We start from the raw sequence: 55,329 nt of genomic DNA on the forward strand, positions 1-55,329 counted from the left end.
CCCATCGCCTCGACCAGTCCGACGACGGTGGAGAACGCGATCGCAACGCGTCGCTCCCCGCCCCCGCCCGGCTCCCCCGGATCCCCCTCCACCCGAAGCAGCATCACGTCGACAGTGCCTTCGAGCAGCGGCGCACCCTGCGCGTCCCTGGGTACATCCGCCATGGTGGGAAGTACCAGGACAGCCGGGGGTACGGGGGAAGGCTCTGCCGAATCCATCCGGTCAGACTATGAAGGGCGGACCCTGCCCCAGGTATGAGGATTCCTAAGGTTTGGGCAATTCGCACAAGCGCAGCACGCGGCACACAGCACGCAGCAATGACGGGCGACTTACGACGGCTGCCCGCTTCCCGGAGAAAGCGGGCAGCCGGGTGTCAGCCGTTCAGGACCGCCTGAACCGGCATGAACGAACCGCCGGAGACGAACAGTCCGCTGCCCGCCGTGCCGCCGCCGCTGTTGGCGGGGAGGCGGACGCCGAAGAGTTCGCCGTCGGAGGGGCTCTGCGGGGTGAGCAGCAGGCCGTTGCGGGACTTGCGGGTCTCGACGGCGAAGCCCCGGTACTGGCCGGCGAGGCTGTCCGTCGTACCGGCCACGACGAGGCCGATGCCGCCGTCGGAGGCCTTGCGGACCACGGACTCCAGGGCCTCGTCGAGGCTGGTGTCGTAGAGGAGTTCGGCGTCGTCGACGACTACGGCGTAGGAGCCGTTCGGCGCCTTGTCCGTCAGCTCCGTCAGGTCGTCCTCGCGGTGGTCGGCGTTGAGCAGGCCGAGGACTCCGTCGCGGCCCTCCAGGTCGCGCAGCGGGGAGCGGCGCGGGGCGACCAGGACCACCGGGGTGCCGGCCCGGAGCAGGGACTCCGTCGCGGCCAGCAGCGCCGTGGAGCGGCCGGACTTGGGCGGGCCCGCGATGACGAAGCCGGGGCCGTTCTCCTCCAGGTCGATGCCGACGGGGTGGAGTTCGTCGCCGCCGACGCCGACCAGCGCCCACAGCCGGGACGGCGGGGTGAAGTCGGCGTCCAGGGCGAGCGCCTCGGACGCGGTGATACGGGAGGGCAGCGCGTCCACCCGCAGCGGGCGCCGGCCGACGGGGATCCGGGCGTACCGGGCCCGTGCCTCCTCGGCGATCTCGCGCAGGGCGCGCACCTGGGCCTGGCCGGCCGGCTCCTCGGCGAGCAGGCCGATCTGGGTCTCCTCCACGCCCGTGTCGGTGATCCGCAGCGCGCGGCCCGGAGGCATGTTCTTCGGGACCTCGCGGGGCTGGAGTCCGGCCGTGGAGTAGTCGTTGGGGTCGGCGAAGCGCAGCACGAGCCGGTCCGCGAAGGCGGAGGAGACATGGCCGCTGAGGCCGCTGCGGTCGGCCGTCATGACCACCTTCAGACCGACCGCGGAACCTTCACGGAACATTCGCTGGACCGCTTCGAGGAGCGAGCCGTAGTTGTAGCTCTCGAAGGTGGAGGCGAAGCCCTCCCAGCTGTCCAGCAGGAGCACCATCCACGGGAGGCGGTCCTCCGGGGCGGCCGTGGCCCGCTGCTCGGCCGCGCTGGAGGCGCCCTCCATGGCGAGGAGGCGCTGGCGGCGGGCGATCTCGGCGAGCAGGCGGTCGATGAGACGTCGTACGCGGTCCGGTTCGTCGCGGGTCACGACCGCGCCCACGTGCGGCAGGCGCATCAGCGGGAGCAGGGCGTTGGAGCCGCAGTCGATGCCGTAGAGGTGCACGTCGTGCGGGGAGGTGGCGCGGGCCAGCGAACCGGCCAGGGTGCGCAGGGCCGTCGAGCGGCCGGAGCGGGCGCCGCCGAGCAGCAGGGTGTGCTCGCCGTGGACCACGTCCAGGACGAGCGGGGTACGGCTCTGCCGCGCCGGCTGGTCGATCAGGCCGTACGGGACGGGCGCCACGTCGGCCCAGGCCGCAGCACCACCCGCACCACTAGCACCACTTGCCCGAGTCGCACCGCTCCCACCACTCGCCCCGCTGCCGTAGGACTCCAGTTCCGCCAGCGTCACCTGTTCGGCCAGCGGCGGCAGCCAGGGGCTGCGCTGTTCGCCGAAGCCCATGCGGGCGGCGCCGTCGCGGACGGCGTCGACGAGGACGGCCAGGTCGGTGACCATCGTGCCGTCGTCGTCGGCCTGGGCCTGCTGGGGGAGGGGGCGGCTGTAGGCGTTCCAGGGCAGCGGGGTGAGCGTCGCCTTGGGGCCGGTCTGTCCGGTGGCCGGGCGGCGGCCACCGATCCGGGCGGACTGGACGCCGACCAGGGACTGGGCGCCGGAGCGGACGTACATCCGGCCGGGGGTCGACTTGGCGATGGCGCCCGAGTCGGGGGCGTCGATGACGTCCTGGGACTCGGAGGCGTCGGTGACGCGCAGGGCGATCCGCAGGTTGGTGTTGGCCCTGATGTCGGCGCTCACCACACCGGCCGGGCGCTGGGTGGCCAGGACCAGGTGGACGCCGAGGGAGCGGCCCCGGCGGGCGATGTCGACCAACCCCGCGATGAAGTCCGGGAGTTCGGCGACCAGGGACGCGAACTCGTCGATGACCAGGACGAGTCGGGGCATCGGCTCCAGTTCGGGGCGGAGCCTGCGGGTGTCGTTGTAGTCCTCGATGTCCTTGGCGGCGGCCTCGAACAGGATCCGTTCGCGGCGGTGCAGTTCGGCGGCGAGGGAGGCGAGGGCGCGCTCGGTGAGGTGGGCGTCGAGGTCGCTGACCATGCCGACGGTGTGGGGCAGCCGGGCGCAGTCCATGAAGGCGCTGCCGCCCTTGTAGTCGATGAGGACGTAGTTGAGGGCGTCCGGGCGGTTCGCCATCGCCAGCGACGCGATGATCGTCTGGAGGAGTTCGGACTTACCGGCACCGGTGGTACCGGCCACCAGGGCGTGCGGGCCGTCCCGGCGGATGTCGAGGACGAACGGGCCGTCGGCGGCGACGCCGATGGCGGCGGCGGTCGTGGCACCGCCCGCCTGCCAGATGCGCTCCACGTCGGCGCCGGTGGGGTCGGGCAGGCCCAGCAGGTTCAGCAGGCGGGCCGAGGACGGGAGCGCGGCGCCCGCGTCGTCGCGGCTGACGTCGCGCACGGGGGCGAGGGAGCGGGCGAGCAGCTCGCACCACTCGTAGGTGACCTGGTCGGCCAGGATGTCGCCGACGCCCTCCATGCCGTAGCCACGGACGCGGACGTGGTGGGCGGCGTCCGGGGACCAGGCGACGACGGCCTTGCACTCCTCGGGGAGCAGCCGCTCGTCCTCGTCGACGCAGAGCGCGATGATGCCGTACTGCGGTCCCTCGGTGAGGAGTTGGGGGACGCCGGGCACCCGGCGCAGCAGCCGGGCGCCGTCGAGGATCAGCAGGACGGTGGGGTCCGGGTAGAGCTGGCCCATGGCGTTCTGCTGCTCGCGGGCGGCCTTGCGGCGGGTCAGCTCGTTGAGGAGTTCGTTGACCCGGCGGGTGATGGTCTCGGAGTCGAAGCCGGTCAGCGCCACGCAGTCCTGGCCCTGTTCCGGGTCGGTGTGCGGCAGCCAGTGCGCCCAGTGCCATTCGGCGCCGGCCGCCTGGGTGGCGGCCAGGGTCACCATGGACAGGTCGCGGGGGCTGTGCAGGACGGCTCCCTGGACGGCGAGCCAGCGGGCGGTGGCCAGGGCGCGGGCGCGGTCACCGGCGATGCCGACGACGCCGAGCCGGGTGAAGGGGAGCGTCACCGGGACGTCCGGCAGCACGGGGGGCTGCGGGGCCTCGTCGTCGTGCGCCACCCCGCCGCGGGCCAGGGCGAGTTCGACGTCGGACTCCAGGCCGCCGACACCGATGCGCAGCAGCATCGCGTCCGGGTCGGTCAGCCGGCGCTCCCACAGGCGGCGGCGCGGGCCGGTGGCGAAGAGCAGGATCTCGGCGGGGTCGGGGGCGTCCGCGCGGCGGGCGCGCTGCTCCTCCTTGCCGAGGACGGCGAGTTGGGCCCGGTGCTCGGCGAGGTCCTTCTTGTACTGCTTGAGCGAGGTCTTGTCCTTCTTCTTGCCCTCGCGGTTCTCGCTGATCCACTGGCCGAGCATCATCAGCGGGCTCATGAGGCAGAACGCCAGCATGTAGACCTGCTTGGTGACGTAGTACATGCCCACACCGAAGAAGATGGGCATGATCGCCATGAGGAACTGGAACTTGGCCTTCTCGCCCTTGCCCGGCGGCACCGGCACCACCAGCCGGCGGCGGGGCCGCAGCGGGGAGAGCCGGGGCGGGCGGTTGTAGGCGAGGCCGCCCTCGCTCATCTGGGACAGATGCGCGTCGGGTTCGGCCACCCGGTCCAGGACGAGCAGCGAGTCACCGGCCCGGACGACGGCGCCGGGCGGCCAGGGGGTGGCCGTGGCCGCGTCCACGGGCTCGTCGTCGAGGAGGATCTCGGCGCCGCCCTCGGCGGTGAGCGTGATGGTGCCCTGGAGGTCGATCGTCACCCGCAGCGCGAGCGGCGCCAGCGTGGGGTCGGCCAGCGGGAACGTGCAGGTCTGCGCCGAACCCACGGTCGCCGCGCCGACGCCGAGCCGGACCACGCGGCCGGCCGCCGGACCGCCCGCCACCCGGAGTTCGAACTGGCCGACGGGCTCGCCCTTGCGCAGCAGCGGGCCGATCGAGTCGTCGACCGAGACCCGCATGCCGTCGCGCAGCACGGTGGCGGCCGGTGCCGCCGGATCGCAGGGCACGCCGTCCGCCCACAGCGAGGCCGCCCCGGGGCCGGCGCCGTAGCCGGGTATCGGGGCCGGTGCGGTGCCCGGCAGTTGCACCACGTTCCGCAGGTCGTGACCGGAGGGCCGCAGCGCCTCCCCCAGTGCCTCGGCGACATCACCGGCGGTGGCCGTCTCGTCCGTTGCGATCACAACGTCGTGCGGCTCACCGCCTTCCCGCACGACCGTGACCAGCATCCGCATGGCGGTCATCCTCCCGTCGGCCCCTGTGGCCACGTTCGTTACTTCAGCTAACGGAGACTAATGGCAGTTCCGGTGTGCGGTAGCTCCCCAAGTCCCGTGGAACGTCAGGCCGCAGTGCGTCCATGGCGGACTTCCTCCGTCATATTCACGCGGACTTCCCCCGTCACCTTCACTTCGCGTGTTCGCCGGCGCAGCCACGGTCCGGCGCGGCCACGGTCCGGCGCAGCCACAGTAGTGACCGAGGGGGCGGGAGCGGGCGCCGGGCCCGCGCCCCTGTGCCTCAGTCGCCCGTCTTCGACATCACCGCGACCGGGTTGCCCTCGGCCGAGCTGTCCGACGTGTAGACCAGGTCGCCGTGGCTCGGGGTCAGGTACACGGTGTTGGGGCCGGGGTCGCAGCCGTCGTGGTTGCCCTCGACGCCGGCGGAGGAGGCGACGAGCTTCGTGGAGGTGACCGCCTTCAGGGTGAGGACGTCGGTGCAGACGCCGCCGAGCTGGTCGGTCTGGCGCAGCCGGCCCAGCTCGTCGCCCACGGCGGCCTGGGCGACGGTGATCCGGAAGGTGCCGATGGGCAGGTTGCCGGAGAGGGCGGTGGCCGTGCCCTCCCAGGTGCCGAGGTAGGCGGCCGGGATCCGCCCGTCGCCCTTGGCCGACGCGCTGGCGCCCGAACTGTCGGCACTCGCGCTGGTGTCACGGTCGTCGCCGCTCCACGGCCCCACCAGGAAGCCCAGTCCGACCGTCACCGCGGCCAGCGCCCCGGCGACCGCGAGCGCGACCGTGCAGCTCACCCGGCGGCCCCGGCCATCCGCCCCCGGCTCGGAGGTCGCGGCGACGCTCACCGAGACCCCGCCGGGCGGCGCGTCCCGCGGCTCGGGCACCACCGTCGCCGTCCCCGCCGAGGGGCCCGTCCCCACCGAGGGGCTGCTGAACTCCACCGGCCCGGAGGCGGGCACCGCCACCTCCGCCGTCTCCAGGTTCAGCACCTGTACGGCGCTCCGGCTGACCCGTTCCACCAGCGCCCCCGGCAGCCAGCCGCCGGTCACCAGCCGCGCGGCCCCTTCCGGAGCCAGCCGCCGGGCCACCTCCGCCGGGCCCGGCCGGTGCCCCGGCTCCTTGGCGAGGCACGCCTCGGCCACCGCGCGCAGCTCACCGCCGAGCGCGCCGAGTTCGGGCTCCTCGTGGACGACCTTGTAGAGCAGGGCGGCGGAGGAGTCGCCGGGGAAGGGCGGTTCGCCGTTCGCCGCGTACGCCAGGACCGCGCCGAGGGAGAACACGTCGGCGGCGCCGGTGGCGCCCTTGCCGAGGATCTGCTCGGGGGACATGTAGCCCGGGGAGCCGATGGAGACCCCGGAGGAGGTCAGCGATGCCGTGCCGTCCGTGGCGCGGGCGATGCCGAAGTCGATGAGGAGGGGACCGTCGAGGGTGAGGAGGACGTTCGAGGGCTTCACGTCCCGGTGCACCAGGCCCAGTTCGTGCACGGCGGCCAGCGCCTCCGCGAGGCCCGCGCCCAGCGCCCGTACGGTGTGCGCCGGCAGCGGGCCGCCGTCGGCGACCGCCGCGGCCAGCGAGGGTCCGGCCGCGTAGGCGGTGGCGACCCACGGCACGGGCGCGTCCGGGTCGGCGTCCAGGACGGGGGCCGTCCAGGCGCCGCCGACCCGCCGGGCGGCGGCCACCTCGCGGCGGAAGCGGGCCCGGAACTCCTCGTCCAGCGCGAAGTGCGGGTGCACGATCTTCACGGCGACGGTCCGGCCGCCGGCCGACCGGCCCAGGTAGACGCGGCCCATGCCGCCGGAGCCGAGCCGGCCGAGCAGCCGGTACGGCCCGACGGCCGTGGGTTCGTCACCCGCGAGCGGCTGCATGTGCCCACCCCCCATGGCCACCCCCCATTGAGTCCACGCAGCAGCCTAAGGGGTGTCCGGGAGTCATAAGGGGTGTCAGGGCGTCATAAGGGGTGTCAGGGCGTCAGCAGGTCGACCTTCACGTCCGCCGCGAACCCGGTCGTCGGGCCCACCCGGCGGGCGAACTCGGTCACCGCGGCCAGCTGCGCCGCGCCGAAGCTGAAGTCGAGGGTGGTGAAGTACTGGGCCAGGGTCGCCTCGTCGAAGGCCTCCCAGCGGGCGGCCTGTTCGGCGACCTTGGCGACCTCCTCCAGGGAGAGGTTGCGGGAGTCGAGGAACGCGCCGTGCACCTCGCGGGTGAGCTGCGGCTCGCGCTCCAGGTAGTCCCTGCGGGCCGCCCACACCGCGAAGACGAACGGCAGGCCCGTCCACTCCTTCCACAGCGCGCCGAGGTCGTGGACCTGGAGGCCGTAGCGCGGGCCGTCCAGCAGGTTGGCGCGCAGGGCCGCGTCGCCGATGAGCACCGCCGCGTCCGCCTCCTGCATCATCAGGCTGAGGTCGGGCGGGCAGGTGTAGTACTCGGGCCGGACGCCGTAGCGGTCGGCGAGCAGCAGCTGGGCCAGGCGGACCGAGGTGCGCGAGGTGGAGCCGAGGGCGACCCGGCGGCCGTCCAGCTGGTCGAGGGGGACCTGGGAGACGATCACGCACGACATCACCGGGCCGTCGCAGCCGACGGCGATGTCCGGGAAGGCCACGAGGTCCTCGGCGTTGCGCAGGAACTCGACGAGGGTGATGGGCCCGATGTCGAGGTCGCCGCGCACCAGCTGCTCGCTGAGCTTCTCAGGGGTGTCCTTGGTCAGCTCGAAGTCGAGGAGGGTGCCGGTTCTCGCGAGCCCCCAGTACAGGGGCAGGCAGTTCAGGAACTGGATGTGGCCGACGCGCGGCCGGGTGCGAGAATTGTCCACATCGCGAGACTAGACCCCGTGGGGTACCGTGCTCGGACCCGCCCCCGGCATCACCACCGCTCCGGGCGTCAACCCACTTGCGAGGCCATTCAAACCTCCGGGTGACATGATCTTGGCCTCTGTTGCTTTCCGCTGCCCACATGCTAGGCTCGCCGCAAGTTGCAGTTTGGTTTCCCTTGCAGTACAGAGCCTGCGGAGCATGTAACCGTGGGCTCTCGTCGTTTTCAGACATATGCAGTTGTGCGGCACTTAGTTTGTTTTCACACTTGCAGGTTCTGGAGCAGGGCGACCCTTTTGAGCCCAAGGAGGGCTTATGGCTACCGGAACCGTGAAGTGGTTCAACGCCGAAAAGGGCTTTGGTTTCATCGCCCAGGAAGGCGGCGGCCCCGACGTCTTCGTCCACTACTCCGCGATCAACGCCAACGGGTTCCGCTCCCTGGAGGAGAACCAGCAGGTGAGCTTCGACGTCACGCAGGGTCCGAAGGGCCCGCAGGCGGAGAACGTCACCCCCGTCTGATCACGGACATCCCAAGTCTGATCGCAGACTGAGTGCAGTACCCAAGGAGCCCCGCGCCGCAAGGCGACGGGGCTCCTGCCTTTTCCCGGCCCCTCAGACGTGCTGCATCACGAGGACGAACGACGTGCCCGGCGCCAGCGCCTCGTACGAATGCGGAAGATCTCCGCGATACGTCAGGTAATCCCCCGGGTTCAATTCGACGATTTCCCCCCGTGGCCCGGCCTTCACCCGCCCGTCGCATACGACGAGATGCTCGACGGTCCCCGAAATGTGCGGCTCGGACTCCCGTACCGCGCCCGGCTCCATCCGCAGGTGGTAGACGTCCCGGCGGGCGCCGGGCGGGCAGGCCGACAGCAGGGTGGCGGCGAAGTTCGCCTGCTCCGACGCGACCGTGGGCCCCTGGCCCGCCCGGATCACCCGGACGGCGGACACCGGCGGCTCGACCAGCGCGCTGAACGGCACGCCGAGCGCCACCCCCAGCGACCAGAGCGTCTCCACGCTCGGGTTCCCGCTGCCCGCCTCCAGCTGCGACAGCGTGGACTTCGCGATACCGGCCCGCTTGGCCAGCTCGGACAGCGAGAGCCCGGCCCGGGCCCGCTCCCGCTTGAGGGACGCGGCGATCCAGTCGAGGGGAAGCCGGGGCGGTGGGGTCTCGGACATTGCGTTCGCTCCATCGGTACGATCGTTCACCTTGACGAACAGTGTCGCCTTGTTCATTGTAGAGAACATGCGTTCGCTACACCGAACCGGAACCGCCCTGGTCCGGGACAGCTCCCTCGTCTGGCTGGCCGGCGGGATCGTCGGCGTCTCCTTCGGCGCGGTCAGCGTGGCCGGCGGCCTGCCCGTATGGGTCCCGGTCCTGATGTCCCTCGTCGTCTACGCGGGCTCGGCCCAGTTCAGCGCGGTCGGTGTCCTGCTCGCCGGCGGCGGACCGCTGGCGGCGGCCGCCACCGGCCTCCTCCTCAACACCCGCACGGCGGCCTTCGGCCTCGCCGTCGCCGACCTCCTCGGCCCCGGCCGGGCCACCCGTCTCCTCGGCGCCCACCTGGTCACCGACGAGACGGTCGCCTTCGCCCTGGCCCAGCCGGACCCGGCCCGCCGCCGCGCCGCGTTCTGGATCTCGGGGCTCGGCCTGTTCGCCGCCTGGAACACCGGGGTGGCGGCCGGCGCCCTCGCGGGCAGCGCCCTCGGCGACACCGCCCGCTACGGCCTGGACGCCGCGTTCCCGGCGGTCCTGGTCGCCCTGGTCCTGCCGGTACTCCGCGCGGCCCCCGGGGTACGCCGGGCGGCCCTGCTCGGCGCGGCGATCGCCCTCGCGGCGACCCCCGCCGTCCCGGCCGGGGTCCCGGTCCTGCTCTCCCTCTGCGCCCTGGTGGTGGTACGACGATGAACGCAACCGTGGTCATGATCCTGACCCTCGCCCTCGGCACGTACGCCTTCCGCCTGGTGGGCCCCGCGCTGCACGGCCGGGTGGAGATCCCGGCGCGGGTCCAGGAGCTGGCGTCGGCGGGGGCGGTGGTCCTGCTGACGGCACTCCTCGCGACCGGCGCACTCACGGAGAACGGCGGCTTCGCGGGCTGGGCGCGCCCGGCCGGGGTGCTGGTGGCCGGCGTACTCGCATGGAAGAAGGCGCCGTTCGTGGTGGTGGTCGTGGGGGCGGCGGCGGTGACGGCGGCGCTGCGGGCGGCGGGGCTGGGGTAGGGGGTAGGCGTAGGGGCGTGATCAGGTGCGGCGTGATCAGGTGCGGATCAGGATCAGGGTCTCGGTGGGGGTGATCCTGCCTTCGGCGCGGTGGCGGAGGATCTGGAGGCCTGCGGCGACCCGGCGGTAGAGGGCGGCCAGGGCGGGGTCGAAGTCGTCTTCGTCGGCCAGCGCGGCCAGCGTGATCGCGGCGACTTCCATGTGAGAGAGGTGGACGCGCCAGAGGCCTTCTCCGGTATCGGGATCGGGCAGGCATCGGGCCAGCGACTCCAGTTGTCCCGCCAACCGACTCACCAGCGCGCCGCCCCTGTACTTCACCCGGTTGTCGGGCGTGGTCGGCGCGAGTGCGACGGCCTCTGCGAGCGTGGGGGTGATCTCGTCGTCGTAGACCGTGAGGAGCTGACGCGTCTGCGCGATCAGCGGGTCGGCCACGCGGCTGACGAAGACGCGCGGGCGTCTTCTGCCCCGCGCCGAAAGGTCCGATTCCCTGAGCGTGAGCCACCACAGAAGCCGGTAGACGGAGCGGGCTGTTTCGAGCAGGTCCGTCTCGGCGGGAGGAGCGGGGTAGAGCCGGTCGAGGTCGCCGGCGAAGGCCCGGCCGCGAGCGGTCACCTCGGGTAGAGGGGCGGGGGCGTAGCCGGAGGCCACGAGGATTTCGAGGGCGATGCCGTGCGCAAGGGGAAAGTCGGTGGGCCCGCCGGCCACGACGTCGGCGATGTCCCGAGCGGCGGGGAGAACCTCCGATCCGTCCTGGGCGCCGCTCGCGAGTTTGTCAGCGGCGACCAGGGCGGCACGGTGCAGACGGACGTCGGCATCCTGGAACAGGCCGAGGACACCGAGGACATCTCTCAGGTCGACGTACAGACCGTCCACGTGGTCCAGGCCGAGGCGGACGGCACGGTCCAGGTTGCGGGCGAGAGCGAGCGTCAGGGCGGCGGTGGCGTCGAGGTCGTAGTCGGGGGTGGTGAATTCGGCATCTTCCAGGCCACGGACGTGTGCCAGGGTCGCTGTGAGGGCGACCAGGTCGAGTCCCTCGGGAACGCTCGTCCCGCCTGACCACGGATGGGGCAGGCCGTCCGGAACCCACAGCTCCGGCAGGGCCCCCGGCTCCACGGCAGCGTGCCACACGCTGTGTTCGGGTGAGCGGCTGGTCAGGGTGAAGACTGGGTCGGTGACCTCCGCGTAGGTGGGCAGGCGCACGGCGCTGCCCTCGGGGAGGAGGTCGTTGATCCAGTCGACCAGTAGCTCCGCCTCGGTGCGGGTGATGCCCACGGCGGGGTCCGTCGGCCTCTCCCCGGCGGGCTTGCCGGAGAAGAGGGCGTACAGCTCCCGCGAGACCGGCCGGACCGTGACCCGGGCGTCGTCGGTGAGGCGTACCGTGTCGCGGAGTTGGCGGACGACGGTGACCGCGGTCATCAGGCGGCGGCGCGGGGAGCCGGGTGGCTCGTCCAGGAGTTGCCGACGCAGGGTGTCGAGGCGGTCCGCTGTGGCCGGGGACAGTTCCGTGGCCTGTTCCGCGCAGTCGAAGGCCAGGGCCAGCGTCCGGGTGGTGTCCGCCGTCAGGCACGCCTCCACGATCGGGGCCGGATCCGTACGGGCCGCGTACAGCAGCGTCGTCTCCCGCCACCAGTCGGCGTCGATCCCGGCGACGAGCACGTCGACGAGCCGGTGGTGCTGGATGTGCAGGGCCGCGAGGTGTTCCTGGAGGGTGAGGTGGGCGAAGGCGTACAGGCCGTGTTCGCGCTCCACCAGGAGTCCGCTGGTCACCACGGAGGCGAGGAAGGCGTCCGGTCCGGCCGTCGCGGCCACCCTGGCCAGCGCCGGTTCCAGCAGCTCGGCGGCCTGCCCGGCGGCGATGTCGCGACGCCCCTCGGCCATCATCGTGTACGCCAGTTCCCGCAGCACCACCTCCTTCTTCGCCCCCGGCACCTCGTCCGCGACCGTCGCCACGTTCTTCGCCTCGGCCCTGCGCCACAGCAGTACCTGGCAGATCTCCGCGTACAGCTCCGCCCGGCTGCCGGGCAGCGCGCCCCGGTAGCGGTGCACGTTCGCGATCATCGTCAGCAGCAGGGGGTTCGCCGCCAGGTCGTACAACACCGAACGGTCGCGCAGGCGCCGGATCAGGTCCTCCGCCTCCGCCGCCGCCCGCGTCTCCACCCCGGCGTCGTGCACGCCCGTGCTCAGGCGCTCGATCGTCCGGTACCAGCCGTGCAGGAAACGGGAGATCTGCTCACCGGTGAAGCGGCGCACCTGGAGGACGCGGGCGCGGTTGAGCGGGGCGGTCCTGTAGCCGTGGGGGCGGGAGGTGAGGACGAAGTCGTTGCGTTCGTAGCGCTCGACCTGTCGCTCCGCCCACGCGGAGACATGCCTCCGGTCCTCCTCCCGTGCCACCTCGTCCAGACCGTCGAGCAGCACCAGGCAACGCCCGTCCCGCAGTTGCTCCTCGAACCAGCCCTCGGGTTCTGGTGGTTCCAGGCCGCCCAGCGACGCCGTGATGATCTGCGGGAGGGTGAGGGAGGGGTCAGCCGTGATCGCCTCTGCGTGGTCGCGCAGGTAGAGGAGTATGGGCACGCGGCCGCGAGAGTCTCCCGCCAGGCGTAACGCCAAGTGCTTGAGCAGCGTCGTCTTTCCCGTGCCCGGTGCGCCGATCAGCGCCAGGCACGCACCCTGTTCCCCGCCCAGGAACGCGTCGATCGACTGCCGCGCCCCCGGCCCCGGTACGGCACCGGCCAGCGGCTCCCGTTCCGCCGTGTGCACCGGCCCCGGCGCCACGCTCACATCGACGAACACCTCTTCCAGCCCCGGCGTGTAATCCCCGCGCGTGGCCAGCCCCTTGAGACACACGAAGCGGTGCGTGCTGCGCACATGACGCCGGTACGACTGCTCGAACCTCGACGTCCGCCGTTGCACCCAGCGGTCGACCGCGTCGGCGACCCGCGTCACCCAGCGGCCCTGCAACTCCCCGAAGACCTTGCCCGCGAACCCGGTGACGACCACCAGCACCTCGTACCCGACCAGGGCGCAGGCCGCGAGAACGGGATGCCGCGCAACGGCGGACGGATACACCGCCGCGAGTGCCCCCGGCGGCGCAACCGTGAGCGCGACCAGGCCGACCCGGGCCAGAACCGTCGATCCTCCCCCGTCCCCCATCGCCGTGGCCCCCTACGAGGAGGCGATCCCCGTCAGAAACGCCGACCAGGAGGAGAGGGAGAGGGTCAGGTGGGGGGCAGCTCTGCGCTTGGAGTCGCGGATGTGGATGGCGGAGGGGTGGGTGCGGACTTCGAGGCACTCGCCGCCCCCGCCGCTGCTGTACGACGACTTCCGCCAGGTGTAGGCGGCTTCGACGCATTCGCCGCCCTCGCCGCCGCTGTAGCTGGACTTGAACCAGGTGAGTTGCTGACTGTTCACAGCTCCTCCAGCTTCTTCTCGATCAACGCCCGGGATTCTGCGGGCGGAAGAGCCATCGCCCGCATGATCCCATAGCGGTCAGCGATCGTCCGGACCTCTTCGGGGTCGGTGATCAGCCGGGGAAATCCCTGTACTTCTGTGTACCCCACCTGCGGGTGCTTCGGCGGAGTCAGCAGGTTGAACCCGCCATCCATGTTGGGGTGGTCCTCGATACCGGTCGGCATCACCTGGATCTCCACGTTCCGCAACGCGCCGATACGCAGCAACTGCTTGAGCTGCGCCTGCCGCACCGCACGGCCTCCGATCGGCCGGTCCAGCACCACCTCTTCAAGCACGTAACTGCACATCGGCGCGGGCCACTTGTCGAAGACCTGCTGTCGTGCAAGGCGGTCGGCGACCCGCTTCTCGATCATCTCCTCGTCGAGCAGCGGACGTCGGCGGGAGAACACGGCCCGCGCATAGTCCTCGGTCTGCAACAAGCCAGGCACGCCTTGGTTGGCGTAGAAGTGCAGCTCAACGGACCCCGCCTCCAGCGCCGCATATCCCCTGTACCACTCGGGATGCCGCGTCCGCGCCCTCTTCATCGCCTCCTTCAGCTCAGGGAGCGCCGCGACCAGCAACCCCCCGGCCCCCAACAACTCGTCCGCCTTCACCAGCATGTCCGGCTGCGGGACCCGCACCCCCCTCTCCATCGCCGAGATGGCATCAGGGCCGTACCCCACCGTCGCCCCGAACTCCTTCTGCGTGAGCCCGGCCCGCTCGCGCAGCAGCTTCAGCATCTTGCCCAGGGCTGTGATCAGCCCCGTCGTCCCGTCGGCCTCCGCCGGAGTCTCCGGCCTCCGCTCCTGCTGTACGTCCGTCACGCACCCACCGCCTCGACGTCCTCGTGGTCACGGCCGACGACCCGTACGCCTCACTCGACACACCCGTACGGTCACCGTGAGTCGCGCGATCGCCCCTGGTCAGCGTACGAAGAACCGACCACGCTCTGTCACGTGAACGCCGAAATCTCCACCCCCACCGCCGAACTGACCCAGCGTCTGAGCGCCACCCCACGCGGCGCACGCCTGGCCCGCCGTCTCGTGGCCAACGCGCTGGACACCTGGGGTCACCCCTATGACGGCGACCTGAACCACACGGCCCAGCACCTGGTCGCGGAGCTGGCCGCGAACGCCGTCACCCACGGTCGTGTCCCCGGCCGGGACTTCGAGGTGCGGGTGCTGCTGCTCGCCGACGACGACACCCTCCGTATCGAGGTGAGCGACGCGAGGGGCGACCGGGGACTGCGGTTCGTGACGGATCCGGAGGCGGACGGGGGGCGGGGGCTGGTGCTCGTGTCGCTGCTGGCCCGTACCTGGGGAGTCACCGGGCGGGACGTCGGCAAGACGGTGTGGGCCGAGCTCGCGCTGTCTGTCAGTGGCGGCCGTTAGGGTCCGCGACCATGACCGCCGACTTCATCACCGCCACCCGCACCTTCTACGACGCGATCGCCTCCGACTACGCGGACCGTTTCCGCTCCGAGTTCACCCAACGGCCCGTGGAGAGGGCCATGTTGGACGTGTTCGCCGAACTCGTCGGCCCCGGCGCCGAGGTGGCGGACCTCGGCTGTGGTCCCGGCCGGGTGACCGGCCGGCTGGCGGCACTGGGTCTGTCGGTCTTCGGCCTCGACCTGTCCGAGTCGATGCTGGCGATCGCCCGCCGCGAGAACCCCGGTCTGCGCTTCGTCCAGGGCTCGATGCTGGAGCTGGAGGTGGCGGACGGGGCGCTGGACGGGGTGCTGTGCTGGTACTCGTCCATCCACACCCCGGACGACCGGCTGCCGTCGCTGTTCCAGGAGTTCAGGAGGGTGCTGAGGCCCGGCGGGCACCTGCTCCTGGCGTTCCAGGCGGGGGACGTGGCGCGCAGGCACACCAACCCCTGGGGGCACCCGGTGACCCTGGACTTCGAACGGCGCCGGCCGGAGGCCATGACCGGGCTGCTCACGGAGGCCGGCTTCACCGTCCACTCCACCACCGTGCGGCAGCCGGACGCACGACTGGAGGAAACGAGCCCGCAGGCGTTCCTGATGGCGACGGCCTGAGATCCACGCCGGGCCGCGCGGGCGATCCGGGATACGGCCGCCCGGTGCGACTAGCGCTGCGGCTCCGCGGCCCCCGGCTCCACCCGCTCGGCCCCCAGTTCCGTCGCCCGTTCCTGCAGGTCGCGCAGGGCCGCGTGGGCGATTTCGGGGTAGGGGCGGCCGTCTGTCGCCTCGGTCCAGTGGAGGTAGGAGGCGGTGAGGGCGAGGAGGCCTACTTCGGTGGCGAGGCGGGCGGTGGCGTCGGCGGTGCCGCGGTCGCGCAGGGCTTGGGTGACGGCGGTGCGGACGCGGGCGGCCTTGAGGAGTTCGCGCTCCTGGAGTTCGCTGTGGGCGTCGATCACCAGGCGCCGCAGCCGGGCGAGTTCGCGGTGTTCTTCGGTGAAGGTGCCGGCGACCGCGTCCAGGGCGACGGCGAGGCAGCCGACGACCGTGGTCCCGGGCGGCGCGTCGCGGATCGCGTCGGCGACGCGGTCGGCCATCTCGCCCTGCCCGCCGAACAGCACCTCGCGTTTGTCGGCGAAGTGCCGGAAGAACGTGCTCTTGGTCAGACCGGCGCGGTCCGCGATCTCGGCGACCGTCGTGGCGTCGTACCCGCGCTCGACGAAGAGGGCGAGCGCGGCGCGCACCAGCCGGTCCGGCGCGTTCGGTTCCCATCGGGCCATGGCCCACATCCTAGGCGACGGGACTGAATCCCGTCACTGACGGGACTTGGTCCCGTCGCGGTGTTAGGGTCGGAGTGACGGGACGAAGTCGCATCACTTTGGGGAGTTTCCATGCGTGTGTTCGTCACCGGCGCGTCCGGCCACATCGGCTCGGCCGTCGTCTCCGATCTCCTCGCCGCCGGGCACCGGGTCACCGGCCTCGCCCGCTCGGACGCGTCCGCCGCGGCCGTGACCGGGCTCGGCGCGACCGCGCTCCGCGGCGACCTCGACGACCCGGTCGGGCTGGCGGCGGCGGCCGCGGACGCCGACGGGGTGATCCATCTGGCCTTCAAGCACGAGGAGGCGTTCGCCGGCGGCTGGGGCGACGCGCTGACCGCGGAGTGGACGGCCCTGCGGGCACTCGGCGACGCGCTCGCGGGCAGCTGCAAGCCGCTGGTCTGGGCCTCGGGCGTGGCCGGGGAGTCGCGCGAGCGCATCCTCACCGAGGAGGACCCCGTCGCCCCGAGCGAGGAGGGCGGCGGCCGCGGGGACGTGGAGATCGCCGTGCTGCGGCTCGCGGAGCGGGACGTGCGGTCCTCGGTGGTCCGGATCCCGCCCATCACCCACAGCGCCCTGGACCGGGCGGGCTTCGCCCGGATGCTGATCGCCACCGCGCGCAGGAACGGCTTCGCCGGCTACCCCGGCGACGGTACGAACCGCTGGCCCGCCGGCCACACCCTCGATGTCGCCCGGGTCTTCCGGCTCGCGCTGGAGAAGGCACCGCCGGGCACCCGGTGGCACCCGGCCGGGGACGAGGGCATCCCGGTGCGCGAGATCGCCCAGCACATCGGGGACGGCCTCGGGCTGCCGGTGCGGAGTGTGCCGACGGCCGAACTGCCGTCGTACTTCGGCCCGTTCATGTCGCGGGTGATCGTGAACAACTCACCCGTGTCGACCTCCACCACCCGGCGCGTCCTCGGCTGGGAACCGTCCCACCCGGGCCTGTTCGAGGACTTCGACAAGCTCGACTACTTCTCCTTCGCGTAGAGGCCCTCGATCTCCGCCGCGAAGTCCTTCATGACCGCCTCCCGGCGCAGCTTCATCGAGGGGGTGAGGTGGCCCGCCTCCTCGGTGAAGTCGACGGGGAGCATGGCGAAGCGGCGGATGGACTCGGGGCGGGAGACCAGCTTGTTGGCCTCGTCGACCGCCCGCTGCAGGATGGCGCGCAACTCGGCGTCGTCCAGGAGGAGTTCCGGCGGCACCGGGTGCTTGCCGTGCATCTGCCGCCAGTGGGTGAGGCCGTCCCGGTCGAGGGTGATCAGGGCGCTGACGTACGGCAGTCCGTCGCCGACCAGCATCACCTGGGAGATGAGGGGGTGCGAGCGCAGCCAGTTCTCCAGCGGGGCGGGGGCCACGGACTTGCCACCGGCCGTGATCAGCATCTCCTTCTTGCGGCCGGTGATGGTGAGGTAGCCCTCGTCGTCCAACTCGCCTATGTCGCCGGTGGCGAGCCAGCCGTCGCGGGTCGCCGGGACGACCCCGCCGGCCGCCGGGTCCCAGTAGCCGCGCAGCACGTGGTCGCCGGCGACCAGGATCTCCCCGTCGGCCGCGATCCGGATCTTGGTGCCGGGCATCGGCCAGCCCACCGTGCCGAGGCGGGGCTTGAGGGGCGGGGTGCAGGTGCTGGCGGCGGTGGTCTCGGTCAGGCCGTAGCCCTCGTAGATCTCGATGCCGGCCCCGGCGTAGAACGCGGCGAGCCGGCGGCCCAGCGGGGAGCCGCCGCAGATGATGTGGCGGACCTTGCCGCCCATGGCGGTGCGGATACGGCGGTAGACCAGCGGGTCGTAGAAGGTGCGGGCGGTCTTCAGGGCGCGGCCGGGGCCGCCGCCGGTGCCGGTCTGCTTGGCCTCCAGCGCCTCGCCGTACCGCTGGGCGATGTTCGTGGCCCGGTCGAAGGCGGAGACCCGGCCGCCCGCCTCCGCCTTCGCCCGGGCGGTGTTGAAGACCTTCTCCAGCATGTACGGGATGGTCAGCAGGCAGGTCGGTCTGAAGGCGGCGAGGTCCGGGAGCAGGTCCTCGGCCTTGAGGCTCGGGGCGTGGCCGAGGCGGACCCCGGCGCGGATGCAGGCGATCGCCACCATCCGGCCGAAGACATGGGACATGGGCAGGAAGAGGAGGATGGAGACCTCCTCGTCGTTGCGCGCCTTGAAGATCGGGTAGAGGAGTTCGATCGCGTTGTCGACCTCGGCGAAGAAGTTGCCGTGCGAGAGGGCGCAGCCCTTGGGCCGGCCGGTGGTGCCCGAGGTGTAGATGAGGGTGGCGAGGGTGTCGGGGCCCAGCATGCCCCGCCGGACGCCCACTTCGGCGTCGTTGACGTGCTCGCCGGCCTCCGCGAGCCGGTCCACGTGCCCCTTCTCCATCACCCACAGGTGCCGCAGATCGGGCAGCCGGTCGAGTTCCGGGCCGAGCGCGGCGGCCTGCGCGGCGGTCTCCGTGACCAGCGCGACCGCGCCGGAGTCGTGCAGGATCCAGCGGGTCTGGAAGACCGACGAGGTCGGGTAGACCGGGACGGTCACCAGGCCGGCCGCCCAGGCGCCGAAGTCGAGGAGCGTCCACTCGTACGTCGTGCGGGCCATGACGGCGATCCGGTCGCCCGGCATCAGCCCCTCCGCGATCAGCCCCTTCGCCACCGCCTGCACCTGCGCGGCGAACCGGTCCGCCGTCACCTGCTCCCAACGGCCCTCGCCGTCGGCCGGCTTGCGGCTGAGCACCACCGCGCCCGGGGCCCGCTCCGCGTTCTCGAACGGCAGGTCGGCGAGCGAGCCGTGCCGCACCGGCGGCGCGAACGGCGGTACGTACGCCTCCCGCACCACGCCGTCCAGCCGCTGCACCTGGGGCTCGACCAGGATCGGCTTCCCGTCGTAGTCCGTGGCCTGGATCGCGACACCGGAGGAGACGGGGGCGGCGTGCTGGAAAGAGGAAGTGGACACGGGGCGGCTCCTCGGGCGTGCAGCGGGTGAACTGCTTGCTGCATGTCGTACGCGCCTCGCGCACCGAGGCGTTCACCGGGGCCGGGCCTCAGAAAAGGGTTACCGGCGGTTAGACAGGAGAGCGTACGGGCCTGCTGTGGCGGGGTTGTGCGTTTTCCGGGATGGTCCGGGGCCGGGCCTGTGCATTCCCGGAGGTTACGTGAGGGTCTCTCACATTCGGCACGACTGACGGCTCTTGACAGCTGTGACTTAGACTTACCTACGGTAACCTTACTCCAGAGTCAGAAATCGGGCCATCCGGGGGACGAACATGACGGACCGCTATCTGGGCTTCACCGCCACCGCACCGGGCCGCTTCCTCACCCGGCGGCTCGGGCTGCCGCAGCCGGCCCGGCTGACACGTCCCTCGCAAGCGCCTTCCCTGGACGGGGAGTTGCTGCATCTCACCGCGGGCAAGACCGCTCTCGACCTGGCCCCCGTCCTCGCCCGCACCGGGCTGCCGGCCGACGACTCGGGCACCCCCGTCGCCGTCGTCCTGGACGCCACCGGGGTGCGGGACACCGACGCGCTGACCGAGGTGCACGCGGCCCTGCACCCCGTCGTGCGGTCCGTCGCCACCAGCGGCCGGGTGGTGGTGCTGGGCGCGCCGCTCGACCCCGCCGACCACCACCAGAGCGCCGCCCAGCAGGCGCTGGAGGGGTTCACCCGGTCCCTGGGCAAGGAGATCGGACGCGGCAGGACGGTGAACCTCCTGCGGCTGACCGACGCCACGGCCGCCGAGTCCACCCTGCGGTTCCTGCTCTCGCCCCGCTCCGCCTACGTCAGCGGACAGGTGATCGAGGTCGGCGCGGGCACCTTCGCCGCACCCGACGACCCGCGGCGCCCGCTCGCGGGGCGCACCGCGCTGGTCACCGGGGCCGCGCGCGGGATCGGCGCGGCCGTCGCCGAGACGCTGGCGCGGGACGGGGCACGGGTCGTCGTACTGGACGTACCGGCGGCGGAGGCGGACGCCCGGGCGCTCGCCGAACGGCTCGGCGGGAGCGCGCTGGCGCTCGACATCACGGCGGCCGACGCCGGGGCGCGGATCGTCGACGCGCTGCCGGACGGGCTGGACGTACTCGTCCACAACGCGGGGATCACCCGGGACCGGCGGCTGGTCAACATGCCCGCCGAGCGGTGGACTTCGGTGCTGGAGGTGAACCTCGGGAGCGTGCTGCGCACGACGGACGCGCTGCTGGAGCGCAGCGCGCTCAACGCGGGCGGACGGATCGTGGCCACCGCGTCCATCGCCGGGATCGCGGGCAACGCGGGGCAGACGAACTACGCGGCGAGCAAGGCGGGGGTCGTCGGGCTGGTGCGGAGCCTGGCGCCCCGGGCGCTCGCCGAGTACGGGGTGACGGTGAACGCGGTCGCGCCCGGGTTCGTCGAGACGCGGATGACCGCCGCGATTCCGCTGCTCGTCCGGGAGGTGGGGCGGCGGATGAACTCGCTGGCGCAGGGTGGGGTGCCGGGGGATGTGGCGGAGACGGTGGGGTGGCTGGCGGAGCCGGGGTCGGGGGCGGTGAACGGGCAGGTCGTGCGGGTGTGTGGGCAGAGTTTTTTGGGGGCGTAGCGGTTGTTCGGTCGTGTGCGGGTGGGTGGGGGCTGGTCGCGCCCACGCGGCGGTAGCCGCATATCGGACACAGCCCCGCGCCCCTGACGGGGCGTTCCCCTCACCGGAATTGAAAGGCAAGGTCCGTGACAGTACTCAACAACACCCCTTCTCTCGGGCCCCTGCTCGCCCTCGGTGCGCTGCGGTCGCCGTTCAAGAGGCCTGCGCCCGATGCTGATTTCCCCCGTGCGCGCCTCGTGCTCCCCGGTCTGCGTCCCGATCTCGGGAAACTCGCCGCCTATGAACGTGTCTGCGGGTTCGGGACCGGTGACGACGGGCTGCCCGTCACGTATCCGCATGTGCTGGGGTTTCCGTTGGCGATGCGGCTGATGAGTGCGCGGGAGTTCCCGTTGCCGTTGCTGGGGCTGGTGCACACGTCCGTGGAGATCGAGCGGCGGGCGGAGCTGCCCGGTGACGGGACGTACGAGCTGGCGGTGCACATCGAGAAGCTGAGTCCGCACCGGCGGGGCACGGAGGCGACGGTCGTCACCGGGATGCGGGCCGACGGGGAAGTGGTGTGGGAGTCGCGGAGCACCTATCTGGCGCGGCACGGGAGCCCGGGGGCCGCGGAGGCGCCCCGGGAGGCGCCGGGCGGGCCGCTGCCCGTCGTCGCCGAGTGGCATCTCGCCGGGGACGTGGGGCGGCGGTACGGGGCGGCGTCCGGGGACCGCAACCCGATTCACCTGTACCCGTTCACCGCCCGGCTGTTCGGGTTCCCGCGGGCGATCGCGCACGGGATGTGGACCGCGGCCCGCTGCCTCGCGGCGCACGGGGTGCCGACAGCGGCGACCGTGCGGGCGGAGTTCCGGGCGCCGGTGCCGTTGCCGGGGACGGTCGAATACGCGGCGGAGGGCGGCCGATTTCAATTGCGGAGCGGAGATCGGATCCATGTGGAGGGCAGCGTAGCCCCAAGGATCTCCTGAATCTCTGCCAACGCTGTACAAAGAATGTGTTTCGCCTTTCTGTGAGGCACCTGTCACCGCCTCGCGAAATCGCAGGTGGAGGAGGCGGCCGGGGTCGGTTCCACACGGGATTCCAAGCTCGTCCAAGACGGCATAAAGGATTCCCTAATACTGCGCTTAGACAGCGTTCTTAGCCTCTGCTCACTTTCTGATCCACTGCACGAAAGGCACTGAGCATGCCTCCCAGACGCGTCGCAGTACTCGCCGACTCGGACACCCGTTGGAAATGGGGGGCGTCGGTGGCCCGGCAACTCGCCCCCGAGCACGCACTCGACGCGTACTTCCTGAGCACCCGGTCCACCCCCACCGAACGGCAGCTCGCCGAGATCGGCATCGTGCCCGACACCCGGCGCGAGACACCCGCCGCCGGGCTGGTCGACGACGCGGAGCTGGCCGACGCCGACCTGGTGGTGCTGGCGGTGGCCGGCGGCACCGTGCTGGCGCTCGTCCACAGCCTGGGACGCGCATGGGCGGACCGGGAGCACCGGCCGGTCACGGTCAGCGGGTACGTCGGCGTGGTCTACGAGAAGATGGTCGACGGTCTGCTGACCCGGGCCGGCACGGATCTGGTGCTCGCCAACTCCGGCCACGACCACCGGCGTTTCCGGTCCGTCTTCGAGAGCGTCGACGTCGACCCGGACTCGGTCGTCGAGTGCGCCCTGCCGTTCCTCTCCGGCGCGCCCTACCGGCCGTCCGCCGACCGGCCGTTCACCGTCACCTTCGCGGTCCAGCCCTCCGTGCCCAAGGACCGGCCGTCCCGGCTCGGCCTCCTGGAGCGCGCCGCCGCGCACGCCCGGCTGCACCCGGAGCGGCAGGTGCTGGTGAAGCTGCGCAGCCTGCCCGGCGAGCAGACCACCCATGTCGAGGCCGACCCCTACCAGCACCTGGTCGACTCCCTCGCCGAACCCGCCCCGGCCAACCTCCGGCTCGCCTACGGCAACATGGGCGAGGTCCTGGACCGTACCGACCTGCTGGTCACGGTGAGTTCGACGGCCGCCCTGGAGTCGATGCACCGGCGGATACCCACCGCGATCCTCACCGACTTCGGCGTCCGCGAGGCCCACGGCAACCACTACTTCGTGCACTCGGGCTGCCTCGCCTCCTGGGACGACATCGACGCGGGCGCGCTCCCGCAGCCCGACCCCAAGTGGGCGGCGGCCCAGGGCATCGGCAAGAGCGACCCGTACGCGGCGGCCCGCGCCCGGGTCGCCGCGCTGCGCGCCGCCGGCCCGCTGCCCCCGCTGCGCCCCTACTACACGGCGCAGTCCGCCGGTATCTACCTCGGCACCATCCTCCGCCACAACGGCTTCGACGAGGAGGGCCGCCCGCTGCCCGCGCCGCTGGGCGCCGCCGGTACGGGGCGGATGAAGAAGGCGGTACGACGGGTCGCCCGGCGGGGTGCCAAGAAGCTGTACCGCGTCGGTCACCAGCGGCTCGCGCCCGCCCTGCGCCGCTGGGGTGCCGTGTGAACACCGCCGCCCGGGGCGGTGTCTCATGAGCCGCACCCTCGCGCTCGTCGAGTCCCCCGCCCAGCTGCTGAACCTGCTGGAGTGGGCGCTCGGCGAGCGCGGCGGGGCACCGGACCCGGCGCTCTGCGAGGTCGCGGTGCTGCTGCCCCGGGACGCCGTCACCCGGCACCAGCTCCGGGTGACGGCGGAGCTGGCGGAGGCGGAGGGGCTGGCCGTCGGCCACTACGACATCCGCCGCGGGCCCGTCGGTTTCGCGCGGGCGGTCACGGCGCTCGGGCCGAGGCTGGCGACGGCCGGCCGGCTCTTCCTGGGCGACCCGTTCTCGGGCGTGATCCAGCGGCTGCTGCCGCTCTCCCCCGCCCGTGACCTGGTCCTCGTCGACGACGGCACGGCCACGCTGGAGCTGTCCCGTGCGCTGCTCGCCGGCCGCCCGCCGGTCCGCTGGCACCACCGCGGCCCGGCCTCGCGCGCGGCGGCCCGTACCGGCCGTCGGCTGACCCCCGGCGACGGACGGCGGCTGGAGGTCTTCTCCTGTCTGTCGGAGCGGCTGCGGCTGCCGCCCGGCGCCGTCGCCTCCGGCAACGCCTACACCTGGGCCCGGGACCGCTTCGGCCCGCCCGAGGTGCGGCCCGGCACCGACCTGATCGGCAGCTCGCTCGCCGAGACCGGTCTGATCGGGACGGAACGCTATGTGGAGGAGGTGACGTCGATCGCCCACCAGCGCAACGTCGAGCGCTACTACGCGCACCGCCGTGAGGACCCCGACAAGCTGCGGCTGCTCGCCGAGTACGGCGAGCTGGAGATCGTACGTCCCGAACTGCCCCTGGAACTGGAGCTGTTGCGCGGCCCGGTCGCCGCGGAGCTGGTCAGCCTGCCGTCGTCGGTGCTGCGGACACTGCCGCTGGTGCTGGCCGGGACGGGCGTGGAGATCACGGTCTGCGCGGAGGCCACCGGGTGGCTGCGGCCTCGGACGTCCGCGCGGGCGGCGGCCTTCCTGGACGAGGTGACGGCTATCCGGCCGACGACGTCCTGGGACCCGCGCTGACCGACCGGGACGGGTGCGACGGGGACCAGGCACGGCCCTCCATCAGGTTGCCGAGCCCCGCCCAGGAGAAGTTCATCAGGGTCGCCGCCGCCTGGTGCGCGGTGACCCCGGGGGTGGCGTTGGCCCAGGTGGCGAGGGACTCGGCCGCGCCGACCAGGGCCTCGGCGAGCCCCGCCACCTCGCCCTCCGCCAGGTCGGGATCGCGGTGCGCCTCCCGTGCGGCGACGACGATGAGCTGGGTCACGAACTCCACGATCTCCGTGCGCATCGCCGCGACCTCGGAGGCGAACCGCTCGCCGTGCGTCCGTGCCTGCAGATGCAGCACCGACCAGCCATCGGGGTGCTCGCCGGTGTGGGTGAAGAAGGCCCGTAGCCCGTCCCAGAGCTGCCGGTCGGCGGGCAGCTCGCGGTGCACACCGGCCCGTACCGCCTCGGTCAGCGCCTTCGCCTCACGGCGGATGCACGCCGTGAACAGGTCGTCCTTGGAGTTGAGGTACAGATACACCAACGGCTTGGAGACACCGGCGAGTTCGGCGATCTCGTCCATCGACGCGGCCATGTAGCCGCGCTGGCCGAAGGTCCGTACGGCGGCGTCGAGCATCTGCTGCTCCCGTACCGCGCGCGGCATCCGCTTGGTCTTCACGGTCCCCATGGAGACCAAGCCTAGTTGGGCCCGGAGGCGCGGGCGCCGCTCAGGAGGAGGTCTGGGCCTGACCCTGCGCCTGGGTCGCCTCGTCGACGGCCTCGTCCTCCTGGCTGCGGTTGGCCTCGATGTTGGCCTTCATCCGGTCGACCCGCTGCGAGACCTTGACCGAGGCGCGGTCCCGCTCCTTGCGCAGCACGATGAAGCTGATGGGTGCCGACAGGACGAGGGAGAGCAGCAGGACCCACAGGAAGTTGGAGTCGCCGAAGCCACGCGGGAACGCGCCGGCGTAGACGAGGCCCCAGACGACGAGGAGGCAGCCCGCGAAGATACCGAGGCGCATCAGCGTGTAGCGGAGCATCTCAATCCAGTCTTCCGATGACGAAAAAGGGCACCGTCCAGTGAAGCACGGGGCGGGACCGATCTTGCAGCGGGGTCCGTTCAGTCGAGCGGGAGCAGCATGGTGATGTCGTCGCGGTCGTCGCCGGGCGCGACCCGGATCGCGGCGGGGACGCGGCCGACCTCCTTGTAGCCGCAGGATCCGTAGAAGTGCTCCAGGCCGTGGCCGCCGCGGCAGGTGAGCCGTATCGCGTCTATCCCGTCGAAGCGGCGGGCCTCGTCGGCGGCGGCCGCGAGCAGGTCCCGCCCGTAGCCCCGGCCCTGGTGGCTCGGGTGCACCATCACCGTGTACAGCCACACCCAGTGCTTCATCAGGCGATGCGTGTTGAAGGAGAAGAACGCGGTGGCGGCGACGTCGCCCGACCCGTCGATCCCGACGAGCAGCCGGATCCGCCCCTCAGCCATGGCGGCCATGTGCTTCACCAGCTCCGGCCGGATCTCCTCCGCCGTCACCGGCGCGACGAACCCGACGGCACCGCCGGCGTTCGACACGTCCGTCCACAGGTTGAGGACACCGTCGCGGAGAGCGGGGGTGACGGCGGGATCGAGGGTGAAGGTAAGGGACATGGCGGGATGGTAGCTGTTACAGGGAGAGGTGCGGGTGCGTGGGGGCTGCCTCACACCCGCATCGGCTGAGGCGACTCGCGGCGCGCCGGGTCGGAGCCCTCGTACTCGCGGATGATCTCGTACCGCGTGTTCCGCTCCACCGGGCGGAAGCCCGCGTCGCGGATGAGGTCGAGCAGGTCCTCGCGGGTCAGCTTGTTCGGCGTGCCGTAGTTGTCCGCGTCGTGGGTGATCTTGTACTCGACGACCGAGCCGTCCATGTCGTCGGCGCCGTGCTGCAGCGCCAGCTGGGCGGTCTGGACGCCGTGCATGACCCAGAAGACCTTGACGTGCGGGACGTTGTCGAAGAGGAGGCGGGAGACCGCGAAGGTCTTGAGCGCCTCCGCGCCGGTCGCCATCTGGGTGCGGGCCTGGAGGCGGTTCCTGACCTTGCCGTCCTTCATGTCCACGAAGTCGTGCTGGTAGCGCAGCGGGATGAAGACCTGGAAGCCGTTGGTCTCGTCCTGGAGCTCACGCAGCCGCAGGACGTGGTCGACGCGGTGGCGGGGCTCCTCGATGTGGCCGTAGAGCATCGTGCAGGGCGTCTTGAGGCCCTTCTCGTGCGCCAGGCGGTGGATCCGGGACCAGTCCTCCCAGTGGGTGCGGTGGTCCACGATGTGCTGGCGGACCTCCCAGTCGAAGATCTCCGCGCCGCCGCCGGTCAGGGACTCCAGACCCGCGTCGATCAGCTCGTCGAGGATCTCGGAGGCGGACAGCCCGGAGATCGTCTCGAAGTGGTGGATCTCGGTGGCCGTGAAGGCCTTCAGGGAGACGTTCGGCAGGGCCGCCTTCAGCTCGCGCAGCGACCGCGGGTAGTAGCGCCACGGCAGGTTCGGGTGCAGGCCGTTGACGATGTGCAGCTCGGTGAGGTTCTCGCCCTCCATCGCCTTGGCGAGCTTCACCGCCTCCTCGATGCGCATCGTGTACGCGTCCTTCTCGCCCGGCTTGCGCTGGAACGAGCAGTACGCGCAGGACGCGGTGCACACGTTCGTCATGTTGAGGTGGCGGTTGACGTTGAAGTGGACGACGTCGCCGTTCTTGCGCGTGCGCACCTCGTGGGCGAGGCCGCCCAGCCAGGCCAGGTCGTCCGACTCGTACAGCGCGATGCCGTCCTCGCGGGACAGCCGCTCACCGGCCCTGACCTTCTCCTCCAGCTCACGCTTGAGCCCGACGTCCATGCCCACACCTCTCTACGACAACTCCGACTACGGTACGTCTACGCCTCTTCGGGCAGTTCCCCGACCCGGTTCTCCCACTTCGTGGAGAGCACGATCGTGGTACGGGTGCGGGAGACGCCCTTCGTGCCGGAGAGCCGCCGGATGGTCTTCTCCAGGCCGTCGACGTTTGTCGAGCGCACCTTGAGCATGAAGGAGTCGTCGCCCGCGATGAACCAGCAGTCCTCGATCTCCGGCAGGTCCCGCAGCCGCTGCGCCACGTCCTCGTGGTCGGCGGCGTCGGAGAGCGAGATGCCGATGAGGGCGATGACACCGAGGCCGAGCGAGGCCGCGTCGACGGTGGCGCGGTAGCCGGTGATGACGCCGGCCGCCTCCAGCCGGTTGATGCGGTCGGTGACGCTGGGTCCCGACAGTCCGACGAGGCGCCCCAGCTCCGCGTACGAGGCCCGGCCGTTCTCCCTCAGGGCCTGGATGAGCTGCCTGTCCACGGCGTCCATGCGATCGAAGCCTTCCGCTGAAAAATCCCGAAGTAGATGAGAGGTACTGCAGAGGTACTGCTACTTGCTGCCGCCGCCGAGGTCCCCTTCCCAGCGGCGATAGAGCCGGTGCCCGACGCCCGCCGCGTCCAGCACCCGCCCGGCGACGAAGTCCACCAGGTCCTGGATGTGCGTGGCTCCCGCGTAGAACGCCGGGGAGGTGGGGACGACGACCGCCCCCAGGTCGTCCAGGGTGACCAGGTGGCGCAGGGTCTGCCCGTTCAGCGGGGTCTCGCGGACGGCCACCACGAGCGGCCGGCGCTCCTTCAGGGTGACACTGGCCGCCCGCTGCAGCAGGTCCTTGGAGAGTCCGAGCGCGACCCCGGCGACGGCGGCGGTGGACGCCGGCACGATCAGCATGCCCTTGGTCCGGTACGACCCGGAGGACGGCCCGGCGGCCAGGTCCCCCGCGTTCCAGTACCGCACCCGCGCCAGGTCCGCCTCGAAGGTCCCCGGCTTGCCGTCGGCGCCCCGCGCCAGCCATTCCCCCAGGTCGTCCCGCCAATGGGCGTCCCGGAAGGAGATGCCGGTCTCGTCCAGCAGAGTAAGCCGCGAGGCCCGGGAGACCACCAGGTCGACGCTCTCCCCCGCATCGAGCAGCGCACGCAGCACAGCGGCGGCATACGGCGTTCCGGACGCCCCGGACACCCCCACGATCCAAGGCACGCGCTGCGATTCTCCTGCGTTCACATCTTGAGCGTACCGGTGCGGGTGGGAGGGCTCAGGATCGGTCGGGCGCCTTGGGGTCGACGGGAAGACCGGAGGTGGACAGGGTGAGCTTGCCGAGGGTCGAGGCGACGATCAGTTCGGGGCCGTAGGGAAGGGTGTCCCGGCCCGCATAGCCGTCCGGGCCAGGGTTCCAGAGTGTGACGACATGCCCCTGGAGGGGGTCGAAGATCAGGTAGTTGGCGATACCCCGCGAGGCATACCAGCGCGATTTGACCTCGTAGTCCCGGCGGATGCTGCCCTTGGACACGACCTCGACCACCAGCTCGATGAGATCGGGCGGGTAGGCGCCCTCGTTCTTCGACACCTCCGCGGCCGGGATGATCGCCAGGTCGGGGCAGAACTCGTTGTCCTCGTCGAAGGGGAAGGCGACGTCGCTGGTGAAGCCCCACTCTTCGGCCACCTGCTCACGGAGGGCATTCCACACCAGTCGGATGGTCTCCGCATGATGTGGCTTGACCGGACTCATCACGACGTTGCCCTCGACAATCTCCATGTGATAGCCGGGGAACATGTCCTCGAACCGGCTGAGCTGCGAGTGCAGGCGGTCAAGGTCCGAGACGGTCACGGTGGCCTCCCTGGTGTCCTGTCCTCGATGGTAGGCCGCACCGTAGTCAGACGCTCAGACCCCGAACCAGAAGATCCAGCAGCGCGCACACGAACAGGGCAATGCCGATGAAGCCGTTGACGCTGAAGAAGGCGCGGTTGAGGCGGGAGAGGTCGTGCGGGCGGACGATGGAGTGTTCGTAGAGGAAGGCCCCGGCGACGATCACCAGGCCCAGCCAGAAGAAGGCGCCGGCGTCGGTGGCGATCGCGTACCAGACGAACAGGGCCGTGACGATCGCGTGGCAGACCCGCGCCCCCCGGATCGCGGCCGGGATGCCGAAGCGGGCCGGGACCGACATGACGCCGATCTCGCGGTCGGTGGTCACGTCCTGGCAGGCGTAGATCAGGTCGAAGCCGCCGATCCAGATACCGACGGCGAGGCCGAGGATCACCGCGTCCCAGGACCACTCGCCGGTGATCGCCAGCCAGCCGCCGATCGGGCCCATGGCCTGGGCGAGACCGAGGATGGCCTGCGGGAAGTTCGTGAACCGCTTGCCGTAGGGATAGACGACCATCGGGATCACGGCGACGGGCGCGAGGGCCAGGCAGAGGGGGTTGAGCAGCGCCGCCGAGCCGAGGAAGACCGCGACCGCGATCAGCGCGCCGGTCCAGGCGTGCTTCACGCTCATCGCGCCGGTGACCAGCTCGCGGTGGGCGGTGCGCGGGTTCCGGGCGTCGATCTCGCGGTCGATGATCCGGTTGACGGCCATGGCGAAGGTGCGCAGGCCGACCATGCAGATCGTGACCAGGAGCAGCCGCCCCCAGTGGATGTTCCGGTCCAGCTCGAACATCGCGGTCAGCGCGGCGATGTACGCGAAGGGCAGCGCGAAGACCGAGTGCTCGATCATCACCAGGCGCAGGAAGGCTTTCGTCCGTCCCGGCTGCGGGAGGGCTGCGGAGGCGGAGCTCACAGGCCGTACTCCTTCCAGCGGCGGTCCACGAGGGCCGCCGTATCCGGGTCCGACAGGACCATGTCCGGCCAGCCCCCGTCCCGGGTGTAGCCCTCCTCGGGCCACTTCTTCGTCGCGTCGATGCCCGCCTTGCCGCCCCAGAACTGCTGGTAGGAGGCGTGGTCGAGGTGGTCGACCGGTCCTTCGACGATGCTCAGGTCACGGGCGTAGTCGGTGTTGCCGAGGGCCCGCCAGGAGACCTCGTGCAGGTCGTGGACGTCGCAGTCGGAGTCGACGACCACGATCAGCTTGGTGAGCGACATCATGTGCGCCCCCCAGATCGCGTGCATGACCTTCTGCGCGTGCTTCGGGTACTTCTTGTCGATCGAGACGATCGCGCAGTTGTGGAATCCGCCGGACTCGGGGAGGTGGTAGTCCACGATGTCCGGGACGATGATCTTCAGGAGCGGGAGGAAGAAGCGTTCCGTGGCGCGGCCGAGCGGACCGTCCTCCGTCGGCGGGCGGCCGACGACGATCGACTGGAGCAGTGGGCGCTTGCGCATCGTCACGCAGTCGATCTTCAGGGCCGGGAACGGCTCCTGCGGGGTGTAGAAGCCGGTGTGGTCGCCGAACGGGCCCTCGGGCAGCATCTCGCCCGGCTCCAGCCAGCCCTCCAGGACGACCTCGGCCTGCGCCGGGACCTGGAGCGGGACCGTCTTGCAGTCGACCATCTCGATCCGCTTGCCCGCGATGAACCCGGCGAACAGGTACTCGTCGATGTCACCGGGGAGCGGGGCCGTGGAGGCGTAGGTCACGGCGGGCGGGCAGCCGAAGGCGATCGCGACCGGGAGGCGTTCCCCGCGCCGGGCCGCCACCTGGTAGTGGTTGCGGCTGTCCTTGTGGATCTGCCAGTGCATGCCGATGGTGCGCCGGTCGTGGCGCTGGAGCCGGTACAGGCCGAGGTTGCGGATGCCGGACTCGGGGTCCTTGGTGTGGGTCAGGCCCAGGTTGAAGAAGGAGCCGCCGTCCTGCGGCCAGGTGAAGAGCGCCGGGAGCTGGTCGAGGTCGACGTCGTCGCCGGTCAGGACCACCTCCTGCACCGGGGCGTCCCCGGACTTCACCTTCTTCGGCGGTACGTGCGCCATCGCGCCGAGCTTGCCGAACGCCTCGCGCACCCCGACGAAGCCGTGCGGCAGCTCCGGGCGGAGCAGCCCGCCGATCTTCTCGGAGATCTCGCCGTACGACTTCAGGCCGAGGGCCTTCAGCAGCCGCCGGTCGGTGCCGAACACGTTCATCGCGAGGGGCATCGAGGAGCCCTTCACGTTCTCGAAGAGCAGCGCCGGTCCGCCGGACTTCTGGACCCGGTCGACGATCTCCCCGACCTCCAGATACGGGTCGACCTCGGCCTTGACACGCTTGAGGTCTCCCTCGCGCTCCAGTGCCCTGAGCAGGGAGCGAAGATCGTCGTAAGCCATGTGTCCCAGTATCGGCCACCCGGGGTCCGGCCCCGGTCACCGCCCCCTGCGATACTCGTCGGCCGTGAGAGGTCGTCGCCGGATACCGCTGCCACTGCTCGCCCTGCTGCTCGTGCTCGCCGCCTGTGCGCCCCGGCAGGAGGCAGGCGGCTCCGCCGTCTCCCCGCTGACCCGGGTGCCGGTCGCCGAGCGGAAGGCGGCGCCCGGCCTGTCGGGCAGCAGCCTGGACGGCGCCCCGGTCAGCCTCGCGGAGTACCGGGGCAAGGTCGTCGTGCTGAACGTGTGGGCGTCCTGGTGCGGCCCCTGCCGGGCCGAGGCGCCGGAACTGTCCAAGGTGCAGCGGGAATTGGCGGCCAAGGGCGTCCAGGTGCTGGGCGTGGACACGGAGGCCCGGCGGGAGAGCGGGCGGGCGTTCCAGCGGGAGCACGGGCTCGTCTACCCGAGCCTGCACGACCCCGGCAGCCGCAAGCTCGTCCGGTTCCCGAAGGGGTTTCTGCCGCAGGCGCTGCCGTACACCCTCTTCATCGACCGGGACGGGAGGATCGCCGCGAAGTACCTGAGCCAGCTGACCGGGGCCGAGGTCCGCGCCATCGTCCGGCCGCTGCTCGCGGAGAAGGCCGCGAAAACCTGACTAACCCCCGCTGCTCTCCAGGCACTTGGCGTGCGCCGCGATCGGCGTCACCAGGTGGCTGAGGTCCAGCAGCACCGCGTCCAGGGCGGTCACGGAGTCCGCCACCGAGACCTCCACGGCCGGGCTGCGGCCGAAGGTGACCAGGTACTTGCGGGCGCCGTCCCCGGCCCGCTCCCGCCACACCCAGTCCACGCCGTCCACGCCGACGCAGGCGTCCGTCGTCGGGCCCGGCGGGTTCACCCCGCAACGCAGCTCCACCTCGCCGTGCCCCCAGACCGCGAGCCCCGCGAAGGTCACCCGGTCCCGGTCGGCGCCGCCGAGGCGGTCGGGATAGCGGTCGGCGAGCCGCGCGCACGCCGGGTCCCCGGCCCGCGGGCCCTGCGCAAGGCCGAACACCGGCGAGTCCAGTTCGCCCGCCACCAGTCCGGCACCCGCCAGCAGGCCGGCCAGCGCCACACCCGCCGCGGCCCGGCCCCTGCGGGACCATCCGCGCACCCTCACCGCTCCCCCTCCCGCCCGAAGGCATCCATCATGCCCGTGCCCCCGGTCACGGACCCCAGCCACCCGCTACCCTGGCCGCCATGCTCAGGTATCTGCCTTTCCTGCTGGTCCTCGCGCTGTGGATCTACGCCTTCGTGGACTGCCTGAACACCCCCGAGGACGAGGTCCGCGGGATGCCGAAGCTGGCCTGGGTCTTCGTCATCCTGCTCTTCGGGGAGGTCCTGGTCGGCCCAATAGCCTGGCTGGTCGCGGGCCGCAGCCGGCAGCCGCGCGAGCGCTGGGTCGCGCCGGACGACAACCCCGAGTTCCTGAAGTCCCTGAAGCCGGACGACCCGCGCACCGACTGACACCGGCCGCCCGCCCCTACAGCAACACCCTGACCTGGGCGGCGGTCAGCGCCCGCTGGAACACCTGGACCTGCTTGACCGAGCCGGGGAACCAGTCGGAGGGCGCGCCGCCGGAGGTGGCGCGGCCGATCACCAGGGGGCCGTCGGCGGCGACCGGGTTGGTGTCGTTGACACCGGCCTCCTGGGTGCCGTCGACATACAGGACCAGCTGGTTGCGGCCGCCCTCGTAGACACCGACCAGGTGGGTCCAGACCCCCGGCGCGGGGACGGAGTACGACAGGGCGCGCAGCCCGGGACGGGCGAACGCCCAGCGGTTCTCGGCCGGCGCGTACTGGAGGTAGAAGCCGCTGACGTCACCGGCGTCCTGGCTGACGGCGGTCGCGAAGGACGTCGGCACCCCGCTCAGGGCCACCCACGCGGAGACGGTGAAGCCGCGCCCCCTGCCGGTACGGAGCACCGGCCCCCCGGTCATGATCTGGCTGGTGGCGCCGTCGAACAGCGCGGCCCCGTCCTTGCCCCGCCCCCAGCCGACCGCGGTGGCCGTCCCGTTGTACCGCCCGCTGTCGTCGGCGGCGACCGTGCCCGAGGTCTCGTCCAGCGGCCAGGCGTCCATCGGCGACGGGACGGACACCGAACCACCCGCGTGCGAGGGCGACTTCCCGCTCCCGCCCCGGTTGACGTAATGAGCGACCGGTACGGCCGCGAGCGCGGCGACGGCGAGGGCTCCCCCGGAGACCAGCAGGGTACGGCGGCTGGTGCCCGTCCCCCGCCGGTCCGACGTGTCCGGCCGGTACGGCCCCGGGTGCCGCACCGCTTCGTCGAGCCGGGTGACCGGCCGGGTCGCGGCGGGGTGCGCGGCCGGCGGGACCGGGCGCGCGGTGTCGTCCCGGGGCTCCCCGGCGGGCCGTGGTCCTGGCCCTGATCCTGGCCCTGATCCTGGCCCTGGTCGTGGTCGTGGTCGCGGGAGGAAGGCGGTGGCCTCGGGCGCGGGGCCCATCCGCGTCAGGATCTCCCGGGGCGTCGGCCGGTCCGCCGGGTCCTTGGCCAGGCAGTCGGCGACCAGCGCGGCGAGCGCCGGGTCCGGGACGTCGCTGATGTCGGGCTCGTCGTGGACCACTCGGTAGAGCAGGGCGGGGGTCGGCCCGGCCCCGAAGGGGTTGCCGCCCGTGGCCGCGAACGCGAGCACCGCGCCCAGCGCGAACACGTCGCTCGCGCCGGTCACCTCGGCGCCCGCGACCTGCTCCGGCGACATGAACCCGGGCGAGCCGACCATGAGCCCGGCCCGGGTGATGGTGGCCGACTCCACGCTGCGGGCGATGCCGAAGTCGATGACCCGCGGCCCGTCCTCGGCGAGCAGCACGTTCGACGGCTTGAGGTCCCGGTGCACCAGCCCGGCCGCGTGGATCGAGGTGAGCGCCTCGGCGAGCCCGGCGGCGAGCCCCAGGACGGTGTCCGCGGGCAGCGGCCCCCGCTCGGCCACCGCCTCCTGGAGCGACGGCCCCGCGATGTAGCTGGTGACCAGCCATGGCAGCGGCGCGTCCGGATCGGCGTCCACCACCGGCGCGGTGAAGGCACCGCTGACCTTGCGCGCGGCCGCCACCTCACGGCGGAACCGGGACCTGAACTCGGGCTGCCCCGCGACCAGTTCGGCGTGCACGACCTTCACCGCGACCGGCCGGCCGCCCGGCGAACGCCCCAGGTAGACCCGGCCCATCCCGCCCGCGCCGAGCCGCCTCAGCAGCTGGTACTCGCCGACGGAACGCGGGTCACCGGGCTCCAGAGCTGCCACGATCCCTCCCGCGCCACCGACTCCCGCAAACCCGGTCAGCATAGGGCGGCCCGGATACCGGGGATGGCCAAATCCCGTCCCCGTACCGCAAGTTGCCCCCTGGTCTGCCCTCAAGGACACCGCGTCAACCGAGCGTGGTGCCTGGTCGTACGACGGAGGGTGTAGCCGCCCCCGGAACTCAAACCCCCATGGGACGCGCCGCCCCCGGCCCGGCGCCTACGTTCCCGGTGTACCGAGGGCCGGCCGACACGGGGGCGGCCCGACACGAAGGGGGAACACCATGTCCGTTCGGAAGCGGACCGCGGCCGTCGTCCTCGCGACGGCCCTCGCGGGCGGGGGGGCGGCCGGTACGGCACCGGCGTCGGCGAGCACGTCCCAGGGCTACATCACGATGGCCACCGGCGCCGTCACCAGCGACTGGGGCGACGAGGGCAACCTCAGCACCTCCTCGCACGCCCACAGCAGCGCGACGGGCCTGTGGCAGGCCGTGCTCTACGCCGACGGCTACCTGTCCGCCTCGGGCATCGACTGCCGGTTCGGCTCCGGCACCAAGGCGGCGACCAAGAAGTTCCAGAGCCACTTCCACGCCGGCACCGCGGACGGCATCGCCGGCAAGAAGACCTTCTCCAACGCCGACAACCGCCTGCACATCGACTACGTCTCGGGCAACTACGAGGTCGTGTACTACCAGGGCATCAAGCGCAAGGTCTGGTTCAAGATCAACCTCAACAACCACCGCTACCAGGTCCGCAAGTCGACGAGCATCGGCTACAAGGACGCGTCCTACACCAAGGCGACGGCCTGCGGCTGACGGGTCAGAGCGACGAGGCGAACGCGTCCCAGGCGGCCCGGTCGACGACGATGACCGGGCCGTCGGGGTTCTTGCTGTCACGGACGGGGACGACGGAGGTGAACTCGGGGGCGATTTCGAGGCAGTTGCCGCCGTCGCTGTCGCTGTAGCTGCTCTTGATCCACGTCGCTGAGGTCACCGTAGCCCTCCATCAAGTCGCCGATCAGGGCGGCGGATTCGCGAGGCGAGAGGGTGTCCGCCGAGGCGGGGGCCGACGCGAGCGGGTCGACCGACGCCGCCGTGCTGCTGCGCAGGCATCTGCGCGGGGACCACTGGGGTACGCCGGGGCGCTAGCAGGGCGAGTCGCCCGGCAGGTGCTGCGTGGCCCACTGGCCGAGTTCCTTCAGCGAGGGTTCGAGGGCGGCACCGGCGGCGGTGAGGCGGTAGGAGACGCGGAGCGGCGGGCCCTCGTCGACCTCGCGGACGACGAGGCCGGCGGCGCCGAGTTCGGTGAGGCGGTCGGAGAGCATGCGCTCGCTGATGCCGGGGATGGCGCGGCGCAGGCTGGCGAAGTGCGTCGGCTGGTCCATCAGGACGGACAGGATCGGGCCGTTCCAGCGCTTGCCGAGCACCTGGAAGACGCGCGTGATGCCGGTGTCGACGGCTTTGCACTGTTCCGGGTCATGGGCCTGCTCCAACGCCATGGCATCAGGGTACAGCCCCGGACGGGAGGGGATGAAAAAAAGTAAGTACCTGTGTTATCTATAGCTGAGTACTAATTCTCAGCTACTGGAGATTCCCATGGCCACCCTTCTGCACATCGACTCGTCCCTCCTGCCGGGCGACGCCTCCTCCTCCCGTACGGTCACGGACGCCTTCCGCAAGGCCTGGCAGGAGCAGCATCCCGACGGCACGGTGGTCTACCGCGACCTCGCCGCCGAGCCGGTGCCGCACATCACCGCGGCCTCCCACACCGCCGGTTTCGTGGACCCGGCCACCCACACCCCCGAGCAGGCGGCGGCCTTCGCGGACCGCGTGAAGCTGATCGAGGAGCTGGAGCAGGCGGACGCGGTGCTCATCGGCGCCCCGATGTACAACTTCACGATTCCCTCGACACTCAAGGCGTGGCTGGACAACGTGATCCTGTTCGGCCGCACGGCGGGCGAGAACCCCTCCGCCAAGGGCATCCCGGTCACCGTCGTCGCCAGCCGCGGCGGCTCCTACGCGCCGGGCACCCCGCGCGAGCCGTTCGAGTACGTGCAGAACTACCTGGCGGCGGCGCTCGGCGACGGGCTCGGCCTCGAACTCGACTTCATCGTGCCGGAGTTGACGATGGCCCCGCAGAACCCGGCGATGGCCGAGCTCGTCCCGCTGTACGAGGCCTCCCGGGAGCGCGCCCTCCAGGAGGCGGCGGCCAAGGCGAAGACCCTCGCGGAGCGTCTCGCCGCGTAGGCGCCACCCGCTCGCCGGGCCGGTTGCGCCGATCGGCCCAGCAGCGCATGCGGTCCCGGTGGCGTGCGGTTGTGATGAACGGGTTGCGACCCCCCGACGCCCAGGAGGCAGTCATGCGCATCCGTTCCCTCGCCGTCACCGGCGCCGTCACCGCGGTCCTCGCCCTCGCCGGCTCCACCGCCGCCTACGCCGACAACGGCGCCGAGGCCAACGGTGTCGCCGTCAACAGCCCTGGCATCCTGTCGGGCAACGTCGTCCAGGTGCCGATCAACATCCCGATCAACGTGTGCGGCAACACCGTCAACGTGATCGGCCTGCTCAACCCGGCGATCGGCAACACCTGCAAGAACGGCTGACCCCGGCCGCAGAAGCCGTACGCGCGAGGAACTTCCGGAGGACACGCGCCTCCGGAACTCCTCGCATGCGTGCATGTTGTACGCCGGTGAGCCGCCCGAAGCGGACAGTGCGCCTCTGGGCCGGACCGGGAACGAACCCGACACTTACCTCGTATGACGACTGCTCCCGCCGGTTCCACCACCACCAGTAGCGCACCCGAATACGGTGACCGGGTCATCGCCGTGGAGGCGGCGGGCTCGGAACCGATCCCCGACGCCGAACGCCACGGCAGCCCGCTCCAGCTCCTGTGGACCTGGGCGTCCCCCAACATCGAGTTCGCGACCGTCTACATCGGCGTGATCGCGGTCCTCTTCTTCGGCCTCGACTTCTGGACGGCCACCGCCGCGATCCTGCTCGGCACCGCGCTCGGCGCGGTCACCCAGGGCGTGCTGTCCCTCGACGGCCCCCGGTTCGGCGTCCCCCAGATGGTGATCGGCCGCTTCTCCTTCGGCCACCGCGGCAACATCCTGCCCTCCGCCGCCAACGGACTGCTCGCGGGCGTCGGCTGGTTCGCGGTGAACAGCGTGAGCGCCGCCTTCGCCCTCAACACGCTCACCGGACTGCGCCCGCTGCCCTCCCTCCTGCTCGTCGTGGTCGCCGAGATCCTGATCGGCTTCATCGGCCACAACTTCGTGCACACCTTCGAGAAGTACGCGTTCCCGGCGCTCGCGGTGATCTTCCTGCTCGCCGGGGTGTGGACCTTCAAGGACGCCGACCTCGGCGGGGGCGGCTCGGGCGGCGGCGTCGGCGGCTTCCTGCTCGCGTTCAGCGCGGCCTGGGGCTACGCGGCCGGCTGGAACCCGTACGCCTCGGACTACTCGCGCTATCTGCCGCGTACGGCGGACAAGGTGAAAACGGTGCTCTGGCCGGCCGTCGGCCTGTTCGTGTCGGTGTCGATCGTCGCCGTCATCGGCGCGGCCTCGGCCACCATCCTCGCCCCGAAGGACGCCACCCCGACGGCCGCCTTCACCGGCCACCTCCCCGGCTGGCTCGGCGACCTCGTGCTGATCGCCATCATGCTCGGCGGGGTCTCGGCGAACGCCCTCAACGTGTACTCCGGGGCGATCTCCATCGCCTCCTTCGGCCTGAAGCTCCCCACCTGGCTGAGCCGCAGCGCGCTGGTCGTGGTGTCGGGCATCGCCGGTACGGCGGCGGCCTGGGCCTCGCTGGACGACGCGGGCGCCGCCTACGAGGCGTTCCTGCTGGTCATCGCGTACTGGGTGGCGCCCTGGCTGGGCGTGGTCCTGGTCGAGCGGTGGCTGCAGGGCCGTACCGCGACCGACGCGGAACTCGCCGCCCGGCTGACCGACCGCTCCTTCACCAACTGGCCGGGGCTCGCGTCCCTGTTGATCGGTGTGGCGGTGTCCGTCCCGCTCTTCTCCAACCAGGAGGACTACGTGGGCTGGGTGCCGAAGCACCACCCGGCCTTCGGCGACATCACCCCGGTGGTCGGCTTCGCGGTGAGCGCGCTGCTGTACGCGGCGCTGCGCAGCCGGGCCCGGGTCCGGCCGACGCCGTGACCCGGACCGGCTGACCGGGAGCCCTACCCGGCCTCCGACTTGAGGTACTTCTCGTACTGCTCGGCGCTCAGCAGGCCCTTGATCGCCTCCTTGTCGGAGACCTGGACCTTGATCACCCACGTGTCGTGCGGCTCGTAGTTGAGCAGCTCGGGCTCGTCGCTCAGCTCCGTGTTCATCTCGGTCACCTCGCCGCCCACCGGCATGAAGAGGTCGCTCACCGACTTCACGGACTCCACGGTGCCGAAAGGTTCGCCCGTCTCGACCTTTCGGCCCACGGTCGGCACCTCCACGAACACCATGTCACCGAGCTGCTTCTGGGCGAACTCGGTGATCCCGACGGTGGCGGTACCGCCGTCGACCTGGATCCATTCGTGGTTCTGGGTGTACTTGCGGTCCGTCGGATAGTTGGCCATGGCGCAGCTCCTTCGAAGTCGGTCGGCGCCATCAGCCTGCCACTCCCCTCGCGCTGCGTAACGGATCGGATACACCACCTGGGTGAGCTAGTCGTCGTCGCGCAGCCGGCGCCAGATGCGGCTGCGGTGCAGCAGGACCAGCGAGCCGAGCACGGCGACCAGCTGGAGACCCACGGCGAGCAGCCAGAACTCGTCCCGGGTCTCCAGCCGGTTCGTCAGGAACTCGAAGTTCATGCCGAAGAACCCGGTCAGGAACGACAGCGGCAGGAAGATCACCGACACGATCGCCAGCCGGTTGATCACGCCGTTCTGTTCGCCCGCGACCAGGGAGCCGTAGCTGGCGAAGGCCCGGCGGGCGGCGTCCTGGAGAGACTCGATGTCGGCGAGCACCAGGCGGGCGGTGCGCTGGAACTCCAGGGCGAGGCGTTGCCGTTCCACCGGGAAGTCCGGGCTCATCATCCTGCGGGTGATCACCTCCTCGACCGCCTGCAGATAGGGCAGCAGCGCGTGGTGCAGCCGGGCGGACCAGCGGCGTTCCTGGGACAGCAGGTAGATCTGCTCGGGCCGCCGCCCCTCGAACATGTCGTCCTCCAGCTCCTCCACCCGCAGCACCGCCCGCACCGCGGCCCGGCGGAACGTCACCAGCGCCTCCTGGAGCAGCAGGAACAGCGAGGCGACGGCGTCGGAGGGCCGCTCCCGCCGCAGCTGCGCGGTGATGGCCGCCGCCAGTCCGGCCCGGCGGCCCCAGTGCACGACCACCAGGAAGCGCTCCGCGGCCAGGGCGTGCACGTGGACGATGTCGCCGTCGTGGACGACCGGCACGACGAACCCGGCGGCCCCGCCCAGGAACTCGGCCCGCACGGACTCGTCCCGGCTGCCGAACCACCCGAGGTCCTCGTCCTCCAGCCCCAGCCGGCGGGCCACCGGCTCGTCCGCCGCCGCCGGGTCCTCCTCGTCGGGCAGTTCGACGTCGAGGAGCAGAAACCGGTCGGTGGCGAGCCGCTGCCGCGCCTCCGCCACGGAGATCCGCGCGGTGCCCCCGTCCGGCACCGACACCACCGTCACGATCATCGCCTCACCGCTGGTCCCGTGGCCCACGCCTTCAGCGTGGTTGCGGCGGGCGCCCGGCGCACCCGGATGCGCTCGGCTGCCGCGCGGGACGGCCCCGAACGGGTGAGGACCCCGACCGCGGGCCCGCCGGCCCGGACGGCCACCTGGCCGTCGGGGCAGGAGTTCCCGACGATGGACCCGATGACGCGGATCCGTCCACCCGAGGAGCATCGATGCCCCGAACCCGTAGGCCGATCGCGGGCCGTCCCGCGATGATCACCGGCGCCGCCTCCGGCATCGGCCGCGCCCTGGCCCAGCTCCTCTCCCGCACCGGATCACCGGTGGCCGTCGCCGACATCGACGCGGCGGGGCTGGAGGCGACCGCCGCCACGCTGTCCGGGCCGGTGCTCACCCGGGTACTGGACGTGCGGGACGCCGCCGACCAGCACGCGTTCGCCGCCGAGGTCCGCGACTGGCTGACCGCGCCGCTCGGCGCGGTGTTCAACAACGCGGGCGTCGCCGTCACGTCCTCGGTGCTGGACGCCGTACCCGAGGACGACGAATGGCTGCGCGCCATCGACTTCGACGGGGTGGTCAACGGCACCAGGGCGTTCCTGCCCCTCCTGGTGGCGCAGGGCCAGGGCGTGATCGTCAACACGTCCAGCGTGTACGGGCTGGCCGGTATGCCGTACCAGAGCGCCTACTGCGCCGCGAAGTTCGCCGTGCGCGGGTTCACCGACGCGCTGCGCCAGGAGCTGCGCGGCACCGGGGTCTCCGCGGTGACCGTGCACCCCGGCGGCATCACCACGAACATCGCCCGCAACGCCCGCATCCGCGAGGACCCCGAGGGACGCGGCCGTACCCACGCGCAGCTGGCCGCCGAGTTCGAGGCCATGACCCTGACCAGCCCGGCCAAGGCGGCCGGGATCATCTGCCGCGGGGTGGAGCAGGGCCGGGCCCGCATCCTCGTCGGCCCCGACGCCTACCTGTTCGACGCGCTCACCCGGGTGACGCCGACGCACTACTACGCGGTGCTCGGCCTGCTCCGGCGCGCCCTGCGGTCCCGGGCCGAGGGGGCCTCGGCATGACCGTCGCCGCGTTCCGTCAGGCGACCGTGCGCAGTCGGCCCGCCGCCGTCGTGCTCACACCCCGGACCACCCGGTGTGCGCAGGCCGCCGTCAGCAGCTCGCCCAGCAGGTCCGGGTCGTCGATCTCCAGGCCGAGGAGGGACTCGATGCGTTCCAGGCGCTGGTAGAGCGACTGGCGGCCGATGTGGAGGAGGGCGGCCGTGCGGGTCGGGGAGCAGCCGTGCCGCAGGTGCACCTCCAGGGTGCGGACCAGGTCGCTGGCGTGGGCCGCCTCCCAGGCCAGCAGCGGGCCGAGGGTGTGCCGGACGAGGGCGGCGAGGCGGTCGCGGTTGGCGGCGGTGCCGCCCCGGGTCAGCTCGCGTTCCAGGGCGAGGGCACGCGCGGAGGTCACCAACGGGCCTTCGGGAACCGCGGGTTCGGCGGACGGCACGGTCAGAGCCAGCTCCAGCGTGGTCCGGGCCGCGCGCAACGTCTCGCTCCAGTGCAGCCACCCGCCGTCCGCCTCCACGGCGTGCCCCACGGCCACGGTGAGCCCCGGACCGGCGGCCGTCCGGAACGCCTCCTGCACGACCCGAACCGGATCACCGCCCCCAAGCCCCCCACCGGTCACCACCCCCCTGCCACCCCGCCCAGCCCCCCTCCGCCCGCCGTCGACAGCCGCCCCACCCCCACCCCGCACCGCATTCCCGCGCCCGCCATCAGCACCACCACCCCCACCCCGCACCGCATCACCGCGCCCGCCATCGGCGCCGCTGCCGACATCCGCCCCACCCCCACTCCGCCCGACACCACTGCGCCCGACACCCCTGCGCCTGCCGTCGACAGCCGCCCCACCCCGCACCGCATCACCGCGCCCGCCATCAGCGCCGCTGCCGACAGCCGCCCCACCCCCACTCCGCCCAACACCCGTCCGCCCGCTGTCGGCAGCCGCCCCACCGCCGCTCCGCCCGACACCCCTGCGCCTGCCGTCGACACCCCCACCTTCACTCCGCTCTGCATCACCCCGCCCGCCATCAGCACCACCCCCACTCCGCCCGACGCCCCTGCGCCCGCTGTCGCCAGCCGCCCCGCCCCCACCCCGCACCGCGTTCCCGCGCCCGCCGTCGGCGCCCCCGCTCCGCCCGGCAGCTGCGCGGCCGCGGTACGCGCCAGGCAGGGTGATCAGGGCCAGGACGTCGCCGGGGAACGCGGCGCGCATCACTCCCACCCCGCCCAGCAGCCGTACCGCGCGGTCCACGGTTCCGGTCTCGCGGGGGCCGTGGACCGAGACGCCGATCAGGCGGGAACCGGGGGCCGGGTGGAAGCCGGCGAGGGCGGCGCGGGCCTCCACCTCGGGCTGGTTGAGGGCGGCGCGGTCGGCGAGGTCGGCGAGCAGGGCCGCCGTGTGGTCGTCGCCCCAGGGCCGGACCACCGACCGCCCGGACAGCCCGCGGGCGACGATCGCGCGGTTCGCGGCCTCCGCGATCCGGACGAAGGGCACCACCCGGTGCAGGGCCAGCAGCGGCAGCCCGAGCCGGCGGGCCTCGTCGGTGACCTCCGCCGGCATCGCGGGAAGCGAGCGGCCGACCTCCACGGCGAGCCCGGCCGCACCCCGCGCGGCCAGCTCGCGGACATAACGGCGGCGGACCTCCTCGCCCGCGTCGGTCAGCCCGAAGCCGTTGGTGAGCAGGAGTTCGCCGCCGTCGAGGAAGTTGGCGCCCTCGTAGACCTCGCTGGAGTGCACCCAGCGCACGGGCAGGTCGAGGGCGTCCTCCCCGGCGAGCAGTTCGGGGCGGGCCGCCCGCACCGGGTCGAGGGAGAGGACTTCGCGGAGGGTGAGTGCGGGCACGGGGACCTCCAGGGGACGGGCACGGGCCCTGACATTTCGTCCGGCCGCGGGTTGCCCGGAGGGTACTTTCCGCACGTTGCCCTCGTGTTTCGGCCACAGGAGAGTGGAGACATGGATCAGTCACAAGCCCGGGCCTGGCTCGCCACCGCCGTCGCCGAGGCCCGCGCCGGCCTCGCCGAGGGAGGCATCCCGATCGGCGCCGCGCTCTACGGCGCCGACGGCGCACTGCTCGGCCGCGGGCACAACCGGCGGGTGCAGGACGGCGACCCCTCGATGCACGCGGAGACGTCCGCCTTCCGCGCGGCGGGCCGGCAGCGGTCGTACCGGGGCACCACCATGGTGACCACCCTGTCGCCGTGCTGGTACTGCTCCGGTCTGGTCCGCCAGTTCGGCATCTCGCGGGTGGTGGTCGGCGAGGCGGCCACCTTCCACGGCGGCCACGACTGGCTCGCCGAGCACGGTGTGGAGATCGTCCTGCTGGACGACCCGGAGTGCACCGGCCTGATGCGCGACTTCATCGACAACAATCCGGCCCTGTGGAACGAGGACATCGGCGATGAGTGACACGACAAGCTCCAGCCCCCGTATCCCCACCATCGACCTGCGGCCCTGGCTCGACGGCGACGAGGCCGCCCGGCAGGAGCTCGCCCGGACCGTCGACGCGGCGTTGAAGACCGCCGGTTTCCTGCTGGTCACCGGGCACGGCGTCGACCCGGAGCTGCGCGACTCCGTACGGGAGGCCGCACGCGCCTTCTTCGCGCTGCCGGCCGGGGTCAAGCAGGCATACGAGGTGAAGGTCGGCGGCCGGGGCTGGCTGGGGCCGAAGGCCGAGGCCAACGGCTACTCGGAGGGCACCGAGACCCCGCCCGACCTGAAGGAGTCGCTGACCTTCGCGACCCACGAGCCCTTCGACGACCCGGCGGTCAACGCGGAGTGGTACGCCCCCAACGTGTGGCCGGACGAGATCCCCGCCCTGCGCACGCTCTGCGAGGAGTACCTGGAGCGGATGGCCGCACTGGAGAAGGAGCTGCTGTCCCTGCTGGGATACGCCCTCGGGCTCGAACCCGACTTCTTCTCCCGGCACATGGACCATCCGACGTACGGCTTCAACATCAACTGGTACCCGGGGACGGACGTCATCGGCGAGCCCGAGCCCGGCCAGTTCCGGATCGGCCCGCACACCGACTTCGGGACGGTGACCATCCTGGACCGGCAGGCCGGCAAGGGCGGACTCCAGGTGTACACCGACGAGGGCGGCTGGGAGGACGCCCCCTTCGACCCGGCCGCCTTCACCATCAACATCGGTGACCTGATGGCCCGTTGGACCGGCGACCGGTGGCGCTCCGGACGGCACCGGGTGCTGCCGCCGCCCACCGACGCCCCCGCCGAGGAACTGATGTCCCTCGTCTACTTCGGCGAGTGCACCCCGGGCACCCTCGTCGAGTCCGTACCGGCCCCGGTCGGCCGGGTGGCGTACCCGGCGGTCGACTCGCACGTCTATCTGCGGGGGAAGCTCGACTCCATCACCGTCGGCTGATCTCACAGCGTCAGGATTCGTGACCCAACAGTCATCACGCGATCTGGTACGAGGCAACTCCCCCTTCTTACACTTGTGTTGAGGGGGGACGGGGGTACTGCCTTGCACAGACGGTTGCACGGGCGTGGGGCGCTGTTCGACGTCGAGCCGGCCGGGCTCGTGCCGAGGATCGTCGGGTTACGGCCGTACCAGCACCGTGCCCATCCCCTCGAACACCCCGGTGAGCTGCCGTTCGTGGTGCTGACCGGCGCCCGGGGGCTCGGCAAGAGCGCGGTGCTCGGGGAGTTGCTGGACGCGTACAAGGGGCACACCCCGGTCGCGCTGGCCGACTGCGCGGAGCCGCAGTTCGCGGGGCCGCCCGCCGAGCGGCCCGCCGAGTCCTGGTCGCCGGTCGCGCAGGCGCTCCTGGTGATCGCCGAGCAGCTGGCGGAGCCGGTCACCGGAGCCGGGCGGATCACGTTCCCCCGCCTCATGTCGGGCCTGGTCGCGGTGGCCGCGGGCGGCTGGGGCGACGCGGACTCGGAGCGGATCCGGCGCGAGGTGGAGCGGATCCTGCTGCTGAACGAGAGCGGCTCGTGGATCAGCGGGCTCGCCGGGCGCTGGGCCGGGAAGGTGACCGCGAAGGTGGTGGCCGCCGCGACCGGCACCGGGCCACTGGTCTCCGGGGCCATCGAGGCCACCCTGGAGTCGGTCGCCGAGGGCTTCACCAGCCGCCGCCAGCAGAAGGCGTCCGTCTGGTACCGCGCCTACCCCAACGCCGGCGGACACGCCCAGCGCGGGCTGATCCTGCTCTCCGGGCACTTCCGGGCCGGCGGCACCTCCCGCGAGCACGCCGAGCGGTATCTGGTCCGGGCCCTGCTGGCCGACCTGACGGAGGCGTACGCGGGCGTGCTGCCCCGGATGCAGCGCCTCGGCCGGCCGCTGGTCCTCCTCGACAACGCGCAGACCGGACCGGGCCCCGGCCTGCTCGACGCCGTGCTCCGCGACCGCGCCGACGGCGTCGCCGACCAGGTGGCGTTCGTCGCCGGGCTGCGCGGCGACGGCCGGGAGCTGCTGCGGGGCGGCGTACGGCGGGAGCTGGCCGAGGTGACCCGGCGCAGCGAGTGGACGCCGGACGCGGCCGTCCCCTCCTCACGGGCCCTCCTGGTCGCCCTGCCGCCGCTCTCCCCCGACGACACCCTGCACCTGGTCGCCACCCCGGCCGCGCCCCAACTCCCGCACGCCGTGCACCGGCTGACCGGCGGCAACCCGCTGGGCATCGCGCTGCTCGCGGAGTCGGCGGCCCAGCACCCGGACCGGGCGGGCACGCTCGGCGAGCTGCTCACGGCCGAGATACGGCCCGCCGCGGACGGCCCGGCCGCCCCCGCCTACCGGCTGCTCCTGGACCGGCTGGTCCCCGAGGACCGCCTCGGCGAACTGACCGTCCTCGCCGCCGCCCACGACCACGACTCCGCGTGCGCCCTGGCCGCCGCGCTGCTCCCGGACGACTTCGGCCCGGCGGACGTCCGGGCGCTGCAGAACCGGCTGGCCCAGGAGGGACTGCCGGTGGTGCCCGGCCAGTTCGTCGGCGACCCCTTCGTACGGACCCTGCTGCTGCTCCGGCTCCATCTGCGGGACGCCGACCACGGCGGCTGGCGCACCGCCCACGAGACGCTGATCGCGCACTACGCGGAGCACCTGGGCACCGAACGGCTCGCCCGCTTCCGGCTCCACCACCAGCTGGCGCTGGGCCGGACCGAACCCGCGGTCGCCCACCTCCGCGACGGCTTCGCGCTCCTGGACACCCGCACCTGGCTGCACACCCTGCGCTTCATCGCCTCGGCCCCCTACTTCCACGCCCACGACGCCGAGGGCCGCGACTTCACCGGCCCCGGCGACCGGCGGGCGGCGGTGGCGCTCGGCCGCACGGACGCGCACCAGCGGGTGCCCGAGGACGCGGAGGCCGTCCTGCACCTGCGCGTCCGGCGGCTGCTGCACGCCGTGTGGCATCTGACCGACCCGCTGGTGCTGCCCGACCCGAACGTGGGCAACCGGCTCCGCTTCGAGCTGGAGCAGCTGTCCAACCTGCGGCCGGCCGGCAACGCCCTGCTGTGGCGGGCCTCCCGGGACTGGCCGGCGGCGGCGCTCGCGGGACGGCCGCTGACGGAACCGGAGAACGACGGGCACGACGGGGACGACGAGGGCGACGACGAGCGGAGCGGGGTGGCGTGATGGCGGGGCGGGGCCTGGGCACGTGGTTGCGTGAGGGCGTCTGGGAGATCCCGCTGCGCCGCTATCTCGCCCTGCTGGTGGCGGCGGGGCTGGTCGCGGGAGCGGTCGTCGGGGTGCGCGCGGCCGTCCACGACGACCGGTCCTGCGCGCCGGGGGTGGCGCGGCCCGCGGACAGCGAGGAGTGCGTGGGCGTGGCGACGACCGCGTTCGACTTCGGGCACCCGCAGCTGCGGGACACGGTACGGGCGATCGCCCGCGAGAACGCCCGCCTGAAGGCCGGGAGTTATGTGACGGTGGCGGTGATGCTGCCGTACACCGCGACGGCGGCGGCGAGCCTCGCCGACATCCAGCACGAGCTGCAGGGCGCGTACGTGGCCCAGTACCAGGCCAACCACGAGTCCAACGGCCAGTCCCCGGCGATCCGGCTGGTGCTGGCCAACCCCGGTTCCACCAGCCAGTACTGGCGGCCGATGGTCGACCGGCTGGCCGCGATGACCGGCGGCACGGACCGGCTGCGGGCGGTGGCGGGCGTCGGGCAGAGCACCGACAACAACAAGAAGGCCGTCAAGGAGCTGACCCGGCGCGGGATTCCGGTGGTGGGCTCCTCGATCACGGCCGACGACCTGGCCAACGGCCAGCACGGCAAGGACCCCTACCCCGGCCTGGCCCGGGTCTCCCCGACCAACACCGACGAGGCCCGCGCGCTCGCCTCCTTCGCCAAGGTCGCCGCGGGCCGGGCGCTGCTGGTCTACGACAAGCCGGGCGACCCCTACACCCGGACCCTGCAGACCTCGTTCGCGGCCCTGATCAAGGGGTCGCCGTACGAGCCGCAGCCGTTCACCCCGCCGGCCGACCGCAGCCAGGAGGGGACCACCGCGAACACCTTCCGGCAGATCACCAACCTGGTCTGCGACACCTCGCGGTCCACCGACACGATCCTGTTCGCCGGCCGCCACACCCAGCTGCGGCAGTTCATCAACGCGTTGGGCGTACGGGGCTGCCAGGACCGGAGGTTCACGGTGCTGACAGGCGACGAGGGGTCGTACCTCACCGGCGAGAAGGACCTGCACCGCGACGCGCTCCGGCACAACCTCGCCGTGCGGTACACCGCCCTCGCCCATCCCGACGCCTGGGGCAAGGACAGCCCGCGCACGGGCGGTTCGGCGGCGGACGCGGCGACCCTGACCCGGCTGCTGGCCGACGCCCGGAAGGCGCCGGTGGGGCCGATCGGGCCGGTGGCCCTGGAGGACGGGCAGCTGATCATCGCCTACGACGCGATGCGGCTCGCGGTGCACGGGATCCGGGAGGCGGTGCCGGAGGGCCGGCGGGTGCCGACGCTGGCCGACGTGGGGCTGCAGTGGCCGCAGGTGAAGGGGTCGCTGCGGGTGGCCGGGGCGAGCGGGTGGATCTGCCTCGACGCGCACGGGAACCCGTACGACAAGGCGGTGCCGATCGTGGAGCTGCGGGCGGAGGGTGGGTCGCGGTTCGTGACGATCGCGTGGCCGGAGGGGAAGCCGCCGGGTTCGGAGTGTTTGCCGCCGTCGTGAGGTGCGGGTTCGGTGGGGGTTGAGCGCGCAGTTCCCCGCGCCCCTGGCGGGGCGCTTCAGCCGGGGCGTATCAAGAAGCCAAGGAGTCGATCAGGCGTTCGAAGCGCGTCCGCCATGCCTGTTCCGTGTCCACCTCGCCCTTGAACTCGTGGGTGAAGCGCAGGGCCGTACCGCTCTCCCCGTCGCGCTCCAGGTGGAAGCGGATCCGGCCGCCGCCCTCCACGGTGTACTCGGCGATCCGGTCGACGTCCCACGCGGTGACCGTGCCCGTGCCCAGATCACCGAAGGTGACCGTGCCGCCCAGTCTTGGTTGCAGGACGTCGGCGGGGGTGAACCAGGCGGCCAGGCCCTCCGGGGTGGAGAGGCTCGGCCAGACCTGGTCCATCGGTCTTGGCAGTCGTATCAGCAGCTGAAGGACGGCCATGGGACCAGTGTCGCCCCTGGTCGGCTCAGACGCCCGCGTAGGAGTGCTTGCCGGTGACGAAGATGTTGACGCCGTAGTAGTTGAACAGCCAGCAGCCGAAGGCGATCATCGCGAGGTAGGCGGCCTTGCGGCCCTTCCAGCCGGCGGTGGCGCGGGCGTGCAGGTAGCAGGCGTAGGCGACCCAGGTGATGAAGGACCAGGTCTCCTTGGGGTCCCAGTTCCAGTAGCGGCCCCAGGCGCTGCCCGCCCAGATCGCGCCCGCGATGATCGTGAAGGTCCAGAGGGGGAAGACCGCCGCGTTGACGCGGTAGGCGAACTTGTCGAGGGAGGAGGAGGCGGGGAGGCGCTCCAGGACCGAGGTGGCGAAGCTGCCGGGCTTGCCGCCGGCCTCCAGCTTGCTCTCGTAGGAGTCCTTGAAGAGGTAGAGGATCGTGGCCATCGCGCCCACGTAGAAGACCGCGCCGCAGAAGATCGCCGTCGAGACGTGGATGTACAGCCAGTACGAGTGCAGGGCCGGGACCAGCGGCTCGCTCGCCGTGTAGAGGACGGTCACCGCGAGGCCCAGGTCCAGCAGGACCGAGGTGATCAGGAAGAGGCCGAGCCAGCGGATGTTCTTCTTCAGGGCCAGCAGGGTCAGGTAGACGCCGACCGCGACCGTGGAGAACGTGAGGTTGAACTCGTACATGTTGCCCCACGGCGCCCGCTGCACGGAGGCCGCGCGGGCGATCACGCCCGCCAGCTCCACGAGGAAGGCGAGGACCGTGAGGGAGATCGCGATCCGGCCGTAGAGGTCGCCCTGCTCGTCGCCGCCGTGGGCGCCGGGGCCGTCCGGGACGTCCCGCGAGCCCGCCGCGGACCGCACGACGATCTGCGGGCGTTCCAGTACGGCGGTGCCGCCGGCCTTCTTGACCGTGACGGCGGGCGCCTTCTTCGTCTCCGCCGAGGCGGTCAGCGCGTTGGCCGTACGGGCCACCCGGCTGCGGCTGCCGAGCAGCCACTCGAAGATGTACGCGAAGAAGGCCAGCGTGTAGACGGCCATCGAGGAGTAGATGAGCGTGTTGCTCATGCTCGCCAGATGTTCGTTGGTCGCGGCGAGGGTCGTTGCGGCGGCGGAAGTCATCGCTTCTCAGCCCCTTCGGCAGGTACGACTTCGGGGTCGGGGGATTCTGCGGGGTCTTCGGTTACGGGGTCGGGGGCCCCTGGTGCCTGGTCGTAGAGGATGCCCGCGAGGTCGCCCAGTTCCTCGGGCACCTTCGCGGACTCGCTGCGGCCGAGGCCGGCCATCTCGACGACGGTGACGCCGTCGGGCCCCTGCACCGCGCGCACCCACACGCGGCGGCGCTGGATGAACAGCGAGGCGGCCAGGCCGAAGATCGCGGCGATCGCGCCGGCCAGCGCCCAGCCGCTGCCGGGCTCCTGCACGATCTCGAAGCCGGCCCATTCCTTGACGTCCTTCTCGAACGTCACGGAGCCGGCGCCGTTCGGCAGCTGCATGGTCTGGCCGGGCTTGAGGTTGTCGCGGAGCTGCGCCCCCTTGGAGTCCTTGAACTCCTTCATGTGGGACTTGTCCAGCTGGTACACGCTCTGCGGGATGCCGGAGTTGACCCCGAGGTCGCCGTGGTACGGCGTCAGGTTCAGCACCGGGTTGTTCAGCGCCGGGAAGCTGGACAGCACCGAGGTGCCGCCGCCGTAGGTCGGCAGGAAGAACAGCGAGATGCCGAGCTGTTCGCTCACGTTCTGCGCGTTCTTGTAGCCGTCCATCACCTTCACCACGCCCTGGGAGGTGACGTTGGCGTCGAGCGGGAGCAGCGGCACGGCGTCGTGGTAGACGACGTTGCCCTTGCCGTCGCGGACCGTGATGACGGGCGCGTAGCCGTGGCTGACGAGGTAGACCTTGGCGTCGTCGATGTGCAGCGGCTCGTTCACCTTGATGGTGGTCCGCTTCGACTTGCCGTAGGCGCCCTCGCTGTAGTCGATGTCCGCCTTGAAGGAGACCGCGGTGCCCTTGCTGGGGCCGCTGGTCTGGTAGCTCGCCGAGAAGTTCTTCAGGTCGAAGCTGAACGGCACCAGGTCGTCGGTGCTGAACATCGAACCGGACTTGAAGTCGTCGTACTGGAGGATCGAGTTGGCGAACCCGTCGCCCTCGACGACCAGCTTGGTGCCGTCCGACTTGTACATCTGGCCGGAGGCGAAGGCGACCAGGAGCACGATCAGCGCGATGTGGAAGACCAGGTTGCCGAACTCACGGACGTAGCCCTTCTCGGCGGCGACCGCGGTACCGACGGGGTGCGCGCGGAAGTGCCGCTTCTTCAGCAGGGCGAGGGCGTGCTCGCGGACCTCCTCGGGGGCCGCGGTGGTCCGCCAGGTCGTGTACGCCGGCAGCCGGTCCAGCCGCTTGGGGGCGCCCGGCGGGCGGCCGCGCAGCTGGCCCACGAACTGCCAGGCGCGCGGGATGATGCAGCCGATGAGGGAGACGAACAGCAGGATGTAGATCGCCGAGAACCACACCGAGCTGTAGACGTGGAACAGGCCGAGCTTGTCGTAGATCGGCGCCAGCGTGGTGTGGGACTTGCGGAAGTCGGCGACCTTGGAGATGTCGGCGCCGGACTGCGGGATCAGCGAGCCGGGGATCGCGCCCAGCGACAGCAGCAGGAGCAGCAGCAGCGCGACCCGCATCGAGGTCAGCTGCCGCCAGAACCAGCGGGCCCAGCCGACGACCCCGAGACCGGGGGCGATCGCCGTCTCCTCGACGGGGGCGGTGGAGAGCTGGGAGCCCGCCGCGCCGATGTCCGGGTCGGTGTTCTCGGTGTGCTCGGTTTCGGTCTTGCTCATCGATCAGATCCCCACAGTGAAGCCGTCGGACCAGCCCTGCATCTCCTGCACGAGGCTGTCCCAGGCCCCGGTCAGCAGCAGCACACCGGTCACGATCATCATCGTGCCGCCGATGCGCATCACCCAGACATAGTGGCGCTTGACCCAGCCGAAGGCGCCGAGCGCCTTGCGGAAGGCGACCGCGGTGAGCACGAAGGGGACACCGAGGCCCAGGCAGTAGGCGACGGTCAGTATGGCGCCCCGGCCGGCGCTGCCCTGCTGGGAGGAGAGGACGATCACCGAGGAGAGCGTCGGGCCGATGCAGGGCGTCCAGCCGATCCCGAACAGCGCGCCGAGCACGGGTGCCCCTATGAGGCCGGCCACCGGCCGCTTGTGGAAGCGGAACTCGCGCTGGGTGAACCAGGGCATCAGGCCCATGAAGAACACGCCCATGGCGATCATCAGCACGCCGAGGACCTTGCTGAGCGCGCCGGAGTGCTCCAGGAGCGTCGAGCCGAAGTAGCCGAAGAGCGCACCGCCCGACACGAACACCGCGGTGAAACCGAGCACGAAGAGCGCGGCACCCGTGGCCATCCGGCCGCGCCGGGCCTCGGCGAGATCGGTGCCGGCGACGCCCGTGACGTACGAGAGGTAACCGGGGACGAGGGGCAGCACGCAGGGCGAGAAGAAGGAGACGAGTCCGCCCAGCAGCGCGATCGGCAGGGCGACCAGCAGGGCGCCGTTGAGGACCGTCCCATTGGTGCCGACGGCGGCGGCGAGTGTGCTCACGTCACTTCTCCGCGACGACCGGCTTGATCATCTTCAGCAGGTTCTCCTCGCTGAGCGCGGCCAGCGAGCGCGCGGCGACGTTGCCCTGCCGGTCGAGGACCAGGGTGGAGGGGATGGCCTGCGGGTTGAGCGTGCCTTTCTTGAAGCGGAGCATCAGCTTGCCCGTCGGGTCGTACAGGCTCGGGTACTCGATGCCGTTCTGCTTCTCGAAGGCGACCGCGGAACCGGTGCTGGTGTCGCGGGTGTTGATGCCGACGAACTGGACGCCCTTGCTCGCGTAGTCCTTCGAGACGGACGCGAAGTAGGGCGCCTCGGCACGGCACGGGCTGCACCAGGAGCCCCACACGTTGATGACGACGACCTTGCCCTTGTAGCTCGCCACGTCCAGCGTCCTGCCGTCGATGGTCTTGCCCGACAGGTCGGGGGCCGCCGCGCGGTGGCCCTTCGCGACCGTGTCGATGCCGTCCTTGCCGGTGACGAAGTTGGTGTCGCCGCCTCCGCCCGAGGTGCCGCCGTTGCCGCACGCGGACAGGGTCAGGGCCGCCGCGGCGGCCATGGCGCCAAGCAGGACGGCGCGGCTACGGGTACTCATGTGAAAAGTTTCGCATGCCCGTTCTGGGGATCTTGCGCACCCCCCTCGCGGACGCTTCAGGCGGCCGCCCCCTGCTTGAGGAAGCCCTTCCAGCCGCCCGCCGGCCGCTGCCCCACATCCAGGGTGCGCAGCTTCGCCAGCACCCCCGGCTTCTGCACGTCCATCCAGTCCACGAACTGCCGGAAGGAGACCATGCGCACGTCGGCGCCCTTCGCCTTCTCCCGGGCGATGTACTTGAAGGCCTCCTCGACGGCGTCCATGTAGATGCCGCCGTTCCACTGCTCGAAGTGGTTCCCTATGAAGAACGGCGCCCGGTTCGTCGTGTACGACCGCTCGAATCCCGCTATGTACGCCTGCCCGGACTGCTTCCGCCAGCCCGGGTAGTTGTAGGCCGGGGCCTTCGTCGAGTTCACCGACTGGTTGGCGAGCATGTTGTAGTCCATGGAGAGGACCTCGAAGGAGCGCCCCGGGAACGGTATCTGCTGCAACGGCAGGTCCCAGATGCCCAGCTTCTTCGTCGGCCAGACCTGGCGGCCGCCCGGCGAGGAGGCGTCGTAGCGCCAGCCCAGCTCGCGGGCGGTGGGCAGCAGGTTGTTCTGGCCGAGCAGGCAGGGCGTACGGCCGCCGACCAGCTCCTTGTCGTAGTCGAAGGGCAGGGCGGGCAGGTCGGTCCAGCCGGTGTTGGTGCGCCAGCCCTTCACGAACGCCTTGGCCTGGTCTATCTCGCTGCGCCACTGCTTGGGCGTCCAGTTGCCGACCGTGCCGTAGCCGCCGCAGAAGTGCCCGTTGAAGTGGGTGCCTATCTCGTGCCCTTCGAGCCAGGCGCGGCGGACGTTGGTGAGGGTCGCCCTGACGTGCTCGTCGGTGAGGTAGCCGATGTCGGAGGCGCCGCGGGGGTTGTTCGGCGGGTCGTAGAGCCGCTTCTTCGACTCGGGGAGGAGGTAGAGCCCCGAGAGGAAGAAGGTCATGGCGGCGCCGTGCTCCCTGGCCAGGTCGAGGAAGCGCGGGAAGAGGCCGGTGCCGACCTCGCCGGCGCCGTCCCAGGAGAAGATCACGAACTGCGGCGGGGTCTGCCCGGGCTCCAGCGGCTCGGGGGCGGCGGGCTGATGCGGCTGCCGGCCGGTGTCGGAGGTGGAGCCGTCACCGAGGGGACGGGCGTTCGGCTTCCTGGAGGCCTTGCCCGACGGCCGCTTGGTGGAACCGGCGGCGGGGGTCGATCCGTCCGACGGGGTGAGGGTGCCGCAACCGCTGAGCCCGAGCGCGAGCCCGGCCGTGGCGCCCGCGCCGACGCCGAGCATTCCCCTTCGCGTGATGGTCCGCATGCTTCCCCGATTCGTCACGTCCTCTGGTGGTCATCCAGTCAGAGGGCGTGACGAACAAGCGGGTTCCGCGGCGTCTGCTGTATTTCACGCCAAATATGATGAACGTACGGCTATGTACCGTACGTCACCGTGGGCTCACGCCCCGAAGGCCTTGTCCTTCCCCTTCACCGGCTTGGCGCCGGCCCGCAGATGGGCGGGGACGAGGTCGATGGCGGGCTCGGAGTACCCCACGGAAACGATCCTGTCGCCCTCGTAGGTGAACGTCGTCAGGGAGGCGAGGGTGCACTGCCGCTTGCGCGGGTCGTGCCACAGCCGGCGCTTCTCGACGTGCGACCGCAGGATCCAGATCGGCAGCTGGTGGCTGACCAGCACGGCCTCGTGACCGCGCGCCTGGTCCTTGGCCGCGTCCAGCGCGCCCCGCATCCGGACGACCTGGTCGACGTACGGCTCGCCCCAGGACGGCCGGAACGGGTTGACGAGGTACTTCCAGTTGCCGGGGTTCTTCAGCGCCCCGTCGCCGACCCCGAAGGTCTTGCCCTGGAAGATGTTCTCCGCCTCGATGAGCCGCTCGTCGGTGCCGAGGCCGAGCCCGTGCGCCTTGGCGATCGGGGTCGCGGTCTCCTGCGCGCGCTCCAGCGGGGAGGCGACGACATGGGTGACGTCCCGGCCGGCGAGGTGCTCGGCGACCCGGTCGGCCATCTGCCGTCCGAGCTCGGAGAGGTGGTAGCCGGGAAGTCTCCCGTACAGCACGCCCTCCGGATTGGCGACCTCCCCGTGCCGCATCACATGCACGACGGTGATGTCCCGCTGCCCGCTCTGCCCGCTGTACTCACTCTGCTCACTCTGCTCACTCTGCTGGCTCATGCTGCCGTGGCCTCCGCGGCCGCTCGGGCCGCCGCCGGGAGGGCGTCGGCGATCTTCTGGATGGCCCGCTCGTCGTGGGCCGTGGACACGAACCAGGACTCGAAGGACGACGGCGGCAGGTAGACGCCGTCGGAGAGGAGGGAGTGGAAGAAGGCGGTGAACCGGAAGGACTCCTGGGCCCGCGCGTCCTCGTAGTTCCGCACCGGGCGGTTGG

55 protein-coding genes (2 of these 55 running past the window's edge) are annotated in these 55,329 nt (G+C 71.8%); 21 read left to right on the top strand and 34 right to left on the bottom strand.

All coding sequences use genetic code 11. The features are described 5' to 3' along the window. From ACGFZS_RS14825 to ACGFZS_RS14840, 4 genes are all read right to left on the bottom strand, one after another. On the bottom strand, positions 1-164 hold the 5' portion of the coding sequence (locus ACGFZS_RS14825; RefSeq protein WP_393795358.1) for an SAV_915 family protein. 127 nt of this gene lie to the left of the window's left edge; only the first 164 of its 291 coding nucleotides appear in the window; the start codon lies at positions 162-164; the stop codon falls past the left edge of the window. A 209-nt stretch (positions 165-373) separates the two neighbouring features. Continuing rightward, the gene (locus ACGFZS_RS14830) at positions 374-4,894 is read right to left on the bottom strand and encodes an FtsK/SpoIIIE domain-containing protein (RefSeq protein ID WP_393795359.1); all 4,521 of its coding nucleotides are present in this window, start codon (positions 4,892-4,894) and stop codon (positions 374-376) included. A gap of 280 nt (positions 4,895-5,174) precedes the next feature. Continuing rightward, entirely contained in the window at positions 5,175-6,752 is a 1,578-nt protein-coding gene (locus tag ACGFZS_RS14835; RefSeq protein ID WP_393795360.1) for a serine/threonine-protein kinase, read from the bottom strand. A gap of 95 nt (positions 6,753-6,847) precedes the next feature. Next, entirely contained in the window at positions 6,848-7,696 is an 849-nt protein-coding gene (locus ACGFZS_RS14840) for a menaquinone biosynthesis protein (protein WP_359210175.1), read from the bottom strand. A gap of 313 nt (positions 7,697-8,009) precedes the next feature. Between ACGFZS_RS14840 and ACGFZS_RS14845 the strand changes: the two genes are divergently transcribed. Continuing rightward, positions 8,010-8,213: a cold-shock protein gene (locus tag ACGFZS_RS14845; RefSeq protein ID WP_007490911.1), complete on the top strand. Its 204-nt coding sequence runs from the start codon at positions 8,010-8,012 to the stop codon at positions 8,211-8,213. Positions 8,214-8,306: 93 nt separating this feature from the next. Here ACGFZS_RS14845 and ACGFZS_RS14850 read toward each other — a convergent pair whose 3' ends face one another. Continuing rightward, positions 8,307-8,873, bottom strand: a complete 567-nt coding sequence (locus ACGFZS_RS14850) for a helix-turn-helix domain-containing protein (RefSeq protein ID WP_393795361.1) — start codon at positions 8,871-8,873, stop codon at positions 8,307-8,309. Between the two features lie 67 nt (positions 8,874-8,940). On the opposite strand from ACGFZS_RS14850, the gene ACGFZS_RS14855 reads away from it, so the two are divergent. Next, on the top strand, positions 8,941-9,603 hold the full coding sequence (locus tag ACGFZS_RS14855; RefSeq protein WP_393795362.1) for an AzlC family ABC transporter permease: 663 nt from the start codon (positions 8,941-8,943) through the stop codon (positions 9,601-9,603). Then, positions 9,600-9,914, top strand: coding sequence for an AzlD domain-containing protein (locus ACGFZS_RS14860; protein ID WP_393795363.1), 315 nt, complete (start codon positions 9,600-9,602; stop codon positions 9,912-9,914). Before ACGFZS_RS14855 ends, ACGFZS_RS14860 begins: the two co-directional genes overlap by 4 nt. 36 nt (positions 9,915-9,950) lie before the next feature. On the opposite strand, the gene ACGFZS_RS14865 is transcribed toward ACGFZS_RS14860, so the two are convergent. From ACGFZS_RS14865 to ACGFZS_RS14875, 3 genes are read right to left on the bottom strand one after another with little or no spacing between them, the layout of a single operon-like run. Beyond that, the gene (locus ACGFZS_RS14865; RefSeq protein WP_393795364.1) at positions 9,951-13,064 is read right to left on the bottom strand and encodes an NACHT domain-containing protein; all 3,114 of its coding nucleotides are present in this window, start codon (positions 13,062-13,064) and stop codon (positions 9,951-9,953) included. 12 nt (positions 13,065-13,076) lie between these two features. Further along, positions 13,077-13,322 carry a DUF397 domain-containing protein gene (locus ACGFZS_RS14870; RefSeq protein WP_393795365.1) on the bottom strand — a complete coding sequence of 82 codons (246 nt, stop codon included), beginning with the start codon at positions 13,320-13,322 and terminating at the stop codon, positions 13,077-13,079. Beyond that, positions 13,319-14,185, bottom strand: coding sequence for a helix-turn-helix domain-containing protein (locus tag ACGFZS_RS14875; RefSeq protein ID WP_393795366.1), 867 nt, complete (start codon positions 14,183-14,185; stop codon positions 13,319-13,321). Before ACGFZS_RS14875 ends, ACGFZS_RS14870 begins: the two co-directional genes overlap by 4 nt. 132 nt (positions 14,186-14,317) lie before the next feature. On the opposite strand from ACGFZS_RS14875, the gene ACGFZS_RS14880 reads away from it, so the two are divergent. Then, positions 14,318-14,752 carry an ATP-binding protein gene (locus tag ACGFZS_RS14880; protein WP_393795367.1) on the top strand — a complete coding sequence of 145 codons (435 nt, stop codon included), beginning with the start codon at positions 14,318-14,320 and terminating at the stop codon, positions 14,750-14,752. 11 nt (positions 14,753-14,763) lie between these two features. Next, on the top strand, positions 14,764-15,402 hold the full coding sequence (locus ACGFZS_RS14885; protein ID WP_393795368.1) for a class I SAM-dependent methyltransferase: 639 nt from the start codon (positions 14,764-14,766) through the stop codon (positions 15,400-15,402). 50 nt (positions 15,403-15,452) lie between these two features. On the opposite strand, the gene ACGFZS_RS14890 is transcribed toward ACGFZS_RS14885, so the two are convergent. Further along, entirely contained in the window at positions 15,453-16,064 is a 612-nt protein-coding gene (locus ACGFZS_RS14890) for a TetR/AcrR family transcriptional regulator (RefSeq protein WP_393795369.1), read from the bottom strand. A gap of 111 nt (positions 16,065-16,175) precedes the next feature. Between ACGFZS_RS14890 and ACGFZS_RS14895 the strand changes: the two genes are divergently transcribed. Continuing rightward, positions 16,176-17,090 carry an SDR family oxidoreductase gene (locus tag ACGFZS_RS14895; protein ID WP_393795370.1) on the top strand — a complete coding sequence of 305 codons (915 nt, stop codon included), beginning with the start codon at positions 16,176-16,178 and terminating at the stop codon, positions 17,088-17,090. On the opposite strand, the gene ACGFZS_RS14900 is transcribed toward ACGFZS_RS14895, so the two are convergent. Beyond that, on the bottom strand, positions 17,072-18,982 hold the full coding sequence (locus ACGFZS_RS14900; RefSeq protein WP_393795471.1) for an AMP-dependent synthetase/ligase: 1,911 nt from the start codon (positions 18,980-18,982) through the stop codon (positions 17,072-17,074). The two genes, ACGFZS_RS14895 and ACGFZS_RS14900, sit on opposite strands and share 19 nt — an antisense overlap. A 361-nt stretch (positions 18,983-19,343) precedes the next feature. On the opposite strand from ACGFZS_RS14900, the gene ACGFZS_RS14905 reads away from it, so the two are divergent. The 4 genes from ACGFZS_RS14905 (at position 19,344) to ACGFZS_RS14920 (ending at position 24,160) form a co-directional block, all read left to right on the top strand. After that, on the top strand, positions 19,344-20,645 hold the full coding sequence (locus ACGFZS_RS14905) for a 3-oxoacyl-ACP reductase (RefSeq protein ID WP_393795371.1): 1,302 nt from the start codon (positions 19,344-19,346) through the stop codon (positions 20,643-20,645). A gap of 125 nt (positions 20,646-20,770) precedes the next feature. Next, positions 20,771-21,607, top strand: a complete 837-nt coding sequence (locus ACGFZS_RS14910; protein WP_393795372.1) for a MaoC/PaaZ C-terminal domain-containing protein — start codon at positions 20,771-20,773, stop codon at positions 21,605-21,607. A gap of 215 nt (positions 21,608-21,822) precedes the next feature. Next, complete coding sequence (locus tag ACGFZS_RS14915) at positions 21,823-23,115, top strand: DUF6716 putative glycosyltransferase (protein ID WP_393795373.1); 1,293 nt, start codon at positions 21,823-21,825, stop codon at positions 23,113-23,115. 25 nt (positions 23,116-23,140) lie between these two features. Beyond that, positions 23,141-24,160: a hypothetical protein gene (locus tag ACGFZS_RS14920; RefSeq protein WP_393795374.1), complete on the top strand. Its 1,020-nt coding sequence runs from the start codon at positions 23,141-23,143 to the stop codon at positions 24,158-24,160. Here ACGFZS_RS14920 and ACGFZS_RS14925 read toward each other — a convergent pair. The 9 genes from ACGFZS_RS14925 to ACGFZS_RS14965 form a co-directional block, all read right to left on the bottom strand. Next, positions 24,126-24,812 carry a TetR/AcrR family transcriptional regulator gene (locus tag ACGFZS_RS14925; protein ID WP_365692613.1) on the bottom strand — a complete coding sequence of 229 codons (687 nt, stop codon included), beginning with the start codon at positions 24,810-24,812 and terminating at the stop codon, positions 24,126-24,128. The two genes, ACGFZS_RS14920 and ACGFZS_RS14925, sit on opposite strands and share 35 nt — an antisense overlap. A 40-nt stretch (positions 24,813-24,852) precedes the next feature. Continuing rightward, positions 24,853-25,164: a DUF4229 domain-containing protein gene (locus ACGFZS_RS14930; RefSeq protein ID WP_355709763.1), complete on the bottom strand. Its 312-nt coding sequence runs from the start codon at positions 25,162-25,164 to the stop codon at positions 24,853-24,855. Between the two features lie 80 nt (positions 25,165-25,244). After that, the gene (locus tag ACGFZS_RS14935; protein ID WP_393795375.1) at positions 25,245-25,769 is read right to left on the bottom strand and encodes a GNAT family N-acetyltransferase; all 525 of its coding nucleotides are present in this window, start codon (positions 25,767-25,769) and stop codon (positions 25,245-25,247) included. A 50-nt stretch (positions 25,770-25,819) separates the two neighbouring features. Beyond that, positions 25,820-26,983: an aminofutalosine synthase MqnE gene (mqnE, locus tag ACGFZS_RS14940; protein WP_393662446.1), complete on the bottom strand. Its 1,164-nt coding sequence runs from the start codon at positions 26,981-26,983 to the stop codon at positions 25,820-25,822. A 38-nt stretch (positions 26,984-27,021) separates the two neighbouring features. Then, complete coding sequence (locus ACGFZS_RS14945; protein ID WP_393662445.1) at positions 27,022-27,477, bottom strand: Lrp/AsnC family transcriptional regulator; 456 nt, start codon at positions 27,475-27,477, stop codon at positions 27,022-27,024. A 60-nt stretch (positions 27,478-27,537) separates the two neighbouring features. Continuing rightward, positions 27,538-28,182 carry a UbiX family flavin prenyltransferase gene (locus tag ACGFZS_RS14950; protein ID WP_355709769.1) on the bottom strand — a complete coding sequence of 215 codons (645 nt, stop codon included), beginning with the start codon at positions 28,180-28,182 and terminating at the stop codon, positions 27,538-27,540. A gap of 55 nt (positions 28,183-28,237) precedes the next feature. Further along, positions 28,238-28,810 carry a Uma2 family endonuclease gene (locus ACGFZS_RS14955; RefSeq protein WP_393795376.1) on the bottom strand — a complete coding sequence of 191 codons (573 nt, stop codon included), beginning with the start codon at positions 28,808-28,810 and terminating at the stop codon, positions 28,238-28,240. Positions 28,811-28,856: 46 nt separating this feature from the next. Beyond that, a complete protein-coding gene (mqnP, locus tag ACGFZS_RS14960) occupies positions 28,857-29,759 on the bottom strand; it encodes a menaquinone biosynthesis prenyltransferase MqnP (protein ID WP_359210115.1) in 903 nt (300 codons plus the stop codon). Further along, positions 29,756-31,213: a menaquinone biosynthesis decarboxylase gene (locus tag ACGFZS_RS14965; RefSeq protein WP_393795377.1), complete on the bottom strand. Its 1,458-nt coding sequence runs from the start codon at positions 31,211-31,213 to the stop codon at positions 29,756-29,758. The genes mqnP and ACGFZS_RS14965 overlap by 4 nt, the downstream gene beginning before the upstream one ends. Before the next feature lie 64 nt (positions 31,214-31,277). Here ACGFZS_RS14965 and ACGFZS_RS14970 point away from each other — a divergent pair, with 64 nt between their 5' ends. Next, positions 31,278-31,844, top strand: a complete 567-nt coding sequence (locus tag ACGFZS_RS14970; protein WP_393795378.1) for a TlpA family protein disulfide reductase — start codon at positions 31,278-31,280, stop codon at positions 31,842-31,844. Here ACGFZS_RS14970 and ACGFZS_RS14975 read toward each other — a convergent pair whose 3' ends face one another. Beyond that, complete coding sequence (locus ACGFZS_RS14975) at positions 31,845-32,339, bottom strand: DUF3515 family protein (RefSeq protein WP_393795379.1); 495 nt, start codon at positions 32,337-32,339, stop codon at positions 31,845-31,847. An 86-nt stretch (positions 32,340-32,425) separates the two neighbouring features. On the opposite strand from ACGFZS_RS14975, the gene ACGFZS_RS14980 reads away from it, so the two are divergent. Then, entirely contained in the window at positions 32,426-32,692 is a 267-nt protein-coding gene (locus ACGFZS_RS14980; RefSeq protein ID WP_393795380.1) for a PLD nuclease N-terminal domain-containing protein, read from the top strand. 16 nt (positions 32,693-32,708) lie between these two features. On the opposite strand, the gene ACGFZS_RS14985 is transcribed toward ACGFZS_RS14980, so the two are convergent. Further along, entirely contained in the window at positions 32,709-34,481 is a 1,773-nt protein-coding gene (locus ACGFZS_RS14985) for a LamG-like jellyroll fold domain-containing protein (protein ID WP_393795381.1), read from the bottom strand. A gap of 280 nt (positions 34,482-34,761) precedes the next feature. Here ACGFZS_RS14985 and ACGFZS_RS14990 point away from each other — a divergent pair, with 280 nt between their 5' ends. After that, positions 34,762-35,292: a peptidoglycan-binding protein gene (locus ACGFZS_RS14990; RefSeq protein ID WP_393795382.1), complete on the top strand. Its 531-nt coding sequence runs from the start codon at positions 34,762-34,764 to the stop codon at positions 35,290-35,292. A 4-nt stretch (positions 35,293-35,296) separates the two neighbouring features. Here ACGFZS_RS14990 and ACGFZS_RS14995 read toward each other — a convergent pair whose 3' ends face one another. Beyond that, on the bottom strand, positions 35,297-35,470 hold the full coding sequence (locus tag ACGFZS_RS14995) for a DUF397 domain-containing protein (RefSeq protein ID WP_393795383.1): 174 nt from the start codon (positions 35,468-35,470) through the stop codon (positions 35,297-35,299). A 151-nt stretch (positions 35,471-35,621) separates the two neighbouring features. Then, a complete protein-coding gene (locus ACGFZS_RS15000) occupies positions 35,622-35,975 on the bottom strand; it encodes a helix-turn-helix domain-containing protein (RefSeq protein WP_359210096.1) in 354 nt (117 codons plus the stop codon). 97 nt (positions 35,976-36,072) lie between these two features. On the opposite strand from ACGFZS_RS15000, the gene ACGFZS_RS15005 reads away from it, so the two are divergent. The 3 genes from ACGFZS_RS15005 (at position 36,073) to ACGFZS_RS15015 (ending at position 38,639) form a co-directional block, all read left to right on the top strand. After that, a complete protein-coding gene (locus tag ACGFZS_RS15005; RefSeq protein ID WP_393795384.1) occupies positions 36,073-36,723 on the top strand; it encodes an FMN-dependent NADH-azoreductase in 651 nt (216 codons plus the stop codon). 113 nt (positions 36,724-36,836) lie between these two features. Continuing rightward, positions 36,837-37,079, top strand: a complete 243-nt coding sequence (locus ACGFZS_RS15010; protein WP_355709794.1) for a chaplin — start codon at positions 36,837-36,839, stop codon at positions 37,077-37,079. Positions 37,080-37,232: 153 nt separating this feature from the next. Further along, positions 37,233-38,639: a purine-cytosine permease family protein gene (locus ACGFZS_RS15015; protein WP_393795385.1), complete on the top strand. Its 1,407-nt coding sequence runs from the start codon at positions 37,233-37,235 to the stop codon at positions 38,637-38,639. 23 nt (positions 38,640-38,662) lie between these two features. On the opposite strand, the gene gcvH is transcribed toward ACGFZS_RS15015, so the two are convergent. Both gcvH and ACGFZS_RS15025 read right to left on the bottom strand, forming a co-directional pair. After that, positions 38,663-39,052, bottom strand: a complete 390-nt coding sequence (gcvH, locus tag ACGFZS_RS15020; RefSeq protein ID WP_393795386.1) for a glycine cleavage system protein GcvH — start codon at positions 39,050-39,052, stop codon at positions 38,663-38,665. Between the two features lie 87 nt (positions 39,053-39,139). Continuing rightward, positions 39,140-40,150, bottom strand: a complete 1,011-nt coding sequence (locus ACGFZS_RS15025) for a CorA family divalent cation transporter (RefSeq protein ID WP_393795387.1) — start codon at positions 40,148-40,150, stop codon at positions 39,140-39,142. A 185-nt stretch (positions 40,151-40,335) separates the two neighbouring features. On the opposite strand from ACGFZS_RS15025, the gene ACGFZS_RS15030 reads away from it, so the two are divergent. Further along, positions 40,336-41,190 (top strand): SDR family NAD(P)-dependent oxidoreductase, encoded by an 855-nt coding sequence (locus ACGFZS_RS15030; protein WP_393795388.1) that lies wholly within the window; start codon positions 40,336-40,338, stop codon positions 41,188-41,190. 16 nt (positions 41,191-41,206) lie between these two features. Here the strand turns inward: ACGFZS_RS15030 and ACGFZS_RS15035 are convergent, their stop codons facing one another. Next, a complete protein-coding gene (locus ACGFZS_RS15035; RefSeq protein ID WP_393795389.1) occupies positions 41,207-43,018 on the bottom strand; it encodes a PucR family transcriptional regulator in 1,812 nt (603 codons plus the stop codon). 111 nt (positions 43,019-43,129) lie between these two features. Here ACGFZS_RS15035 and ACGFZS_RS15040 point away from each other — a divergent pair, with 111 nt between their 5' ends. The 4 genes from ACGFZS_RS15040 (at position 43,130) to ACGFZS_RS15055 (ending at position 48,313) form a co-directional block, all read left to right on the top strand. After that, on the top strand, positions 43,130-43,582 hold the full coding sequence (locus ACGFZS_RS15040) for a nucleoside deaminase (protein ID WP_355709806.1): 453 nt from the start codon (positions 43,130-43,132) through the stop codon (positions 43,580-43,582). Further along, positions 43,575-44,555 carry an isopenicillin N synthase family dioxygenase gene (locus tag ACGFZS_RS15045; protein WP_393795390.1) on the top strand — a complete coding sequence of 327 codons (981 nt, stop codon included), beginning with the start codon at positions 43,575-43,577 and terminating at the stop codon, positions 44,553-44,555. The genes ACGFZS_RS15040 and ACGFZS_RS15045 overlap by 8 nt, the downstream gene beginning before the upstream one ends. Positions 44,556-44,657: 102 nt before the next feature. Continuing rightward, positions 44,658-46,766 (top strand): hypothetical protein, encoded by a 2,109-nt coding sequence (locus ACGFZS_RS15050; RefSeq protein WP_393795391.1) that lies wholly within the window; start codon positions 44,658-44,660, stop codon positions 46,764-46,766. Continuing rightward, complete coding sequence (locus ACGFZS_RS15055; protein WP_393795392.1) at positions 46,766-48,313, top strand: hypothetical protein; 1,548 nt, start codon at positions 46,766-46,768, stop codon at positions 48,311-48,313. The genes ACGFZS_RS15050 and ACGFZS_RS15055 overlap by 1 nt, the downstream gene beginning before the upstream one ends. A gap of 70 nt (positions 48,314-48,383) precedes the next feature. On the opposite strand, the gene ACGFZS_RS15060 is transcribed toward ACGFZS_RS15055, so the two are convergent. The 8 genes from ACGFZS_RS15060 to hemL all read right to left on the bottom strand — a co-directional run. Next, positions 48,384-48,737, bottom strand: coding sequence for an SRPBCC domain-containing protein (locus ACGFZS_RS15060; RefSeq protein WP_390968343.1), 354 nt, complete (start codon positions 48,735-48,737; stop codon positions 48,384-48,386). Positions 48,738-48,762: 25 nt separating this feature from the next. Continuing rightward, positions 48,763-49,857, bottom strand: coding sequence for a c-type cytochrome biogenesis protein CcsB (gene ccsB / locus ACGFZS_RS15065; protein ID WP_393795393.1), 1,095 nt, complete (start codon positions 49,855-49,857; stop codon positions 48,763-48,765). Next, positions 49,854-51,569, bottom strand: a complete 1,716-nt coding sequence (locus ACGFZS_RS15070) for a cytochrome c biogenesis protein ResB (protein ID WP_393795394.1) — start codon at positions 51,567-51,569, stop codon at positions 49,854-49,856. Before ACGFZS_RS15070 ends, ccsB begins: the two co-directional genes overlap by 4 nt. Before the next feature lie 3 nt (positions 51,570-51,572). Beyond that, entirely contained in the window at positions 51,573-52,337 is a 765-nt protein-coding gene (locus tag ACGFZS_RS15075; RefSeq protein WP_365692671.1) for a cytochrome c biogenesis protein CcdA, read from the bottom strand. Position 52,338: 1 nt separating this feature from the next. Then, positions 52,339-52,929, bottom strand: coding sequence for a TlpA disulfide reductase family protein (locus ACGFZS_RS15080; protein ID WP_365692673.1), 591 nt, complete (start codon positions 52,927-52,929; stop codon positions 52,339-52,341). 56 nt (positions 52,930-52,985) lie between these two features. Further along, a complete protein-coding gene (locus tag ACGFZS_RS15085) occupies positions 52,986-54,251 on the bottom strand; it encodes a hypothetical protein (protein ID WP_393795395.1) in 1,266 nt (421 codons plus the stop codon). Between the two features lie 135 nt (positions 54,252-54,386). Beyond that, entirely contained in the window at positions 54,387-55,115 is a 729-nt protein-coding gene (locus tag ACGFZS_RS15090) for a histidine phosphatase family protein (protein ID WP_393795396.1), read from the bottom strand. Next, on the bottom strand, positions 55,112-55,329 hold the 3' end of the coding sequence (hemL, locus tag ACGFZS_RS15095) for a glutamate-1-semialdehyde 2,1-aminomutase (RefSeq protein WP_393795397.1). Its footprint extends 1,111 nt past the window's final position; the window shows 218 of its 1,329 coding nt (coding positions 1,112-1,329); its start codon lies off the right edge, out of view — the gene reads right to left on this strand; the stop codon is at positions 55,112-55,114. Before hemL ends, ACGFZS_RS15090 begins: the two co-directional genes overlap by 4 nt.

The organism is Streptomyces sp. NPDC048288, from assembly GCF_043201555.1.
Taxonomy (GTDB): Bacteria; Actinomycetota; Actinomycetes; order Streptomycetales; family Streptomycetaceae; genus Streptomyces.

Excerpts from the sequence above, each read along its gene's own strand:
- ACGFZS_RS14890 (WP_393795369.1), bottom strand. The coding sequence starts at position 16,064 with ATGGCCCGATGGGAACCGAACGCGCCGGACCGGCTGGTGCGCGCCGCG.
- ACGFZS_RS15010 (WP_355709794.1), top strand. The coding sequence starts at position 36,837 with ATGCGCATCCGTTCCCTCGCCGTCACCGGCGCCGTCACCGCGGTCCTC.
- ACGFZS_RS14915 (WP_393795373.1), top strand. The coding sequence starts at position 21,823 with ATGCCTCCCAGACGCGTCGCAGTACTCGCCGACTCGGACACCCGTTGG.
- ACGFZS_RS14980 (WP_393795380.1), top strand. The coding sequence starts at position 32,426 with ATGCTCAGGTATCTGCCTTTCCTGCTGGTCCTCGCGCTGTGGATCTAC.
- mqnE (WP_393662446.1), bottom strand. The coding sequence starts at position 26,983 with ATGGACGTCGGGCTCAAGCGTGAGCTGGAGGAGAAGGTCAGGGCCGGT.
- ACGFZS_RS14845 (WP_007490911.1), top strand. The coding sequence starts at position 8,010 with ATGGCTACCGGAACCGTGAAGTGGTTCAACGCCGAAAAGGGCTTTGGT.
- ACGFZS_RS14885 (WP_393795368.1), top strand. The coding sequence starts at position 14,764 with ATGACCGCCGACTTCATCACCGCCACCCGCACCTTCTACGACGCGATC.
- ACGFZS_RS15085 (WP_393795395.1), bottom strand. The coding sequence starts at position 54,251 with ATGCGGACCATCACGCGAAGGGGAATGCTCGGCGTCGGCGCGGGCGCC.
- ACGFZS_RS14850 (WP_393795361.1), bottom strand. The coding sequence starts at position 8,873 with ATGTCCGAGACCCCACCGCCCCGGCTTCCCCTCGACTGGATCGCCGCG.
- gcvH (WP_393795386.1), bottom strand. The coding sequence starts at position 39,052 with ATGGCCAACTATCCGACGGACCGCAAGTACACCCAGAACCACGAATGG.
- ACGFZS_RS14855 (WP_393795362.1), top strand. The coding sequence starts at position 8,941 with ATGCGTTCGCTACACCGAACCGGAACCGCCCTGGTCCGGGACAGCTCC.
- ACGFZS_RS14935 (WP_393795375.1), bottom strand. The coding sequence starts at position 25,769 with ATGTCCCTTACCTTCACCCTCGATCCCGCCGTCACCCCCGCTCTCCGC.
- ACGFZS_RS15070 (WP_393795394.1), bottom strand. The coding sequence starts at position 51,569 with ATGAGCAAGACCGAAACCGAGCACACCGAGAACACCGACCCGGACATC.
- ACGFZS_RS15005 (WP_393795384.1), top strand. The coding sequence starts at position 36,073 with ATGGCCACCCTTCTGCACATCGACTCGTCCCTCCTGCCGGGCGACGCC.
- ACGFZS_RS14905 (WP_393795371.1), top strand. The coding sequence starts at position 19,344 with ATGACGGACCGCTATCTGGGCTTCACCGCCACCGCACCGGGCCGCTTC.
- ACGFZS_RS14965 (WP_393795377.1), bottom strand. The coding sequence starts at position 31,213 with ATGGCTTACGACGATCTTCGCTCCCTGCTCAGGGCACTGGAGCGCGAG.
- ccsB (WP_393795393.1), bottom strand. The coding sequence starts at position 49,857 with ATGACTTCCGCCGCCGCAACGACCCTCGCCGCGACCAACGAACATCTG.
- ACGFZS_RS15090 (WP_393795396.1), bottom strand. The coding sequence starts at position 55,115 with ATGAGCCAGCAGAGTGAGCAGAGTGAGCAGAGTGAGTACAGCGGGCAG.
- ACGFZS_RS15060 (WP_390968343.1), bottom strand. The coding sequence starts at position 48,737 with ATGGCCGTCCTTCAGCTGCTGATACGACTGCCAAGACCGATGGACCAG.
- ACGFZS_RS14835 (WP_393795360.1), bottom strand. The coding sequence starts at position 6,752 with ATGCAGCCGCTCGCGGGTGACGAACCCACGGCCGTCGGGCCGTACCGG.
- ACGFZS_RS14830 (WP_393795359.1), bottom strand. The coding sequence starts at position 4,894 with ATGCGGATGCTGGTCACGGTCGTGCGGGAAGGCGGTGAGCCGCACGAC.
- ACGFZS_RS15030 (WP_393795388.1), top strand. The coding sequence starts at position 40,336 with ATGCCCCGAACCCGTAGGCCGATCGCGGGCCGTCCCGCGATGATCACC.
- ACGFZS_RS15015 (WP_393795385.1), top strand. The coding sequence starts at position 37,233 with ATGACGACTGCTCCCGCCGGTTCCACCACCACCAGTAGCGCACCCGAA.
- ACGFZS_RS14920 (WP_393795374.1), top strand. The coding sequence starts at position 23,141 with ATGAGCCGCACCCTCGCGCTCGTCGAGTCCCCCGCCCAGCTGCTGAAC.
- ACGFZS_RS14945 (WP_393662445.1), bottom strand. The coding sequence starts at position 27,477 with ATGGACGCCGTGGACAGGCAGCTCATCCAGGCCCTGAGGGAGAACGGC.
- ACGFZS_RS15055 (WP_393795392.1), top strand. The coding sequence starts at position 46,766 with ATGGCGGGGCGGGGCCTGGGCACGTGGTTGCGTGAGGGCGTCTGGGAG.
- ACGFZS_RS14895 (WP_393795370.1), top strand. The coding sequence starts at position 16,176 with ATGCGTGTGTTCGTCACCGGCGCGTCCGGCCACATCGGCTCGGCCGTC.
- ACGFZS_RS14990 (WP_393795382.1), top strand. The coding sequence starts at position 34,762 with ATGTCCGTTCGGAAGCGGACCGCGGCCGTCGTCCTCGCGACGGCCCTC.
- ACGFZS_RS15045 (WP_393795390.1), top strand. The coding sequence starts at position 43,575 with ATGAGTGACACGACAAGCTCCAGCCCCCGTATCCCCACCATCGACCTG.
- ACGFZS_RS15040 (WP_355709806.1), top strand. The coding sequence starts at position 43,130 with ATGGATCAGTCACAAGCCCGGGCCTGGCTCGCCACCGCCGTCGCCGAG.
- ACGFZS_RS14860 (WP_393795363.1), top strand. The coding sequence starts at position 9,600 with ATGAACGCAACCGTGGTCATGATCCTGACCCTCGCCCTCGGCACGTAC.
- ACGFZS_RS14930 (WP_355709763.1), bottom strand. The coding sequence starts at position 25,164 with ATGCTCCGCTACACGCTGATGCGCCTCGGTATCTTCGCGGGCTGCCTC.
- ACGFZS_RS15000 (WP_359210096.1), bottom strand. The coding sequence starts at position 35,975 with ATGGCGTTGGAGCAGGCCCATGACCCGGAACAGTGCAAAGCCGTCGAC.
- ACGFZS_RS14925 (WP_365692613.1), bottom strand. The coding sequence starts at position 24,812 with ATGGGGACCGTGAAGACCAAGCGGATGCCGCGCGCGGTACGGGAGCAG.
- ACGFZS_RS15080 (WP_365692673.1), bottom strand. The coding sequence starts at position 52,929 with ATGAGTACCCGTAGCCGCGCCGTCCTGCTTGGCGCCATGGCCGCCGCG.
- ACGFZS_RS14865 (WP_393795364.1), bottom strand. The coding sequence starts at position 13,064 with ATGGGGGACGGGGGAGGATCGACGGTTCTGGCCCGGGTCGGCCTGGTC.